The organism is Aquimarina ulvae (assembly GCF_053613295.3).
Genome location: NZ_JBSIBP030000013.1, coordinates 1 through 57671, shown reverse-complemented (window position 1 = coordinate 57671; position 57671 = coordinate 1). Strand labels below are relative to the sequence as shown.

The following is a 57671-nucleotide window of genomic DNA, read 5'->3' as shown; positions in this document are numbered from 1 at the left end:
CTGTCGCTACCGTTGGGGATACAGGCAATTATAAATTTGCTTCAAGGAGCTCAGATAAGTACCTCTTGGGTTATTCTGGTAATTCTTGTAACTGTTGGAGTTCTTTTTGTCGGGATACTTCAGCTGATGCAAGTAAGGATCATAGAAAATGTACAGCAAAAGATATTTACTAGAGCTTCTTTCGAATTTACGTATCGATTTCCTAAAATTAAGATGAGTGAACTACGTAATTATTATCCGCCAGAGTTAGCGAATCGTTTTTTTGATACGCTTACCATACAAAAAGGATTGTCTAAAATACTGGTGGATTTCCCAACTGCATTGGTTCAAATAATTTTTGGACTTTTGTTGTTATCTTTTTATCATCCGTTTTTTATTATTTATGGACTCCTTCTATTACTTCTAATTTATGTAGTATTTAAATTTACAGCAGCCAAAGGTTTAGAAACAAGTTTAAGCGAGTCTAAAAGTAAATATAAAGTTGCGCATTGGATACAAGAGGTAGCGCGATCTATTGTTAGTTTTAAGTTATCGGGTAGAACTAGTTTGGCAGTAAATAAAAATGATGCTTTAGTGGCAGATTACCTCGATTCCAGAGAGAGTCATTTTAGAATATTGGTTATACAATTCATTCAAATGATTGGCTTTAAAGTATTGGTTACGGCCGGACTTTTACTAATTGGTGGCGTATTGGTTTTGAACCAGCAAATGAACATTGGTCAGTTTGTAGCAGCAGAAATCATTATTTTACTGGTTATAAGTTCTGTAGAGAAGCTGATTGTAGGCCTAGAATCATTTTATGACGTTTTAACTTCTTTAGAAAAAATAGGGCAGGTAGTAGATAAAGAATTAGAACCACAAGAAGGAGAAACACCTTTTAAAGAAGATAAAGGGTTCACAGTAGAATTAGATCAGGTGTCTTATGCAGTTCCGGATAGGGACAAAAAAATCATTGATAACATTTCATTAAATATTACAGAAAGTTGTACCATACTAATACAGGGTTCTAATGGATCAGGTAAGACTACACTTTTGCGGTTAATTGCTGGATTATTAGAGCCAGATAGTGGCAGTATTTATATCAATAACGTTTCTCTAAAAGGTGTCAACCTCAATTACTATAGAGGACATCTTGGACAGTCGCTTACTGAAGAGTCTCCTTTTGAAGGAACCATTCTCGATAATATTACTTTTGGGGACATATCTATTACAAGTGAACAAGTATACTGGGCACTTGAAAAAATAGGATTGCTGGAATTCGTAAAGGAACAACCAAAAGGATTATTGACTATGTTGTATCCCGAAGGAAGACAGATACCCTATACAATCGCCAAAAAAATAGTGCTAGCTCGTGGAATTGTTAGAAAACCCAAACTACTAATTCTAAAAGATCCATTGGATCAGTTTAATGTTGAAGAAGCCTCAAGAATTATGGATTTTCTGGTAGATCCTGAAAATCCATGGGCATTAGTAGTGGTTAGTCAGAATAATAAATGGACATCACGCTGTGGTAGAATTATTACTATAGATCACGGCAAAATCATAAGTGAAAAATAAAAAGACATGCTAAATATTTCAAACAACAAGCTTAATAAAACTGTGAGTATTTTAGGATATAAGGCATCACAAAAGGTATTTGGTAAGGAACATTATAAATATTTTAATCGTTTTTTATTAGTGTTTACGATTATCCTTTTTTTTATTTTATTTCTTCCCTGGACACAGAATATCAATAGTATTGGTTATGTAACCACACTTACACCGGACCAAAGACCACAAACCATACAATCACCGATACCCGGCAGAATAGAAGAGTGGCACGTGCGCGAAGGAGATTTTGTTAAAAAAGGAGATACTATCTTAAGGATATCCGAGGTAAAAAATGAATACTTCGATCCTAATCTGGTAGCCAGAACCGGACAACAGATTAAGGCAAAATCTATGGCAGTTACCTCGTATGAAGGAAAAGTAAAGGCATTGGCAAGTCAGGCAGGTGCACTGGTAGAAGAACGTGTCTTAAAATTACAGCAAGCAAATAATAAATTACTGCAGTCCCGATTAAAAGTAAAAAGTGATAGTATTGATCTGGAGGCAGCAAAAACCAATATCAGTATTGCAGAAAGACAATATAACCGTATCGCTCAACTAGAACAAGAAGGGTTAAAATCTTTGACAGATGTAGAAGAGAAACGATTGAAATTACAAGAAACACAAGCTAAATTAATTTCACAGGAAAATAAATTATTGGCCAGTAAGAATGAAGTTATCAATGCGCAAATAGAAATGAATCGTATTCAGGCAGAGTATGCCGAGAAAATCTCAAAATCTCAAAGTGATCGATTTACAGCACAGTCCAGTCAGTTTGATGCAGAAGCGCAGGTGACCAAACTAGAGAACGAATACACTAACTACGAAATTCGAAATGACTTGTACTATATCAAAGCACCTCAAAACGGCTATATAAATAAAGCGATACAATCTGGTATTGGAGAAACATTTAAAGAGGGAGACCGATTGGTAGGAATCATGCCATCAGATTATGATTTGGCCGTAGAAACCTTCGTAAAGCCTATCGACTTGCCATTAATACATATCGACGAAGAAGTACGTGTACAATTTGACGGGTGGCCAGCAATCATCTTTAGTGGTTGGCCTAATGTATCTTATGGAACTTATGGAGGTAGAATTGTTGCGATCGAAACGTTTATCAGTCCTAATGGGAAATATCGGGTATTGATATCACCAGATCCTAACGATCATCCATGGCCCGAAGGTGTACGTGTAGGGTCAGGAGCCAATACCATTGCACTGCTTGAGGATGTGCCGATTTGGTTCGAGTTATGGAGGCAGTTAAATGGTTTTCCACCTAATTATTATCAACCTGAAAATGAAGTAGCAACTACCAAACAGAAATAATCTATGAACAAACTTTTGTTATTCAGTTTTCTTTTTTTAACTGCTGTATTGTGCGCACAAGAACGTGATACAATTACTTTAAATTTTAAGGAGTATCTGGGGTTTGTGAAAAAGCATCATCCGGTTGCGAAACAAGCAGAATTAAATATAAGTGTCGGTGAAGCAAATTTGCTTAAATCCAGAGGAGGTTTTGATCCTAAAATTGAAGTAGATTATGATCGAAAAAAGTTCAAAGGCTCAGAATATTATGATTTGCTGAATGCTACTTTTAAAGTGCCTACCTGGTATGGAATAGAGCTGAAAGCAAATTTTGAACAGAATGAAGGGATCTTTTTAAACCCAGAGAGAACCGTACCGGGTGAAGGACTGTATAGTGCAGGTATATCTGTTCCGATTGCCCAAGGATTATTGATTAATGATCGTATGGCATCACTAAAAAGAGCCAGGTTGTTTAGGGAGCAAACCAAGGCAGATCGAGATCTGTTGGTCAATGAGGTATTATACAATGCCTCTTTAGCCTATTTTGATTGGCTTGAAGCATACAATGAAAAAGAGATTTATGAGAATTTTTTAACCAATGCCAGAGCGCGGTTTGATGGCGTAAAGAAGAGTGCCTTGTCTGGAGATAAAGCAATTATTGATACTGTAGAAGCAAAAATAATAGTTAAGAATCGGCAATTAAGTCTAGAGCAAGCAAAGGTGAAATTGATGAAATCTTCTCTGGAACTTTCTAACTATTTATGGATTGGAAATAATATACCTGTGGAACTACAGCCCAATGTAATACCTGATAATGATGTGGACACGGTAATAGACCAAACCTTGCAGATACAGCAAGTATTGCTTACAGGAGCAGACTTGGTTAACCATCCTAAACTAAGATCGCTGAACTATAAAATTGAAGGCTTACAGATAGATCGCAGACTAAAAGCTAATAAATTGTTGCCTAAGATTAATTTGGAATACAATTTTTTAACGGCTTCGCCGGAAGTAGCTAACTCCTTCAATACAGCTGATTATAAAGGAGGAGTAACGTTTCAGTTTCCTCTTTTTTTAAGAAAAGAGCGTGGTGCAGTAAAGCTGGCTAAATATAAAATCCAGGATAGCCAATATGAGTTGGCTAGCGTTCAGGTGCAACTAGAAAACAAAGTAAATGCCATCTACAATGAGCTGGAATCTTTTAAAATTCAAAATAATTTAATCGCCAACATAGTAACCGATTACGCCGCATTACTAAATGCAGAAGAACGTAAATTTAGTTTTGGCGAGAGCTCGTTGTTTTTAATAAATTCTCGAGAAAGTAAATTGATCGATGCAGCACTAAAAAGAAACAAACTACAAAACAAGTATTTCGGTACAAAAGCAAAGTTATTTAAAAACCTAGCAGTAAATCCAGAGAATTTATAAGGTAACCTTTACCCCTTTATTTCTCAATCAAGAAAATATTAACTCGATTCTTTTTATTGCAATGCTACTAAAGATTCTAATTGATTCAGTTAGAAAAACAACTTCCAAAATTTGGAGTTAGTCCTTATATCCTACAAATAAGAAAAACATAACTATTTGTAATTGAGTTTGTAAAGAGGTTTACCATCCTTCGATTTTTTACACTAACAACATATAAACCAACATTCGTAAAAAATCATAACAATGGATATTTCAATAGTTAGTACAGCAGTTCTGAACGCAATAGAAGAGCCTTGTCCGGCTACGGACCCTAATCTAAGAGGTTATTATTTTCCAAATGAAAACCAGCAGAACACACTCTTTTCTGTAGATGGACGATTAAATCAATCCTTTAGGGATGGGTCATTCGTACAACCTGGTGATGCCACAGGAACTTTGGCTTCTGCGGCTGTTTTTCAATTAGTAGTAGAAGGAGCCGCTACTACCAGACCGGGATTTGGAGGTGCAGAGAACCCTGATATTCCGATAGCGATTGCAGATCTTGCGGTTAGTGGGACTACGAATCTGGGCAGTTTTCGAGGTGGTGCAACAGTAGAGTCTGGTGGCGTTTTTAGTTACGATATCAATGCTCTGAAGGGGTTAATATTTTCAGGAATGGATACCGCTGCCACCAGAATGGCAGTCACGCTTCCAGCCGAAGAAGCTGTTATCCGAAGTGCTATCGATACGGTGGTGAATCGTGCATTGACAGTTGTCTGGGCGTTACACGGACCTGTGGGATACAGAGAGGGATTACGCCCTGGTTTGGGTTGGATTGCCGTGGATGCAGAAAATGATCAGCCATCGAGGCCCGTCAACGTTCCAGCAGCTGATTGGGCGACCCGTGATCTTGTAGTTGGAGTGACACATAATGACTCAACCGTAAACTGCAGAACAAGGTACGCTATAGCAGGTGCTGATGATACGACCCCGCTGATTGATATTTTTAATAATATACCAGAAACGAACGTTCCTCCAGAAATACCGGATGATGCTATGGTGGTTGTATTTCTGCACGGACATAGTTCTAGTATTGAAGAAGGATACACATTTTATGAACACTTAATAAACTCAGAAGCATCTTGCCTTGCAAGGCCTTTGGTAATGATTGCTTTTGACTATCCCTCTAATGGATATGCACAATATTTGGATCACGATGTGATTTCTCCTCTTGATACAACTACGCGTTTTGTGCCAGATCGACCGCTCGATAGACGTTTTGGGATTCTAGAATATTATGAAGCTTTTACTGTTTCTTTTGTAGAAGAATTAGATAGGATGATGGTTGCTTATGGAGGAACAGGAATTCTAAATCGTATTGCAGCATTAATTGGCGGTAGTATGGGTGGAAATCTGGCGTTGAGGTTGTCTGAAAAACTAGTAACGAATCCAACTTGGCTTACAGGTTTGGTTTCATGGTCTCCTGCGAGTTCTTATGTGTCATTTGGAAGGAAAGATTATTTTATACCCAGTCCGGGAGAACATATTGATATTATCGGAAAAGAAGCAATCGAAAGAACCAGAATCCGATGTACAGAAGCCGAAAATGATGAAGCTCGACAGAGTTTTGTAGCACTTCAATTAGCTGGAGAGCGTATTATCAATGATGGGACACCTGGATTCGAAGCGGTTACCAGACTTATCTCTGTGCTGGCGCAACCTTTATTAGCAGCGCTCGTAGGCGGGTTTGCACCGTTTATTCCATTTGTGGGGGGATTGGTAGCACCCTTGGCAGCAGGTCTTACAGGTTCTATCGTGTTTGGTTCCTCTATATTTGAAGGAGTTGCAAATACTATTGCTATCAAACAATCCGATACTTGGTTAAGTGAACTAAAACCAGAATGTCGTGATGGATGGGAGGCTGCTGTTGCATCAAGAGCAGCGTTAGCACATCTGCTAGAGTTATATTCTGCCAATCGTAGAAGAATGCACTGGCGTGTCGCTTATGAGCAACTATTATTTAGTCATCAGGATGAGATTGCTGCAAGTAGAGGAGTTCCCTGTTATGAAGCTTCTACAATCCCTACGTTATTAATCGGTGGAGAAAATGATGTAGTGGATGATCAAACTGGGTTTAATATTTATAAAGGTGTTCAATTCTTGGCTCCCAGAATGATTAATAACCCGGGTAAAGCAATTTATGCAGCTGATACAGGGCATTCTATGCATGTAGAACGCCCTAAATTTCTAGCGGCTGAAATCCATGAGTTCATCTGCGGGCAATATGCCGACACCGTAACAGCTGTTCGCAGAGAAAGAGGTAGTATTACCGAACTTTATTTTGGGCCAATGTTTAAAACTGTTTCAATAGCAGACGCTTTAGAAGATATTAAATATAACAGAGTACGGTATTATGTTGCAAGTGCGGATGGTACCAAAAATAGTATTTACATAAAAAGATACTTAACGACTGCTGCTGATGATACCACAGATAATAATTTGAGATCATTACCAGAGAGCACCTTGCCGTCACCACCACCTGAAGGATCTTTAGGTATGGGAGGTTTAGGAGATAGTTTTCAGGTAACGCATATACGAATCAGAGGCTCAAGGCGAACGCCTTGGGAAAGCTGGGTAAGCTATGTATGCAATGATGAATTAGAGATACAGATTCCAATACAAATGGCGGAGTTTGATATTGAACAAGGCAGTAGACGTTATTATATTCATACAACTGATGGAGATAATGAACTTCGACTGGTTGAGTATTTAACTACGTACCCTAATGATGATACTGAAGATAACCTCTCTTCACTTCCCGAGATTGAAATATAGCTTTTTTGATTAGAGGGTAAGCTTTTCTCGCAATAGCTTACTCTTTTTTTACAGTTCTTCTTGCCTCTTATGAGTACTTAGATTTTGAATCTTTTAATGTTTTTGATGATCGTTAAAAATGTGGTGTGTTATTTTAGAAATATTTGAAAAACTATAAGTAAAGCTTAGATCTTTTATGGTAGGATAATACACTACTTAGAATGACTTCTGAGTATGTTAAAGGTAAAGAGGAATAAGGGATGCTATAAAATACAGTTCACAATTGAGTTATAATAAGGGAAAATTCCCTAAATTTGTATTTTTAAAAACAGGTATAATACCGCATTTTTTTTAATAATAAGTCACTTTAATTTGCACTTATCAAACACACCAAGAAGTTAATCAGATCAAATCCTCATATGTCAGCTACATTTTCTGTGATGGTTAAGCAATTTGAAAAGAATTGTGGTATTAATACGATTCCCAATCCGTCAAGACCCGGATATTTATGTATACCCGATGATTTTTTATTAGATTTAATACAATTTATCTCTATGATGCAGGTGATGAAAGTTGGTGTTGGTAGTGAAATTGACACGATAAAAAAAAACCTGAAAATAGCAAATCAGTTTCTGAAAGAAGCGAAAACTCAGGATAAGCTTTATACGATTACGGTAAATGCCATAAATGATATCGTAAATATCTGTTCAGAAGAAGGCGAAGATGCCTATACAGCGGGAAAAATGAAGTTGGCAGAAACTTTTGCCTGGACCATAGCAGGATGTAGGTTATATCTATCCTATTTAGTACAGAAGTAGTAATCAAAAAAGATAAAATTTAAACAGAGTTAGGTAGGCGAAAAAATTAAGCTTAATTCAAACCAAATAAATTAGATTTCCAAGACCAACTACACCCGTTAAACATCCCAAAATAAAATCCATTTTAGTAGCTATAAATGTAAGCTTATGTTCTATTTTACTGGCAACTATCGCATACAACGCATATAATGAAAAGGAACCTAAAGTAGAACCTATTGAAAAATACAGGCTATTTAGAAGCGAGTATTCAAAATACTCTAACCCTATTGAAAAAGAAATGGTTGTAAAGTAGAATGGGATGGCAAAAGTATTTAGAAGAGACATTCCTACTCCGTGTAAATAAGCTTTCGATTTATCAATTTCTTCTTTCTTTTGAGAGTTTTTTAAAGTAAAATGTAACCTAAAAAAATTAATCGACAACAGAATAAGAATGCCTGTTCCAGCTTTTTGAATGATGGTTATATACTCTGAGTTTTTCATTAAAATGTTTGATAGGTAGGCACCAATATTTGCTTGAAAGAAAAGGACTGTAGCGAAACCACCAATTAGATAAAAAGCTGCTGTTCTTCCACTTTTTAAACTAAATTTAACAACGGTTAGGTTTAAAAAGCTAGGTACAATACTGCCAGAAACTGCAATAACAAAGCCTAAAAGAAAACATGTAAAAAAGATCATTATTTATTTTAAACACAAATAAATGATTTAATAAGTAATTTTATTAATACGTTTCATTTTTAAATTGGCTCAAAAGCATTTTCTAAGGTATATTCAGCATTAATTTATGGTATGCTTTACGTCAGAGTACTATTTAAGTACTACTGTAAATAATTGATAAAATGATATAAGGTTACAAACTAAAAGAAAATTCGATTTGCACTTCACGTTTAATTCGTCGGATTATGATGTGCGTTCTTTCCTGTTTTTGGTAATAAACCTTACTACAAACTTATTACTAATTTGATTGAAGAATTGCACGGTTTTTTTGAGTTATTTAACTTAAAAAATAGGGTTTTTTCCCTCTTATGTAAAAGGGTTTTTAACTATTTATTGGTCTTTTATTCCCTGTTAAATTTTTTTAAACATATGATTTTCAAGTATTTGAGTAATAAATGATGTCTATTAAACCTCAAGTCAATATTTAAAAATTGATTTTTGTGGTATATTTGAATCTATCTTACATTAGTCAAGCAAGCCGCGGTGTTAACCTGATGATCCTCACAATATAAACTGCCTGTAAAAGGCATAATATCCCTAACATGCATTACGTCCTAAAAGATCGCCTATCATAAAAGGTCGTAAATAACAGTAGATGTTATTTCACATAGAAAGCTGGATGTTATAATCGAGTTAGGATATTGCTAACTGAATGTTTTACTATTAAAACCAGAACCAAATGAAAAATCTAAAATTATTGGCGCTTTGCGCAATCTTGCTGGGATGTTTCCTATCCTGCCAAAAAGAAGATCTCTCTGATACTGCTTTAGAAGAAGTGGGTCAACAGCCTACCAAAGCACAGCTGGATAAACTATTCCAGATGGGTGTCAACACAGAAAAAGTAACTATAGAGGATATCCTCCTGCCAGATGGATCTAAAAAACGGCATCTAGTATCTGAGGATATTACTATTCCTGTTGATAACCTAAAAGAATATCCGAACTTGGTATCACTGGATGGTGATAATAAGCAATACCAATCTGATTATATCGTAGCACCACAATATAGAAACATTAGGATATTGGGTTGGACAGGTACGGGTTCAAGTTTTGACCTGACTCCTAAGATGCAGACCGCATTGTCCTGGGCAGTGGCAAACTACAATGTGTTACCAAACACCCTTAATTTTACACTCACCTATGGTAATAATCAATCACAAGCAGATATGGTGGTGTACAGAGTGATAGGAGGTGCAGGAGGATCAGCCGGATTCCCCACCGCAGCAGGCAGACCTAATCGGTACGTGCGTATCAACTCGGGATTGGACAGTAGTACCTATAGTCTTAATGTAGTAGAACATGTTGTAGGTCACGAAATAGGACACAGTGTTGGATTTAGACATCAAGACTGGTACAATCGCTGGAGTTGTGGATATACTGGGCCACTTCCTGCAGAACCATCGGTAAGTCCGGCTGCGATCTGGATTCCTGGAACACCTTGGTCTCCTTATGCAGATTCAATTATGCTGGGTTGCTTTGGTACAGGAGAAGATGGTGAATTTACCGATTCTGATAAAGACGCCTTGAATATTTTATATTAAAAAAGGTAAAGATTAAATCATAAAAAATGTATTAGTCGTTGTAAATGTTAATAAACGTATTACGCTTAATAACAATTAATTAAAAGAATGGAAAAGGTAGTAAATTCAATTTGCTACCTTTTTGTTTGTTGAAGCTCTTTTTTCTTTACATCCGTTGTATCTATAAATGCAATATAGTATCTCTATAAGCCCTTATAAAAGGTTTGTATTGTGTTTCTGTACGAGTGTATAACCTTTGTGGAGTTTTTGGTTCTTTGCTACTTATTAATAGTATGTATGTTTATGGCTTTAGTAGGAGAAGTGTTTTATGAGTGCTTAAAAGATGGAAATGGATTAAAAAACCAATGTGCTAAGTCCTTTTTTTCGTAAATGATATTTTTTATATTTTATGTTAGGTTTAATCGTGGAAATCGGCGGAATTCTAGATGTATTTATTTTATGTATTAAAGCTACCTGAGCAATGATTTTTCTTCACGAAATTCAGGGATTTTTCTTACAATGGTAATTTCACCGTAATCTGGGATTTAGTTAGGTTGGTGTAATAGTAATTTTGGAAAGAATATTGATAAAGTTTTCCGCGGAGCCCATTTATCAAGAATACGAATCTTTAAAAATACTCTTATGAAAACCTTTTTTTAAAATTTATTTTACTATGTATCACCTCACTCGTTATTACTTCTTGTGAGAATGAATCGGATGAAGATTTATTAGTATCTATACCGGATAGCAACATTATCGTACCAAAATCAGTCCGAATGATGATTTAACCAATGTAGTTTTTAATCAAAAATCATCTGAAAACCAACCTCGTATAGAGTATTGGGAGCGTCTCAATGACGGAATAACCTCTTTTGAGCGAACAGGCAATTACACTGTTGATGGAGCGATAGTTATCGACGAAAAGGTAGTTGAGAAGAATCTAAGAAATTATGAAAGAAAGACTTTTATCACTTAGAATAGAGGTGCTAATTTTATTTACATGGAGAAAGATGGTCTTTCTATCGCTCTTCCTTTATGGAATAAAGAAAAGTTTGCCCGTGCATATCCGTGGAATGCAAATACGAATCAGTAGGTTACTTGGAGAGAATTTAAATATAGAGTATATACCAATTCGGAATATAGACAAATAATTGCTTACGATCCATCACGCCCTGTACCGTTAAATTGGATCCGTTATTCTTCTTCTACTACTGGTGGTAATCCTAATATTGTCTGTTATATTGGTAATACAGTGCATAGAAGTCTAACAGGGATTCATCCAACATCTACAGTGCCGAATGAATGTATATTATACTCAACATCATCTGATCAAAAATTAATTAGGTATTTAGGTGTTCCAGAAATAGGTGACACTACCACAACACGAATTGGTAATTTAGTGCTACCTAACGGTTGGCGTTATATTGGGTGAGAAACAACAGCTATAGGAGTTGTTTTATATACTATACAATATCGTCCTTAATCAGATACCTTTCTTACCTATAGAGTTTATCATAGGTAAAAGTAAAAACCAGCAAGAACAATTTTACTTGCTGGTTCTTACTTTTTTATTAGAAACCTTCTCTGTTAACCTCAAACGCTACAAAGTTTCTGCCTAAAGGCAGATTAGTGTAACTTTATAGCTTATTAAAGTGATAAATGAATCAGAATAATCTGTATTTTTAGATAAATTCTAATTTATGAAAGTAATCGGAATCGAAATAGATAAAAAAAGAGCGATCGGTGTAGTATTGTCTAAAGATGAAAAAGGTAATTATACAAACCTCACTGGTAAAACCAAATATATCGAAATTGAAGCTGATCAAAAAAATGAAGATATTCAGAATTTCCAGAAGGAGATTCACGCCTTTTTTGATACAATACAACCAGACCATATCGGTATCATCACTAGACAAACCAAAGGGAAGTTTGCCGCAGCAGCAGTTTCTTTTAAATTAGAAGCATTAATTCAATGTTATGATAAAACAGCCATTAGTTTCGTGTCCAAACAGACATTGACAGCATATTATAAAAAGAATGAACTACTGGTTTCTTATGATAATGCTTATCAGGAAAATGCAACTCGTTTAGCGGTATATTTATTAAAAGATTAGCATAGTAATGTTTTATGAATAGGAAAAATTCCATTACGAAAGGAAAAATTCCAATTATCAAATAATTCTTTTTAGATTTGTACTTCCAAAGGAAATGTAATGTCAGAAAAATTATACGCTGTAATCGATGTTGAAACTACAGGTAAGGGTATCCACGGAAATCGTATTACAGAAATCTGCATTGTATTACTACAAGGCGATAAGATTGTAGATAAGTTCACCTCACTTGTCAATCCTGAATGTGATATTCCACCTTTTATTACTGGTCTTACGGGTATCGACAATACTATGGTGCGCAGTGCACCCAGATTTCATGAAATCGCAGAAAGAATTATAGAAATAACCACAGGAGCTATCTTTGTGGCACATAATGTAAACTTTGATTACAATGTAATTAAAGGAGAGTTTAAGATTCTAGGATATTCTTTTGTTAGAAAAAAACTGTGTACAGTTCGGCTTTCACGAAAATTGATTCCTGGTATGTTTTCCTACAGTTTAGGAAAGTTATGTTCTTCTCTTAATATACCGTTAGAAGACCGGCATAGAGCAGAAGGGGATACGGATGCAACAGTAATATTGTTTCAGCGAATCCTTAGTTTGGATGCTGATTTTGCGGTTATTAATAAGTTCCTACATGTTCGTTCTAAAGAGGCAACACTTCCACCAAACCTCAAAGCTGAGAATATAGAAGAGCTACCGGAGGAAACAGGTATTTATCTGTTTAAAGATCAAAAAGGGAAGGTTATATATGCTGGTAAGGCAAAGAATATCAAACAGCGCGTGATCAGTCATTTTTATGATAAAAAGAATAAAGAATATGCTCTTGGTCAGGAGACACATACTATTGACTATGAAGTAACCGGTAATGAATTGGTTGCGCTTTTATTAGAATCGGAAAAAATCCAGAAACATTATCCCAAATTTAATAGAGCACAAAAAAAACCAGTAGCTCCTTATGCTATAATATTTTATACAAACAGAAAAGGAGTGATCCAGTTAGCAATAGACAGATCACACATCGTAGATCATTCGGTAGAAATATTCTATACGAGAGCAGAGGCAATAGAAAAATTGGAACAGCTTTGCGAGACATATCAGTTATGTCCAAGATATTGTAGTTTACAGAGTACTACAGAGCGTTGTTCTCATTATAAAATTAAAAACTGCAAAGGGATATGTGTTAGAGAAGAATCCGTGGCTTTATATAATATGCGGGTACAAAAAGCATTATCTTCTTTGCGAAAAGATCAAAAAAGCTATTTCATAAAAGAGAAAGGTAGAATTTTTAATGAACAAAGTTTTGTAATCATTCAGGAGGGTATATATCGAGGTTTTGGGTACATACATAAAGATGAACAAATTACTAAGGTAGAAGACTTCGATAATTTTTTAAACCTACAGAAACATACATATCATACTACTAAAATAATTAAAAGCTACCTTCGTAAAAATGGAGATAGCAATATAGTAGCTATATAGTGCTCTATGGCTTCTTAGAATAACAACCAAGTAATTAGATGTCCTTCAGTAAAATGTAGTATTTTAAGAATCATTAATCAGTCATTGTTTCTTATGAAAAGTTTATTATCCATTGCAATAACATTCCTGAGCTTCTCCATATATAGTCAAAAAACCATTGATTTTTCATCAAAAGATGGACTGATGATTATTGCTGACCATATGAAGCTAAAAACAAAAACAGTAAAGAGTTTATTGTTTTATTTCATCAAGCTAAATGGAATCGGGGAGAGAATATAAAAATTGCTCCAAAACTTACAGAATTAGGATATAATTGTCTTGCAGTAGATCAACTTTCTGGTTTATTGATCAATGAAAGACTAAATCACACAGCTAAAGCGGCTGAAAAAAGCGTCAAACAAACAAATTACGTTGATGTATACCAAGATGTAAAAGCAGCCATTGCATTTGTAAAGAAAACATACAATCCCGAGAAAGTTATTATCTGGGGAAGTTCATATTCTTCTTCATTAGTATTAAAATATGCCGTTGACCGTTCTGATGTTGTACAAGGTGTATTCTCTTTTTCTCCTGAAGAGTATTTTAAGCAAAAAGACTATATTACAACTAGTGCTTCTAACATAAGGATCCCTGTTTTTTTACGTCTGCAAAAAATGAAAAGAAGAGTTGGTTAGGGATCTATGATGCTATTCCGTCTGGCAAAAAAACAATTCTTTCTTCCCGAAACCAAAGGTAATTACGGATCAAGAGTGCTTTGGGAAACTTTTTCTGATCACGAAAGCTATTGGAAGACTGTAAAAGAGTTTTTACAAGAGATATAATTTCTAAAATAAATAGCCCCCTTTTCTGTGTAGGTGGTGTCTAAGTCACGCTAATTCAATGTCAGAATGACGTTGTATTAGTGAAAAAATGTCACAATTTACGAATCAATGTCTAGAAATTAACTGTTCTAGTTTGTACACTTCACTTATGGAATAGAATTTGGAAATTTGATAGTAAATTTTTATGGTTTATTATGTTAAAATTTTAGATTATGAAGAAACAACCTGTCAAAGTCCAACTAGTAGGGAAGAATGGTAATAGATACCAAATTAAATTTCCTAATTTAGAAATTCCGGTAGTGGTAAATGAGCAGTTATATAGTAAAATGCTATGTAGTGATCAATACCAATTCAGAAATGTTACTAGCACGATTAATAGAGCCTAGTCGAGTTAATCCTCAAAACAAAACAAGGTCGGTAACTTATTATTACTAACCTTGTTTTTTTAATGTTACTTGTAGACTTATACTTCTTCCATATATTCTTCTATGGGAGCACAGGTACAAATCAAATTTCTATCTCCATAGGCATCATCTACACGTCTTACTGTTGGCCAGAATTTATTGTCTGCTATATAAGGTAATGGATAGGCAGCTTGTTCTCTAGTATAAGGAAAATCCCAAGTATCAGCTGTTAGCATAGTTAGGGTATGAGGTGCGTTTTTCATTATGTTATTAGGAGTGTCTTCACTAGCTTCTGCAATTTCCTGACGGATACTGATCAGGGCGTCACAAAAACGATCCAATTCTGCTTTACTCTCACTTTCTGTAGGCTCTATCATAATAGTTCCTGCAACAGGAAATGATACAGTCGGTGCGTGGAATCCATAATCCATCAATCTTTTTGCGATATCAGTTACTTCGATTCCGTGTGCTTTAAAAGGCCGACAATCCACTATCATTTCGTGTGCTGCACGACCACGTTCTCCAGAATATAGTGTACTATAATGACCATCTAATCGCTCTTTGATATAATTGGCATTGAGGATAGCATATGCTGTAGCATCTCTAAGTCCTTCTGATCCTAACATAGTGATATACCCATAAGATATTAAACAAGCTAATGCCGATCCCCAAGGAGCAGCTGAAATAGCAGTTATTGCTTGCTCTCCTCCAGTTGTGATCACAGGATTACCAGGCAAAAATGGGACTAATTGCTCAGCTACACAAATGGGCCCAACACCAGGTCCACCGCCGCCATGCGGAATCGCAAAGGTTTTATGTAAATTCAGGTGGCATACATCTGCTCCTATAGCTCCAGGATTTGTGATTCCGACCTGTGCGTTCATATTAGCACCATCCATATATACCTGACCTCCATGATCGTGGATAATCTGAGTGATTTCCTTAATGGCAGATTCATATACTCCGTGAGTAGATGGATATGTAACCATCAATGCAGAGAGTTGGTCTCTGTACTTTTCTGCTTTTTCTCTGAGATCTTCTACATCAATATTTCCTTCTTCTGTAGCTTTGGTTACCACCACTTTCATTCCGGCCATTACAGCAGATGCTGGATTGGTTCCGTGAGCAGAGGATGGAATTAAACAAATATTTCTATGGTGATCTCCTCTGGATTCGTGATATGCACGAATAACCATCAATCCGGCAAATTCTCCTTGGGCTCCAGAATTAGGTTGTAAAGAGGTTCCGGCAAAACCAGTGATCTCTGTTAATTGATCTTCTAATTTTTTCAGTACTTCCTGATATCCCTGAGCTTGTTTCACAGGCACCATAGGATGGATGTTACCCCATTGAGGATTACTTAAAGGTAGCATTTCTGATGCAGCATTCAATTTCATTGTACAGGAACCTAACGGAATCATAGAGTGATTTAAAGAAAGGTCTTTGCGCTCTAGTTTTTTAATGTAGCGCATTAATTCTGTTTCAGAATGATAAGTATTGAAAATTTCGTTGGTTAAGAAATCTGTATTTCGTTTTATAACCTCAGGAATATAAACAGAGGTGTCGTTAACATTTAATTTGAGACTTTCCTTTCCATTGGCTTTTGCAAAAATCGAAATGATCTCGTGTAAGTCTTCTAATGTAGTAGCTTCATTTAAGGAAATCAATATGGTTTCAGCATCTGGATAATAAAAGTTAACTTGTTCTGCTTCGGCAATATTTTTGATGGCGGTTGCATTTGCTTTGACCCTAATTGTATCAAAAAACACTGTATTTAATTGCATATACCCTAATTTTTCTAAAGTATTTGCAAGAAGGTTAGCAAATGTATTTACTTTGTTGGCAATATATTGCAAACCATCTTTTCCGTGATAAACAGCATACATTCCTGCCATTACTGCAAGTAATACCTGTGCAGTACAGATATTAGAAGTTGCTTTATCACGCTTTATATGTTGCTCTCTGGTTTGTAGTGCCATACGTAAGGCAGGATTACCATTCATATCCTGAGTGACGCCAATAATCCTCCCCGGAATATTTCTTTTATATGCTTCTCTTGTGGCAAAATAGGCAGCATGCGGTCCTCCATATCCTAGCGGAATTCCAAATCGTTGTGTGGTGCCCACTACCACATCTGCATCAAAACTACCGGGTGATTTTAACGCTACAAGACTCAAAATATCAGCAGCTACCGCGACTTTTATCTCCGACTGATGTGCTTTTTCAACGAATTCTGCATAGTCATAAACTTGTCCGGATACACCTGGATATTGTAGAATGGCTCCATAAAAATTTGTAGAAAAATCAAATTTTGTATGATCACCTACGACCAATTCAATTCCTAAGGGAACTGCTCTGGTTTTTAATAAAGAAAGCGTTTGTGGTAGGATTTCTTCAGAAACAAAGAATTTGTGAATACCTTCTTTTTTCTGTGCTCGGGATCTTACAGCAAACAACATAGTCATTGCTTCTGCGGCTGCGGTACTTTCATCAAGTAATGAGGCATTTGCCAATTCCATTCCAGTAAGATCGCAAACCATGGTTTGGTAATTCAATAATGCTTCCAGTCTTCCCTGAGCAATTTCTGCCTGGTAGGGAGTATAAGCCGTATACCATCCTGGGTTTTCTAGAATATTACGTTGTATCACAGCTGGTAAACAAGCTTCATGATAACCTAAACCAATATAGGTTTTAAACACTTTGTTCTTAGTAGCTAACTGTTGTATATGAGCAGAATACTCTTGCTCATTCATAGCCGCATCAAGTTTTAATGAGTCTTTTAATAAAATGTCATCAGGAACAGTTTCGAAGATGAGTTGATCCATGGAATCCGCCTTGATCGTATTCAACATATCATGCAGATCTTTTTCTGAAGGGCCTATATGACGTAGTTTAAATGAGTCTGTTTTCATAGCAAAAAAACGGTTGAGATTGAAAGCGCAAAAGTACATATTTAATCCCTAAAATTTTCACAATAAATTAACCTAACACTATCAAGTTTTTAACCAACTTAGGCTGTTATTAACAGATTCCCCTAATTTTTAAGTGTGAAAACCCTAAAAAACATATTTAGTTTTTATATAAATAGTAGTATTCACGTTGCATTGGCAATAGTTGCACTAGTGAAACTTACATTTCTAAAATTTGAAATTTTAGGAGGTACTACCTACATATACTTCAGTTTTGTTGGCGCTATAGTAGCTTACAACTTTGTGAAATATGCAAATATTTCGAAATTATATCACCGCAGACTCACTAAATCCATGACTGGTATCAAAATCATAACGGTTATTAGTGCCATTGTATTTATCTATTATGGATATCAGGTATCTATGGACACCTGGATGTTTATGTTCCCGTTCGTGGTATTAACGATATTGTACGCTACGCCTATTTTTCCGAATAAAAAGAATTTACGAAGTGTTGCAGGGATTAAGATTTTTATCATTGGGGTTACTTGGGCCGGAATTACAGCTTTCATACCGATTGTATACGCCGAAGGATCTTTTCGTATTGATATGATTATAGAAATTATTCAGCGTTTTCTATTTATCGTGGTAATCATGTTGCCTTTTGAGATAAGGGATCTACAGTATGACCAAAAAGAATTGGAGACGATTCCTCAGAAAATAGGGATCAACCGGACTAAAGTTTTCGGAAGTATTGTATTAATGATATTTTTACTAATCACCGTTTTTAAGGATGAACTTTACGCTACAGAAATCATTAGTACCGTTGCTATCACAATTGTTACTTTATTGTTCTTATGGGGTACCGATAAAAAACAATCGGAATACTTTTGTTCTTTTTGGGTAGAAAGTATTCCAATTATGTGGTTGGTGGTATGGTATGTGATGCAAAACCTACTTGGCTAGCTCTCTTTGCAATTGCAGTCTCATTTCTTTTTTTTTGTAAGTTTCGATTACTTGGATGTTCGATTTTCTCACACTTTTGGTAAGCTGAGTATTTTTTTTAGAATATGCTCTGGTCACTTTGCAGTACAACAAACGGATATTCAATTTGATAATTTCCAAAACGGAAGCTTCACCATATTGATTTTTATCACAGATTAGTTTTGCCTCCTCACAGGAAACTAATAAATTATTACTTGCTTTCATTACAGATTTATAATGCTATATTTTGGGCTTTTACTTTTTTAATCTTGCTCAGCCATTTTTTTCTTTAATTGCTCCTTCATTACATTTTTGGTCGATTGATCAATGTTTATAACTTTAGGATCTTTAAATAATTTAGTTAGTTTCGAATTATTTGCCGAATATTTCCTACAAGCCTTACAATAAATTAAATGTATATTAAGTCTTACTTTTTCCCAAAAAGAGGCTTCTTTATATTGGTTTTTGTCGCAAATGTGATTAGCATTTTCACAACTTACAAATATTTTGTTTCCTGTGCTCATATGTTTTAAAACCAGTTTTTTTCTAGGCATTCTGCCATCGCTGTACGTGCGCGATGAATAATTACCCATAGGTTAGACGCAGTTATATCAAATTCATTACAAATTGCCTCTGTATCGAATCCTTGTATTGTTTTCATAGAGAAAATACGTGCTTGTTTTTCTGGTAACTTACCGATACAATTATGAATGGCAATCCCTAGTTCTCTATTCTCAATTTCACCTTCTGCATTTTGATCAAAGGGATCTGCAACTCGCTCTTCTAGCCAATCTCCTTCTGTTTCTCCATCATTGGTGTAATTGATACGTACTTCTGCTTTGCCTTTATTACTATTTATTTTTCTGTAATGATCGATGATTTTTCTTTTAAGAATAGAAATGAGCCAGGTACGTTCACTAGCTTCTCCTTTAAAATTCTTCATGGATTTAAGACCTGCAAAAAAAGTCTCTTGCACCAAATCCTGTGCTACTTCCCTATCATCAACTCGTACAATCGTGTAATTAAATAAATAATCACTGTATTTGTCTATCCAGGAATTGGGGTCTATTGTGTTCGTTGACATAGCTTATTCACTCTTTTTCCCAAAAATAGGATAAAAAGTTGAAATTGAAATACGTTTAAACCAAGGAATTGAAGTAGAGCTTGTTAAAGAAGTTATACAAAATACCGGAAACTGAATGTTTTTTGGATATGGATACAGTTTATGTTTGTTAATATCATTTTAAAACAAAGTCATTAAAAAACAGTACGTTACCGATCATAATTCAATTGAATTTTTCCGTTTTTATTTTTATAAACCGATTTCTTGTAGTGAGAAATTTTGTTAGGTGTTTCTTTAAGACTACTCGATCGAAGATTTTTCCTAAAAATTCAAGAGGAGTAGAGTACTCTAATACATCAATCATTTCAGTTCCAGCAAAAGTTTCTTTAAAAATATGTTGATGTTTAAAACTCTTAAAGTATCCCTGAACCATTTCATCTATAAAATAAGTCGGGTATCGTAAAGAAGTTATTTTACTTTTGTGTGTGAGATACACGCCAAAATGTTTTCCTCTCCAAGTAACAGTTTCATAAAGTCCTATTAATCCTGAAGTTGTTCCTTTAATGGCTTTTTCTTTGGTATGCAAAGCAGAATCCATATGAAGATCGATATTTCTGGCCGCATCAAAGACTTTTTCAATTGGGGCATCAATAAGTGTAGTTAATTGAATTGTAGTCATGAGTTCTTACGTTAAATCCTTTAAAGCACTAGATAGATTGTTATGGGTAAACTGAAAACCTGCATTCTGAAGCTTTTTTGGAATTACATTTCTGCTTTTTAAAATCAACTCAGTTTCAGTTTTAATAATACGCGCGCCTATTTCAAGTAGCGGTTTTGATAGTGGTATGCCAAAAGGAATTTTCTTCACATTTCGTAAACTTTTCATAAGGTTGTTATTGTCTGTTGGTTTCGGAGCAACTATATTTACGGGTCCTTCAACCTCTTTGTTTTTGATAATAAACTCAATACTTCTCGCAAAGTCCGTTTCGTGGATCCAACTAAATTTTTGATTTCCTTTTCCTTGTTTTCCACCAAAACCCAATTTTGTTAACGTAAGAATAGGTTGTAATGCGCCGCCTTTTTTTCCTAAAACAATAGCTGTTCGCAGTGCTACTTTTCTAGTTTTCAGAGTTTGATGCGAGAAAAAGGCATTCTCCCAATTAGTTGCCACATTTACAGAAAAACCTATTCCTATCTCACCATTATCTTCATCCATTTCTTTATCTAAAGAATGTCGATAGATGGTTGCTGTAGATGAATTCAACCAAACTTTTGGTGGGTGTTTACTTGCTTGTATGGCATTTCCTAAAACATTTGTGGATGCTACTCTCGATGAAAGAATGAGATCTTTATTTTTTTGGTGATATCTGCAATCTACTGATTTTCCTGTCATATTGATAAGAACATCTGCCCCATCTAATTCCTGTTGCCAGGCTCCAATGTTTGTAGCGTCCCAATGCATATATTTGATGTTGTCAATAACTTTATTCTCTCCGCGTGTTAGGATGACAATACTATCAGTTTTACTTTTAAAATGTTCAACTAATACGTTTCCTAAGAAACCGGTTCCTGCTGCGATAACTAATTTTTTCATGTTTTTTAAAATTAAAATAATAATATCGGTAACCACAAGAATCTATAAGTTATCCAGGTTACAGTTAGGTATGGAGGTAGTTTAAGTTTCTTTATCCTTCTGACATGCTCAATAATCATAAGAGAGACGACCAGTAAAAACAGGAGGATTCTGATTTCGATAGCTACCAGTTCTTTTTGATAGTACAATATCATCGGGATTAAAGCTAAAGCACCTAATAATGATACCGTAATCCTATGGCATAAATAGCGATGGATATTTCTATTAATAAAAAGTAGTATAATGGCTCCTTGCCAGATGATTTGACCAAAACACATCACCATTTCCTTTGTGAGATTGTTATACGGGATTACCTCTGGAAGTGATTTTGCATAATAAAATAACACGATAGTTGATATTGCGGTAGCCACGATAATATAAATCCATTGACATGTAATTGATCTGTTATTCATTGTTTCATTTTTCTGCTGTTATCAGATAATAGCCAAAACTTCTCATATGCAATCCTGACAGTAAAGCAAAAAGAGAGCCCTTTAGGTTTTTCCAACTTTGTGGTTTTAGGGTTTTCCTATGAAAGATGGTTTTCAAAATAAAACCGAAGATTGCAAAAGGCACGTGCAATACTGACGGAGCTACTTTAAGCGAAATATCTTCTATGATTACATTTTTAAAACCAATCTTCTGTAAAGATTTTTTTACGTTATGGATATTTCCCAATCCTTCCAAACTCCAACCTCTGCATAATTGGTTATAGCAATAAAGACTCCCCGGACATAGTTGGATCGCTTCTTTTTTTAGAAAAGCATCTGCAATTACTAATTTCCCTCCGTGTTTTATGATTCTATGAGCTTCACTAAGTACCTCTTCACTATGTCCAGAATGGCAAAAACTCTCAATAGCATAAGCACTATCAAAACTATTATCCGCAAAAGAAGTATTACCATAGTTTTCTTCCAAAATCAATCCATTTATGTTTTTGAGTCGCTTATTCCCTTCGGATGCCTGAAAAGAAGAAAGTGTTACTCCAAGAATTTTAAGTTTTGGATATTTTCGTAAACCATATCTCATAGTTCCACCAATTCCACAACCGAGATCTGCAATAATTCCATTCTTTTTGTTGAAACATAATTTGTTAAAAACCTGATTGTTCATTTCATTAAGCATGGTATCTCTTTTGAGAAAGGTCGTTTTAAAAGGAATATAATACCCAAAGTGCATATTAAAATCTTTGCTCCAAAACTCATAATCTTTAGTAGCTTCGTCATAAAGCTCGATAAGTTTTTCGTTATTTGATTTTTGAAATTTTATTTTATGTAATAGTGAAAGGGTAGTATTCATAACTAAATGTTTTTAATTAATGCTGAAGAATCCGATGCAGTTATAGATAAGTAACAAGGAGTATACAACTGCAAATAGTATAAATAGACAGTTCATAAAATAACCACCAACTTTGAAAATAGGTTTTTGTGGAATTTCATACATTGGATAGTAAGCGACCTGAGTGGCTACTTTACCAACCCAGTAGACTGTAATTAGACCGGTTATGGCTATGGCCAACGCTGATTGTTCTTTAAGTTCAGTGGTAAGCAGAATTGCAATAAGGCCAAAGGAAAAGTTTAACCCTTGAATGTATCTTCCATATGTTTTAGCTATTTCCTGGTTTAAGGGTTTTAACTGCTCAATATCGGTATACCAATCAAATACTTTGTGCCTGATATATGGATATATGAGTGCCGTAAAAATCTGGCCAATTCCGCCAATAATAATAAGCCAATTAGGTGTAAATAGTTTCATTTGATTCTGTTTTAGTTATTATAAGAGGGCTTACTGTCAATTCCTTCGTTATATTTATTAATTTTGAAAGTTGTATACACAAAATAAGATGCAATACTCATTGGGATAACTGCGTAAAAAATTAATCCATAAACAAATTCGAAACTTTTATTTAAAAAATAGAATGCTAACCAATAGGATATAAATAGCAACCAGTATATAGAAATCAATCGTTTTGATAATGGATTCAATTTTTTCCAACGAGTTAAAATAAATAGTGCTAGAACGAACTGAATAAATCCGAGCGGTATCTGAGCTAACAATCCGAGATATACGGTCAAATAAAGCAATAGTGTAATAATAAAACTCCATTTGTTAATCTTATGTATTGTTTTCATAATTCTAATATTTTTAAAGTTTCAATAATTTTTGAAACACAACTTTAAAAAGAAAAGGAATCTCTTCCTTAATTTCTCTTGTTATGTTTACCGTGCTATTTAATGAGTTTCATTAGTGTTTTGGTAATCCAGTTAGATTCTTGACTTACCACTTTGTTCATTAAAGTATCTGCACTATCTGCTAACTCGTATAGTGCTTTTGTTTGTTTGATCAATTCTTTGGTCTTTTTTGTCCCATCGCCTTCGATTCCAGACACTTCTCTTAGCACTTTTATTACCGGTTTAATTTCACGTCTGCTTCGTTCTTTGGCTACTTGCCTGGCCAGTTCTTGTACATCTTTTTCAGAAACAAAATACTCTTTTCGTTCACCGGGTTTACTCTCTTTAAAAACAATACCCCAATCCATTAGTTGCCGCAAGTTCATACTAGTATTCCCTCTAGAAATATGCAGTTCTTCCATAATATCTTCCATAGAAAGAGGGTCTGGCGATATCCACAAAAGTGCGTGAATCTGTGCCATTGCTTTATTAATACCCCATAAAGTTCCTAAGGCTCCCCAAGTAGAAATAAACTTATCTTTTGCTTCTGTGTAATTCATAGAACAAATATATAATAAATTTTAAACTTTCAGTAATTTTTGAAAGTTTAATTATATTTTTATGCTAAAACCGTAAACTAACAGGTGTTAGTACAGTTGTTTTTTTGAGGGGAAGCCATCTTGTTAATTGTTTGATTTTGTGTAAGTTAATAGTCTAACACAAACTCATTAAAAATGAAAAAATTTAACTTAATTATTTCAGCAGTATTCCTATGTTTATGTATAAATATTGGCTATGCACAACAACCATCGGATATGTTTTATGCCACGATGGAAACAAAAGATGCTTTGGGACTCCAGAAAGATCATCCTGAAGATATACAAATTATAGAATCAAAAAACGGCTATAGTGCGGTTATGCTTAGTGACGAAGCGGCCCACGAACTCCACGATAAAGTATTGGTTCACGGTCCCGGTTTTATTTATCAGCATTCGAAGAAAAAAGCCCTATCTTCTATACAACAAAGAAGATTATCTCAGAAACTTGCAGGCGGTTTTTCAATTACACAGGATCAACTGGTACGACAAAGTCTCGATTTAGTAAATAATCTGAATATTGCAAACCAAATTCAGGAATTAGAAGACTATGGCACTCGATACCATACAAAGAGTAGCGCAACACAGGCAGTTTTAGACTTACAAACAAAATGGGAGAATCTTGCAGCTGGTAGAAGTGATGTTTCCGTACGAATTGTAAATCATACCAGTACCAACATGCCTTCTTTGGTAATGACCATCACGGGAACAGATAATCCTGATGAATTTGTAATTATTGGAGGACATATAGATTCTACTTCAGGAGGTACTAATAACGATGCTCCGGGAGCGGATGATAATGCCTCAGGTATTGCAACGATCACAGAAGCAGCTAGAGTCTTATTTGATATGAACTTTAAACCTAAAAGAACAATGGAATTTATGGCTTTTGCCGCAGAAGAGGTGGGACTTAGAGGTTCTCGGGAAATTGCTGAAGATTATCGTAACAGAAATGTAAATGTGGTGAGTTACATGCAGCTGGATATGACCAACTATAAGGGCTCTACAAATGATGTCTATGTTTCTACTGATTCTTATAATGATGAAACTTTAAACGATTTTTTAATTGAATTAATGGATTACTATAATGCTTCTGGAACTCATCGGATCACGTATGGTACGTCAAGATGTAATTATGGATGTTCTGATCATTATAGTTGGGCACAAGAAGGATATGATGTTACGTTTCCTTTTGAAGCTACTTTTAACCAAAGCAATCCTAATATTCATACCACGAGAGATACATTTGATAGGTCTCCTACACCAAACGCAACACACGCCGCCAAATTTTGTAAACTGGCTTTGGAGTATTTGATTGAAATATCCAACGGAGTAAATCCTGGTGGAGGAGGAGATGAATGTACGATCAGTATTACAAGTTTTCCGAATTCAGAAAGTTTTGAAGGATCCTTTGGTTCTTGGACTCAATCCACCAGTGATGATATCAACTGGTCCGTAGATGAGAATGGCACACCTTCTACTGGAACTGGTCCGGCAAGTGCAGCAGACGGTTCTTCTTACATTTATGTAGAAGCTTCTGGAAATGGAACTGGATTTCCTAATAAGAGAGCGATATTAAATTCTCCTTGTTTCGATTTAAATGGATTGATTAACCCTGGTATTAGCTTCAAATATCATATGGAAGGAACTGCTATCGGTAATTTATCCCTTGATATAAGTACGGATAAAGGTGCCAGTTGGACAAGTGTTTTTAGTAAATCTGGTGCTCAGGGAACGGATTGGAATACGGCGACAATAGATCTAGCATCGTATAATGGTGCTGGTATACAGCTTAGATTCAATACGGTTACCGGATCAAGTTGGCAAGGAGATGTTGCCATAGATGATTTTAGTATAGGAGAATCAGGAACAGATCCCGATCCGGATGTATGTGTAGCACTAGACTTTAATGATTATACTATTTCTGGTTTTTCTAATCAGGATGCAGTAGGTGATTTCTCTGTGGTAAGTGGTGGATCTGGTATTTCTTTACAAAATAATACTTGGAAGTATATTGCTCTTAATTATGAGGTGACGGCTTCTACCGTTTTAGAATTTGATTTTAGTAGTTCGTCGCAAGGAGAGATTCACGGAATTGGTTTTGAGAATGATAATACACTAACTTCCAGTAGATATTTTAAGGTTCACGGGACTCAAAATTACGGAGTAACAAATTATGATAATTATACTGGTGGAACAGCTTCTTACATCATTCCGGTGGGAGATTTTTATACAGGAGTAATGGATCGACTCGTATTTGTAAATGACAATGATGCCGGAAGTGGAAATACTTCTATTATTTCTAATGTAAAGATTTATGAAGAATCTTGTACCAGATCAGTAACTTCCGTAATCGCCTTTGGAACAGAAACGGCAATTTTAGGAGATGAAGATGAACTGGGTTTATCCCTTATAACGATTACTCCTAACCCTACAAAAGATAGTTTTCTATTAAATGTATTAGGAACAGATAACACGAGTATATCAGCTACGATTTATACGATTTTAGGAAAAAAAGCATCCAGAATCAAACTGAATCCAGGAGCTAATACTATTTCGGCCAGTACGCTTTCCTTAGGATCAGGGATTTACATAATTAGGATAGAAAGCGAAGGAGAAAAACTCGCTGTACGTAAATTGGTAATTCAATAGTTTTTTAATAATCAGTTAGTAAAAAAATAAGAGCCAGTTTTTTAACTGGCTCTTATTTTTTTGGCTAACAGTTGTCACCAATGCAGATATTATTTTGACTTTTTGTGCAGTTTCCTACCGCTGTGCAGGAGTATCCTTCATAATCTACTCCAAGAGTTTCCATTCCGAAACCAAATCCAGGTGTAATTTCTGAGAGAATATCCTTTATTTTATCCGGGTAAATTTCTTTCAGTTTTTCATAAGAAAAAGTTTTAAGTCCTCGCTTGTTAAATTTCATAGTACTGGTAACTGCTTTTAAAAGTCCTTTTTTGGCAAATACTTTTCTTAATTTTGCATTTGATTTTACATACTTTTTAAAATCAGCTGCGCTCCTTACAATATTGGCTTCCGGATTATCCATAATCTTCGATAATTCTTCAGCAGTATCTGCTATTTTATAATTAAAGGACCATGCTTGATTTTGAGCTGTAAGAATAATTGAACTAAAAAGCAAAATAGTACATGTCAATACTGTTAATCTAGATAATTGTGTGGTTTTCATAATTAATATTTTTATAAATTTTATGGTAAAACTACCAATTAACGTAGCACAATTACACCGTTAAAAACCCCAATGTTCAAGGGTTTAGTACTATTTTTTTAAGAGTTAAAATCCTTTTTCTATTAATCCTGCACGTTTTAAAAGTGCCTCAGGTTTTGGTTCCTCTCCACGGAAACGCTTATATAATGTCATTGGATTCTCTGTTCCTCCTCTAGATAGCACATTGTCTTTAAATTTAGTAGCTATTTCTTTATTAAAAATTCCATTTTCTTTGAAATACTCAAAAGCATCTGCATCCAGAACTTCTGCCCATTTATAGGAATAATATCCTGCAGAATAGCCTCCCTGAAAAATATGAGAAAAAGAAGTACTCATGCAATTTTCTGCTATATCGGGATACAGCGAAGTTCCTGCGAAAGCTTTCTTTTCGTGTGCTTTTACATCCTTAATACCACTAGGGTCGTTTGCGTGCCATGACATATCTAATAACCCGAAACTTAATTGTCGCAGTGTAGCCATTCCTTCCATAAAAGTAGAGGATTGTTTGATCTTTTGTACCAATTCCATCGGAATTACTTCTCCCGTTTCGTAATGTTTAGCAAATAATTCTAATGATTCTTTCTCATAACACCAGTTCTCTAAAACTTGACTTGGTAGCTCTACAAAATCCCAATAGACACTGGTTCCGGATAATCCAGGATAGATTGTGTTTGCTAGCATTCCGTGGAGTGCGTGACCAAATTCATGAAATAACGTAGTTACTTCGTTGAAGGTAAGCAATGATGGTTTACTTGGTGTTGGTTTGGTAAAATTACAAACAATAGAGATATGCGGTCTTATATTCGTGTCCTCTTTTCTCATTTGTGGTTTATAAGATGTCATCCAGGCGCCATTTCTTTTTCCTGATCGAGGATGAAAATCCGCATAAAAAACAGCAATAAAGTTACCTTGAATATCTGTCACATTATACGTTTTTACTTCTTCATGATATTTGTCTACTTGATCCGTTTCTTTAAACTGGAGACCAAATAGATTAGAAGCTATCTGAAAAACACCATCAATAACATTCTCTAGCTTGAAATATGGTTTTAGTTTTTCATCATCTAGGTCAAAAAGCTTTTGTTTTAATTTTTCTTGATAATAAGCGCCGTCCCATTTTTGAAGCTGATCAATTCCGTCTAACTCTTTAGCAAAATTTCCTAGTTGTGTAAACTCTCTTTCTGCAGCTGGTTTTGCTTTTTCTAAAATTTCATTCAAAAAGGAGAATACTTTTTCTGGATTTTCTGCCATGCGTTCTTCTAACACATAATCCGCGTGAGAGGTATACCCTAAAATATGGGCACGCTTGTGACGTAGTTTGGCAATCTTAAGAACAATATCCTGATTATCCAGTTCATCATTATGAAAACCTTTGGAACCAAATGCCAATGATAATTTTTTACGAAGTTCTCTGTTATCTGCATACGTCATAAAAGGAATATAGCTGGGATAATCCAGCGTAATCAACCATCCCTCCTTATCTTTGGACGCTGCAAGTGCTTTGGCCGCTTCTTTAGCACCATCTGGTAAACCGGTCAAATCCGTTTCATCAGTCAGCAACATTTCGAATTTGTTAGTTTCTGCTAAAATATTTTCACCGAATGTTAGGCTTAGTTGTGATAATTCTTTATCAATCTCCCGTAGTTGTTCCTTTTTATCATCCGGAAGATTGGCTCCATTTCTAGAAAATGATTTATATCGCTTTTCTAGTAATGTGGATTGTTCTGGAGTGAGATTTAATTCATCTTTTTTAAGATAAACCGCTTCAATTTTTTTAAATAGATCGGTGTTTAATGAAATATCATTGCTAAATTCGGATAGTAATGGAGATGCTAGTTGTGCGATTTTTTGAATTTCTTCATTGGTCTCTGCACTATTCAGATTAAAGAAAATACTGGTTACTCGGTCTAAGAGCTCGCCACTATATTCCAGTTTTTCTATAGTATTGGAAAAAGAAGGTACCGAAGAATTTTCTACAATAGTTTCAACTTCTCCTTTTGCAATCGAAATAGCATTTTTGATAGCAGGTAGAAAATGTTCCGATTGTATTTTTGAAAATGGTGCGAGGTCAAATGTATTTAGTAATGTGTTTTTCATTATATGATTATCTTTTCTATGTATTTATAAAGTTATTTGTCGAAAAAGTTTGTTTTTTATCGATAAACATCGTTCAGATAGTATTACATTTTATCAGTACACTATCCTGTTGGCGTATCTTTGATCTGGTTTATTAGTAATGACTTAAACAAAGAATTAAATACATTATTACTATAGGGGTATGGTAACAACACGTAATCTTTGTAGAGTCAAATATATTGAAAGAGCTACAATTAATGTAGCTCTTTTCTTTTCTATTTTAGTTCAAAACCTATTGTTTTGATAAAGAATCTTCAAAAATGTATGTTTTTTCTATAAGAAAAATTGATATAAAAATAGAAATAGTCATTTTTATCGTTAAAAAACGCATTTTACCGAAAATGTTAATAAGTTTTGACAGATAATTATTGCGTAATTAAAGTAAGGGTTTACCTTTGCATCAGGTTTTAAGAGTATGGTCTTACGATGAATTTTTTGTGTAATATATTTAAGTTGGTTAATAAATATTGTTATATTCTATTGTAAGACCTGATATTGGAAAGAGTCGCTGAGGAGCGACTCTTTTTTTTGCATTATTTTTTTAATTGTTTTGCTCCTTCAATCACCTTTTGTTTCAGACCTTCTTTATAGATAAGAATTTTGTCTAATACGCAGGTATCGGATGCACCGATAATTTGAGCTGCAAGAATACCAGCGTTCATTGCTCCATCTAGTGCTACCGTCGCTACTGGAACCCCTCCTGGCATTTGTAATATAGAAAGAACAGAATCCCAACCATCTATGGAGTTTCTTGATTTGACGGGTACCCCTATAACAGGCAAAGGCGACAAAGAAGCAACCATCCCTGGAAGATGTGCTGCTCCACCTGCTCCAGCAATAATCACTGATATTCCTCTGGTATGGGCATTTTTTCCGTAATCAAATAATTTTTCAGGGGTACGATGTGCGGATACAATATCGACTTCAACTTCGATATCAAAACCTTTCAGAATATCGATAGCTTTTTCCATTACAGGCATATCGCTTGTGCTCCCCATGATGATTCCTACTTTGCTCATGAATACTATTGTTTTTTCTATGATTATTATTACTTTATCTGTACTATATCTATATGAGTACTGTTCTAATTATTGTAGCGAAGTATTTACTGTCTGCTATTCGCTAATCACTTTGATAGTTTTCTTTACTTTTTCTGCAATTTTTCTAGCTTCAGAAATATCTTCATCAACGATAGTTACGTGTCCCATTTTTCTAAAGGGTCTGGTTTGTTTCTTACCATAGATATGTGGGGTAACACCTTTCAATTTCATTATGGCCTCGATATTTTCATATACAACATTTCCGGTATGTCCCTCAGCTCCTACAAGATTTACCATTATTCCGGCAACTTTACTATCTGTAGCACCCAGAGGCAAATCTAATATAGCTCTTATATGTTGTTCGAACTGATTGGTGTAGCTGGCTTCAATACTATAATGACCGCTATTATGTGGTCTTGGAGCAACTTCATTAACTAGGATCTCACAATCTTTCGTCTGAAACATCTCTACCGCTAATATTCCTACATGCATAAACGCTTTCGATACTTTTTCTGCAATTTCTCTGGCTCTTTCTGCAATTTTATCTTCAATCCGAGCAGGACAGATCACATATTCTACCTGATTTGCTTCTGGATGAAACTCCATTTCTACCACAGGATACGTTTTGATTTCATTTTTTGGGTTTCTAACTACAATTACAGCCAGTTCATTTTCAAAATCAACCAATTTTTCGGCTATACATTCTGTGTCAGGAAGTTTTGCAATGTCAGCTCCTGTTCTGATAATAGAAACTCCTTTGCCATCGTACCCTCCTTGTGTGCTTTTCCACACAAAAGGTAATTTTACTTTACCATTAGTAATGCCTTCTGCTAAATGTGCTTTATTAGAAAACTGAAAAAAATCAGCTGTTGGTATTCCTTGTTCTTTGTAAAAGAGCTTCTGCCTTCCTTTGTTTTGAATTTTTTCTAAAGTTTTTGAGTCAGGATATACTTTTTTTCCTTCACGTTCTAGCCTGGCTAAGGCCTTTACATTAACGCTCTCAATCTCGAAAGTGAGCACATCTACTTTTTTGCCAAAGTTATATACTGTGTCATAATCCATTAGATCACCTTGCTGAAAGTGATCGCAGGCAATTCTACAAGGTGCATCGGGGTTTGGGTCCAGAACATAGGTGCAGATATCATATTTTCGGGTTTCATACAGCATCATTTTGCCCAATTGACCACCACCAAGGATACCTAATTTGAAGTCAGACGAAAAATAGTTTGTCATTTTTTGGAGTATCTAATTTGCCTTAGGCAACAAAAATAAATTTTTAATAAGTAAAAACCGCAATATTGAACAGTAAATGCAGTAGATATTCTATGATAAGTGTTGTTTGTAATCACTATCTTTGCCGCTTTAAAAACAAAATGGATACCGTGATAATCTCATAATGCAATGATTACGCTATACAATTTACAGTTTGTACCTTTTATTGCCGAAGAGGAAATCAACAAAGCAATAGATACTTTATCGGATAAACTTACTGAAGATTTATCGGATAAAAAACCACTCTTTATAGGGGTGCTAAATGGTGCTTTTATGTTTGTATCCGAAGTGTTGAAACGATTTGATTATGATTGTGAAGTAAGCTTTGTAAAGCTAGCTTCTTATGAGGGTGTTAAAACCACTTCTAAGGTTCAAGAACTAATCGGGCTGAAGGACGATATCGCCGGAAGAACAGTGGTCGTTTTGGAAGATATTGTAGATACGGGTAATACAATCGTAGCATTGACAAAAATGTTGAAAGATAAAAGGTGCAAAGAGGTTAAAATTGCTACATTATTCCTCAAACCTGAAGCATATACTAAAGAAATCAACATAGATTACATTGGGATAGAGATTCCTAATCGATTTATTGTAGGATACGGACTTGACTATAATGGTTTAGGTCGTAACCTTACAGGAATTTATCAATTAAAACAAAACAACATGACAAATTTAGTGTTATTCGGACCTCCGGGAGCAGGAAAAGGAACACAAGCAGAAGTTTTAAAAGAAAAATATGATCTGGTACATATTTCTACAGGAGATGTGTTTAGATATAATATAAAAAATGCCACAGAACTGGGAACATTGGCAAAATCCTATATAGATAAAGGACAACTAGTACCAGATGAGGTAACTATCAATATGCTTAACGCCGAGGTTGATAAAAATACAGATGCCAAAGGTTTTATTTTTGATGGTTTCCCAAGAACTGAAGCACAGGCAGAATCACTAGCAGAATTACTAGCTTCTAAAGGGGAAGAAGTAAGTGCTATGGTTGCATTAGAAGTAGATGATGAGGTACTGGTAGAACGCTTATTAGAAAGAGGAAAAACATCAGGACGTCCTGATGATGCAGACGAAAACGTAATTCGTAACCGAATAGAAGTATATTATAATGAAACTGCGATTCTAAAAAACTATTATAAAAAACAAGATAAGTACTTCGGAGTTGATGGGGTAGGTAGTGTAAAAGAGATTACAGTGCGTTTAAGTAACGTAATAGATAATCTATAGCCTAATATAGTATGGCATGGTCAAAAGATTAACATTCATTCTAGTTGCGATTGGATTTTTGGCTTGTAGTACTAAATTACAGGAAATTCCTTTAGATCAAGTTTCGAAAGATATGAAATTGATTGCAGGTAAAACGGCTAACAATATCATTGGTTTTTGTGACAATGAAGAAGATTTTAACGAGTTTAAATTACGAACATCAACAAAATCATTTGTCCATTTTAGAACTGGTAAGTATGCGTTAACTTGCAATATATATGAAAACCAAACTTCGAAGATTAAGCTTGGTGAATTGTATAAGGTAGATAGATTAAAAGCTTACGTCAAAAGATTTAAATATAAGCTTCAAATAGTAAGTGAGGTATATGAATCTATGGAGCTTCATGTGGATCTTAATTCTGACAAAAACGTTGCAGATTATAAAATCTATGGCAAAGCCAAAGGTGGTAAATGGTTATCGGTTATTGATGAATTGAAATTAGATGTGCTGAAGCAAATGAATAAAAATAAATAAAGGCGTAATAAGTTTTTTTAAACGATAGTTCGGATACAAAAAAAGAATAGAGAATTATGACTGAAGGAAATTTTGTAGATTATGTAAAATTGCACGTTACTTCTGGAAATGGGGGTAAAGGATCTGCACACTTACATAGAGAAAAATACATTACCAAAGGTGGCCCAGATGGGGGTGATGGAGGGCGAGGAGGTCATGTTATTATTAGAGGAAATCCTAATATGTGGACCTTATATCACTTGAAGTTTAAACGTCATTTTAGAGCGGAACACGGCGGACACGGAAGCAAGAGCAGAAGTAGTGGTGCGGATGGAGGTGATGTGTATGTAGATGTTCCTCTGGGGACGGTGATCCGTGATACGGAGACCCAAAATATTCTTCATGAAATTACAGAAGAAGGACAAGAAATTATTATTGCCAAAGGTGGAATGGGAGGCCGTGGAAACTGGCATTTTAAAAATTCTGTCAATCAAACTCCACGATATGCACAACCCGGTATCGAAGGTGAGCAATATGATATCACACTCGAATTAAAAATATTGGCAGATGTTGGTCTGGTAGGCTTCCCAAATGCTGGAAAATCAACTTTATTATCTGTCATCACTTCGGCTAAACCAAAAATTGCAGATTATGAATTTACCACACTGAAGCCAAATTTAGGTATTGTAGAGTATCGGGATTTTCAGACATTTGTGATGGCTGATATTCCGGGGATTATTGAAGGTGCAGCAGAAGGTAAAGGTATTGGTCACCGCTTTCTAAGGCATATAGAACGTAATTCTACATTATTGTTCTTAGTTCCGGCTGATGCTCCAGATATAACAGAACAGTATGAGATTTTATTAGATGAATTACGCAGGTATAATCCAGATTTACTTGATAAAGAGCGACTTATAGCAATCTCTAAATGTGATATGTTAGACGATGAACTAAAAGCAGAACTTAAGTTAGAGTTGGATACACAATTAAATGTACCTTATTTATTTATTTCATCGGTGGCACAACAAGGTTTACTGGAGCTTAAAGATACATTATGGCAAATGCTTAATCATTAAAGAATATAAACTCGATATTCTTTTTGATTTTCAGGTTATTTTATTTAATCATTAATTTTAAAGGTATATCAGAGGTTTCCATTTTCAAAAAGTATAACCCTTTTGGATGTCCTTTGAGATCAACCATTTTGCTACTACCATTGGCAATTTCTTTTCCAGAAAGGTCATAGGCTTTCCAATTTATCTTTTTAGGAAGGTTAAAAGACCCGAAACTGGGATTAGGAAAAACTTTGATATTTGATATATCATTATGATCTTCTACCGATAAGGGATTCATATAGAAATCCCATTCATTAATTCGTTGTTCAGCAACTCTAAATTCATCAAACCATACATAATAATCGGTATCCTTTGGTGCATAATCATCTATATCAGAACCTCCTAGAAAAGTAGAGATTAATATATGATTGATGGTTATATTTTCTCTGTTTTCTGATTGATTTCTGTAATAATTAAAATAATCCGATCCTACAAAATCATAATTTACACCATCTACCCATCCTTCAAAAAGACCATCACTACCACTTGGTGAGCCTTCTAAAACATAATGTAATTCGATATTGTGCCATCCTTGCGCACGAAGATAATTTTCATATTCAAAAGAACAAATGTCAGAACCATCTACCACACGATTTCCCCAAAATCGAAGCTCGTTTTCGTCCTGATTAGCTGCATCGTCTGCAGGCTCTTGTTCTCCTGGTAGTTCCATGTAGAATTGAATTGCACCTCCTTTCCTAAACATAATTCGGCCTTTCCATCGATTACGGTCTCGTTCTCCATCAGGAGTATTAGGGTCAGATCCACCAAGGCTAGGTAATTTACCACCGCATAAATTAAAATCAAAATCATCGCTAAACTTGATCCAATAGGATAGATATAAATCTGAAGACTCGTAGTAGTTATCTTTAAAGGTATTCATTAATGGTATTCTAGTATCAATACCAGAACTATTAGTTTTTAGTAACCCTTTTGGATATTTTACTTTTAAGGAAACTCCGTCAGGATCTATACTATTTTCATAGTCTATAGATGCTCTATCCTGTGTGTCATCTTTTTGACCATTTACTGTTTGTCCATCATAAAATCCAATTCCGTTAGAAGTAGGAAAATCTTTTTTAAGTTCATTTTCCGTATACGTATCACCCACTCTTATATGATCAAAACTAATATGGTATTCATCGTTTTCTAATAATGGGTCTGGTGCAAGAACAATATTCCTTTGTGATGTGGTTTTTATAGTTTTGTATTTTAAAGCGCCAATCCTTAATTGAGTACTACTATTTCCAGTTGTTAAATCGAAAACTCCATTTTCATCGGTTTTGGTATAATTAGTTACATTATTTGCATCACAGACTAATGCATTTTCGATCGGATTTCCTGATTGATCTCTAATGGTTCCAGAAATCTGAGCTTTTACACTTACTATGGATAATAATAAAAACATTGAGCAAAGTAAATGATTCTTCATAAAGTTAAGAGTTTGGGAAATAGCAATAGCTGCAATCATTGAGGTTAATTTTTGGTGCAATAATGTGAATTTTATTAGTTGGTTTAGCACCCAAATTTAGATTAAAAACAAACTCTTTATTAATTTAGTATAAAGATTCTACGAAAATCTACTTAAAATGTACAAAGGGATTATTTTGTAGATTTGAAAACGGAAAATGTTTTAAAAAAGTATAATAAAGAAATATTCTTAATCTCAACCATAATAGCAGTTATATTATGATTGTTTTCTATTAACCTTTCAAGAAGTATCCTTTTTTTAGTATTCCATCAGCTGCTGCGGGATGTTTAGTAAGATAGGCAGCTACAAATGGACAAAGCGGTATCATCTTATTTTTTTTTGTCGAATATAGTTGAGTGTCTTTTTTACAATTGTACTTCCCAGTCCTTTTTCTTCTATAGTTTTAGGAACTTCTGTATGGGTAAGATATATAGAGTTGTCTTTGGTTAATATGTATTCGATAAAAACGATTTTATTTTCAATATGAAGCTCAAATCTCTTTTTAGGGCTGTCTGTATTATTTATCTATTCTAGTAATGACCAATCATTAGTTTCCATAGGAGATTTTTTGGAGTTACATTTCAAAATTATACGATAAATATATACGAGTCACTTAACGAATGTTTAAAAGGTATACTTGTACTAAGAAAGCTTCTTAATACGGCTAAAACCTTATTAATATTTTCTTTTCAGGATTAAAAAATGATCATCCATAACATTTCCGGTAACGATAAATTCTTTAAAAGGAGTTGCCACGGTAGACCCGGACATCGTTCTACCATCATCGGTGTATATGGTTTTTATGTCATAATCATGTGTTCCGTGGTAGGTAATTTTAATAATTTCAGAGGGAGATATTTCTTTCTTCCCTTTAGCATAAGATCCAAACCGCAAAAGATTTGGGTGAGCTCCAATCCATAGATGTCCTTCCGTATCAATTTCAATGTTGTCAGCGCCTTGTGTTACAAGGAATATCTTCTATAAACTTCAAAGAACCATCAGTGTTTCTTGCATATACTTTGACCAAAAAACTTCTGGGTGATGCTACAAATAGTAAATTACGTTTGGAATCATAGTTTATTCCATTGGCATAGGCAATTCCATCCGCCACTTCTATATAGTTTTTGCCATCAAAGTAAAGTACGTTGGATATAGAAAGCCCAAGATATTCTTCTAATATCTTTGCAAAACCCCTTGTGTATCGATGATCATTGGTAACATACAACCGTTCTTTGTCAATTAGTACGATATCATTTGGACTGACGAGCGCAGGATGTTTCATTGTTTTTTGGTGAATCAGGTTGTTATCCTGTAAGGTGAATACTTCAACCGAATGGCCTTGCGTAGTATGGTTAACAGCCATCACTTTGTAAACACTATCTTGTTTAATTATTGAAATTCCGTGAGGAGCAAAGGGTTTGTTAAAAGAAGCGGTAAGATGAGTGAGCTCAAAATTCTGGTTTTTTCAAATCCATCAGAGATAACCCTCCTGTTTCTTCTTTTACAGGAGGATATATTTCTCTATTTGTAGCTGATGTTATTGCAAAACTTTCTTTCCAATTTACAGTGATATCTTCTGGACCAGTAATAGGTATTTTTTTAACAATTTTTCCTGAGAACTCATTGTTTACAGTTCTGAAATACCCTGTAGATAGTAAAATATGCGCCACTAATGCAATTAGTAACACCAAAAGAATCAAACCGATTCTTTTTATCATACGTTTCATAACGGCGCTATTTTTATTATTTTTTGCTATTGCCCGGTATTGGTGGAGGCCCTTCTGGAACAATTGCTTCGTATACTTCGTCTCCTTTTCGCTCTTTATACTCGGCTTTTACTTTTTCTAATGCTTCCGGGTTTTCATAAAGATCTGTCATTGTCATTGCCATAGCCTTAGAAGCATATAGCATTCCTTTATGACCTATACTCATTCCGCCACAAGCAACAACCGCCCAAGAATGCCAGGGAGTATCTTTTGGAGCTGTGGTAACCCCAAGGTTTATATTAGGTACATTCCAGCTTACGTCGCCTACATCCGTAGAGCCACCACCCGGATGTTCTTTTGTTTCTTCGAGAGGGTTGATAGCACTATCCATACCTACTTGTTCTTTTTTGGTTACTTCCTGAATTTTTTTACCAAAAGTGATTTCTTCATCCGTATATTTTATTGGTCCCAAAAGTTCAAGATTTTGCTGCATTAGTTTTCCTCCTTCACGATTTACCAGCACCTCATAAATTCCTGAGATCAACGAAATTTTATAATCAACATTAGCCATAATAGCAGCTCCTTGGGCCATTTTCTGTACGCGTTCATAAACAGGCATCATACCGGAACGTTTGGTGTCACGAACCCGCATCCATAAACGAGAGTAGTCTGGTACTACATTCACCACTTGACCACCATCCTGAATGTGGTAATGCATACGGACAGTTGGTTTTACATGTTCGCGATAATAATTAATTCCAGTAGTGTATAATTCTAAAGCATCAGAAGCACTTCTGCCATTCCAAGGATCGGCAGAGGCATGTGCTGCTTGCCCAAAGAACTCCACTTTAAAGTCTACTAACGCCAGAGAGCTCTGTACATCTGCTTTGGTAGATGCAGATGGGTGCCAGCTAATATTGGTATCTACGTCTTTCCATAATCCTTCTCTAACCATCCATATTTTACCAAAATATTTTTCTTCACTAGGGGTGCCAAAAAACTTTACGGTTCCCTTAATCTTTCCGCTTTCAATTAATTCTTTTACCGCAATAGCAGCTCCTAAGCTTCCTGCTCCAAAAAGATTGTGTCCGCAACCATGACCAGCAGCACCTTCATTAAGAGGAGATTTGGTAGGTTGCGCTTTTTGTGAGATTCCGGGTAAAGCATCAAATTCTCCCAAAACACTGATCACAGGTTTTCCAGATCCATAGGTCGCCACAAAAGCTGTTGGCATCCCAGCTATTCCTCGTGCTACAGTAAATCCTTGCTTTTCTGCATAATCCGCTAGTAATTTTGAAGATTGATTTTCTTCAAAAGCTGTTTCTGCCAATGCCCATATTTGGTCACTGATTTTGATCAGTTCTTTTTCATGTTTTTCAATAGATTGTATGATGGCTTGTTTGTTTTCGGATAGCTTCTTTTGGCTGTAAATTGGTAGGATCCATAAGAAACATACGAGAAGAACTGTACTATTTTTAAATTTCATAATAGTCTGAATTATATGAGTTTGATTAGGATGATTAGGTTAAAAATAATGTTTTTTATGTTGATAGTACTATTTAGGCGTGTACTTATTACTAACAGATTTTATACTTGGAATATGATGGTTTAGCTATTTTACGGTACAACCACATGTATTTATAAACGATTACTAAAGCAACTCTTACGAATACTCATTTATTAACATCCCTTAACGTTAATTACAATAGATTTAACCAGTTCCATCATAATATATTGATTATAAAATTGTTGTTTAAACAGAGTGTTATTAATAAAATAAATTTCGAAAATGAAGAGTAACATCCCTTTTAATTTTTTAGTATTTATTATCATTATTACGTTTGTATCTTGTCAGGATCTCGTTGTTAAGAAAGAGTCCAAATCTTTAGAAAGCGATGAGCGTATTGCGCAAGCTGGTATATATGATAAAGGAACAAATGTATCTACTATCAATGAGTTGATATCTTATGACGTAGCATTTACTGAATTAAATAAAATTATTAAGTCTTCAGAATACGCTGAAAAGTTTAGCGACCAAAAGCCGTATACGGTATTTGCTCCTTTAAATGGTGCTTTTAAAAAACTACCAAAAGAAACCCTTGAAGCATTGACATCATCAGAAAATAAAGATGATATGAAAAATGAGATGACCTCAATTATGAACTGTCACATTATTCCAGGTACTATTAATGAACAGGATATGATTAAGGCAATTAATGAAGGTGGAGGAAGTGTGAGGCTTAAAACGCTAGGCGGTGGTAGATTAATTGCAAGTAGAAAAGGAGGTAAAATTTATTTAATCGACAAAAATGGCAATGCCGGGCGATTGATGAAAACAGATATCGAAGCTAGTAATGGAATGATTCACACACTAGAAACCGTGATGTTACCAAAAAAATAAGAAAACATAATTCAATGTGTTTGTTTAAAACCGAAAAACCTCACAATTGATAGAGTTGTGAGGTTTTTTATTGCTCTAAAAGAGTTTTTTTGCCCAATCCAGATTTTTTACTAGTTCCTTATTGCTGAATTCTAATTGTATGACTCTTATTCTTTTGCGTTTTGAGCGACGTAATAATAAAGTCTCTTGAGCATTGCTACACCTTTCGGCACGTTACAGATTACTTCTTCTTCAATAGTCCAGTCAATGTTTTCAGGTCTATAAATTCCTTTAACGTGAGATTTTGGATACTTTTAAAACTCCATTATTTTGCCCCCTATCATCTAGGTGTACTCTCATAGTATATATGTTTTTTAATATATTTAATGACGGTTGTACCCAAAAATTGGTGTTGCTTTACTGTCCCATTTGTGTAACCCGACATCATTTCTCTTTCGTTTACTGAGATCGATAAATCCTGATGATAAGACACAAACCAATTAGAGGCGCGTGGTTTATCAAAGTAGATAGATTGTACTAAGAAATAATCATTTCCCAAACACTAGCTAACCAATTTTTTAAGATTGCTATTAAGAATTATAGTCAGAATCTCTAGAAGCTCGTGTAGGAGTTTTCGAATGGCGAATCGGTCTTCAGGTTTTCTGAAATTCATGTTATCAGTGTCTAAAGCTTCCAAAACGGTAATCAACTTATTAATTTTTTTTCTAGAATAGATATTCGGGATGATAACAAACCCTAGTTTTTCAAGCACTTTTTTATGTGTGATAGATGCTGATATATTGATAAATCAACTGCAAAGTTATTTTACATATAGTGAATTAACCTATTAGGGGCTCTTTTTTTACGCTTTCAAGAAGCGTCGCTATATGGCATTTCGAATAAGGTGTTTTTAACGAGATAGATGGTATTGTTTCTAAAGTCAAGAACGGTATTAAATCTTTTTAATAATTCATTCCCCAAAATATGAACTTTGATACCTGCAGGGTTTTCACGATTCAGAAGTTGTGTAGGTATTTTGTTAACAAGCTGTCCGCCAATATGTAAAGCGGGTACCTCAATTACTTTGGTTACAAAAACATCTCCCGCACCATTTCTCAATTGATTTGTTTTAATAATTTTTAAATCTCTAGGAAATGATTGTTTTTTTAAAAGCACACTGTCCAATAATAATGACTTCTGATATCCAGTATCGAATAAAAAACGTCCTTTATACACGGTATTTCTAACATTAATTTCGCCACGAAGGCAAAGTATCGTTTTTACAGCTTCTAGCTTAGCGGTAGTATAATGTTCTACATTAGGTAACTCATTATGTACAATCAGGAGTTTTTTATCATAATCCAATGATATAATTTTATTCTTAAATAAATCCCAACCAAATCGCCCGTCAGTTCCCTGACCAGAATGTGTTACCGGATATATTTCTAAATCTTTCCACAGTAATGATCCTACCTGTAAAGATGCAGGCGTTCTTAGTTTTACATAGTTTTGAGTTGGCGTATTTTCTTTATTGGTATCTAATAAGTTTGTTTTGTCTTTTATGGCTTTATGTGTTAGTAATAGACCAGTAGTACCCGAATCAAACTTTAGATATAACGTATCTCGGCCGTTAAGTACGGTTTTTATTTTAATGTTGTTATACGGTGTCAATTCAAATGGAATAGTAATATTCTTACTGTTTATATGTTCTGAAACTTTCTTTTTTGAATTTTTACAGCCAAAGGTTACCGTGATAAGAAATAGGAATAAAGGAAATAATCGTAGCTTTTTTTTGAGTTTCATGAATTGATTAGATACAATGGTTTTTATTTCTCTAAAATAGAGAATTATTAGTTTGTAATTTTATTGTAAGATGTAGCAGTTATAAATTCTAAATAAATTAATACCAATACTAGGAGAATTTCCAAGATGAAGTAGAATAGTCCTAAAGTGGTTAAACTCTGATAAAAATGATACGTGCATCCAATAGTTAGAAAACAATATACCAGATTAGCAAAAGCTATGATCTTTAGTAAAGGTTTCCAATTTCTCGGATTTAGTAAATAATAACAACTGAAGGAATATACAGTATATATGAGTGCTATCATAGCTAAAAAGTAAAGCGCTGTTTCTGGCATTCCGATATATTCCTGAAATATAGTTGACATTGCAATAAGAAAAAACAGGGTTAGCAAGGCTCCTAATCCATCAATTAAAAACAGTTGTTTTGGCTTCTTTTTTAGCGTTTCGACTAACAATTCGATTTTAGTCATACTTAGATAGTTTTATAAAGATGATTTTCTGGAGCGATAACAATTCGAGGTTCGCTTAAGCAACCCTTAAAATTTTTTCTATCTTTCGGTCTTTTGCCAGTTCATCTACCAATTTATCGAGATACCGTACCTGTTGGGTTAGTGTATTTTCGATTTCTTCTACACGATATCCGTAAATCACACCCTTAATCAATTGTGCATTAGTATTGATACTAGCGTTATCAAAAAAGGTTTCAAAAGTTACTTTTTGATCAATGAGTTCTTGCAGTTTTTTTTTCATTATAACCAGTTAGCCATTCAATTGCTTAATGGAGCTATCCTTTGGTTCTGTGTTTCTTTTCAACTTTGATTACATAATACGGATATACTGATGCAAATTTCATTTTTGCAATACGCTCATCTTGATTGTACGTCTTTTTCATTAGCTCAAATTTAAAAAATAGAAGATACTAAATTTTTGGTTAAATAAGTGTCGGATTTTTGCAGTTAACCTTAATCATGTAGGTAGCCACGATATCACCATTGATTTTTAGATGTGTGTCATCGATTTCTCTGTTGCTAAAAATATGTGTAAAGGATATCACATTATCCACATTTTTGGTCATGTAAATCTTACTTGTCTTCACTTCTGTATCTACATAGTGAACCAAAGAAACATGTGTGTTCAAATGTGATTAACGGATGCATAACTAAATGTAACTTCATCTGAGTTGATCAAGACGTTATATACTTTTTTACCATACGTATTAGTTTGTCTATATATGCTAAATCTGGGAAAGTAATTACCTATAAAGTATTTGTATATGGTTATTATGGGAATTAAAAATACTTACTTTCCGATTAAGCACTTGGTCAAAACTTTTATTTTGTTTTATCATTTTATTCTAAAGCCAAATCAAAAAGATTTGACGGGCTTGGTAAAAAGCTCAACACTTTGGGTTAAGCACAAAACCTAAACTAAATATAGCATTTTTAGCACCAGTATTTATTTTATAACATTCAATTCTCTAAGGGCGAGTAGAGTTAAACCCAATCTTTTTTTAATAAAAGAATCGAAATCAAATTCTTTTTTAGGTTCCAGATTTGTGGCAAATAAGTATGTGTTATTTTTAAGTTCAACAAACCCAACAAACCATCCATTATATTCTTCGTTAGTATTTGATAAACCAGATTTTCCGCTAAGTTTATATTGGTCAGTTTCTTCAATGAGCATAATATTTCGCATTATACTCTCAGTTCTTTTAGAAATAGGAAGTTCATGGTTGTAGAGTCTTTTCAGGAAGTCGATTTGTTGCATCTGACTTATTTTTGATTTTCCTTCCAACCAAAATTTATCGATGTTAGTAGCGTCAATTTCCAGATCTCCATAGTTAAGTTTTGATACATAATCATTCATTCTTTCTGAACCGACTTTTCTTGCCACTTCTTGATAACAATGAACACAAGAAAATTGAAAAGCATCTCTGAGAATTAGGTCTTGTTCCCAATTTTTTAACCATTTCTTTTTCCCATCCCATTTAAATATGACACTATCATTTGCAATCACACCAGTTTCAAGTCCGATAATTGAATTTGCGACTTTGAATGTAGATGCCGGTAAATTTCCCCTGTTGGACCATTCAAAGTCATTTGAATAATATATATCCTTGTTTAAATCGTAAATTAATATTGAACCTAAAACATCAGAAGAATCAATAATTAACTGAAATTCAGGTTTTACAACTTCATTATTGTCAGTTTTTTGTTTTTCATTCTTTGTTACTTGACTTCTTTCTTTACACGAGAAACATAGAAGTAAAAGTATTGTCAATGCGGTTATCTTCATTTTTTATACGTGTCGTAGCTGTGTCAAATGTTATCTTGCTTTTCGAATTTCTTGCACATTGGTTGCTAACCTTTTCTTGTTGCAAGCATTGCGCCTTACCAAATATACACGAACTTAGCTACTATGATCACCTGTATATTGTTGTAGCATATTCTATTTATATATTCTTTTCAGAAAATCCTCCGTTGAGATTATATTTCCGTACCATTCCGCTCCGTCAAACTTGACATTTAATAAATTACAGTTTGTAAATTCTGCACCACTCAATAAGCATCCACTCAAATCAGCATTTTCAAAGTCAACATTTTGAAATTTACAGCATTTAAATCCACAATTTGTCAAGTTACAATTCCGAAAACTAGTTCCGGTAAAGTCAGCGCTAAAAAATGATGAACCTTCTAGATTTGAATTATCTAAAGTCAGATGTTGAAGATTCTCATGTTCTTCAAAATCACAGTTTGGGAATTCACGTTCTCCTAATTCATACCTTTCTAATAAATCTCCGATATATTTTGGGGTTTCGTTACTCATTTCTCGATATGCTACAACATGTGTGTATCATCCAGTAGATATATACCCACCGAATTGAACGTTCAATTCAAAGGTTATTTTTTACTTATTTTTTAAAGTTACACAAAATCAATTTTAAAACAAAACCACGTTCATAAGCACGTAGTTTTATAAGGATCTTAGACATCACTGGGCATTACCGAAGTGCTCAGTGATTATTATGGTAACATAAATAGCAAAATGTGAAAGATTATTTTTCATAATTTTATTTTTTTAACAGGCTAACGGCAGTAATCAAAAATCCTATGGCAGCACACCAAATACCCCAGTCGGGGTGATTACTAAAAGATAGAATACCTGAGAAAAAAAGTGTGTTCCCTGTGGTAATCCAACCTTTTCTTTTTTTGAAATTCTTTTTTACGGTGGACCAAGATACTGTTATCATACTAAATTTTATTTAAAAAAGTTATTATGGCTTCCCAATATTCGACTGCTCCCTTTTGGCCTGTCCATACTGCCTTGGAGCCGTGAAAGCCTTCGGATTGAGGGATAAACTGTGATTGTTTTTTATTTAATTTTATAGCTCCTATCAAGCTGGTCAATGACGGAGCTTCTTTTTTTGAAGATGTGACCAAGAATGGGGTATTTGTCTTTTTGAACACTGTACTCAATGAAAGTGCATCTTCACCAAAATAATTACCGGGACTAAATGCAATAACAGCGTTAATATTATTATTAGAAACAGCTTCCAGTAAAGCAAGACTGGAAGAGTATGAGCTACCCCAAACTATAACCTTTTGGTTGTATTCTTTGGTTAGAAAGGCAATGGCAGCTTTTATATCTTGTTGCGAATCTACCATTTGATTTTTTAAACCGTCATTCTTGGCTCGTTCGGCAGTTATGTTCGTTTTTTCTGCAAAGTTTCCGCCAGAGCGCAAGTCGACTGCCAGACAGTTATATCCCATCTCATTAAGTTTTGGGGCTATATCTGCATATTCTAAACGATTATAGCCAGCCTGATGGCATAATAATATAACAGGTTTGTGTTTTTCTATATGATAGAGGTTTGCGTGAACAGAAAGCCCATCTGCACTAGTTAATGTTACCTGTTTTGGCTGATATTTTTTACCCAGCGTTCCTGGGTTGGGAAGTTGTACACTTTCTTTTAGTTTTTTCTGTGCTTCTATTTCCTGTTTGATCAGGTTTTCTATGAGTTCAATACGTGTAAATCTACCATCTGTATCAAAATACATATAAGACTCGCGAATACCTAAGTCTACAAAATCATATTTTATTTTTGCTTTCCCTTCAGAACTTTCTAAAATACGCATTGCATTTAACTTTGGAAGGTTGGTAACGATATTATTAAGAATTACCAGGGTGTTTTTGACAGGAATCGGATCAAATTTTAAGTTGGGACTTATATACTCTTGCAATGGAACTACAGACTTTTTAGAAAAGCTCTGTTCAAAAGCTTTGATCTGTTTGGAATAATCTTGTGCTGTGATAGCAAAAGTTGTACAGAGTGTTACCACAAAAACAGTTGCTTTGTTAGCTGTTTTTCCACTTATTATCCGTTTGGATATAAAAGACAAGAGTAGCAGTAATGCACCTAGTAAAAAAATATTACCAGGTAAATCCTCTTCAATAAAATGACTTGCTTCTAAAATATTAAAAATTTTGAACAACGTCTTGGCACTTACTATCGAAATAATGATGATTCCTGTTTTTTGAATGCTGTTATACGCTTTATATGTTCTCGATATATTCATTACTGTTGTGTTTTATTGATACCTAATTCGTTCTTCAGTTTATGCCACTTGGTCGATATGAAAAGGACTAGCCCGACGTTAAAAAGTACTACTTGGTAGTACCAAGGAAAATGGTTTGGTATTAACGGAAAAGCTAATAGCATTATAAGCACTCCTATAATTTTTATGATGCTGATTTTATTTTCTTTAGACATACTTAAATATTTTGTTACCTATACAGTAGGTTAAAAGAAAGCTATCAGAATTACACTTTTATGAAATTATTTTTCATTTAGGTCGCTCAGGTATGATTTTAGTTGACCTACATAGTTGCCAAATTTGATCTTTTGTTCATAGCGTGATAGGAAATAGAAAAGAACGATACTTACAATAATTACTAAAATAATCATTAAAGTTATTAGCAATGTTTCTTCAATGAAACCTTTTTTGTTGTTAACAAGATACCATGCCCAACCCAATGCAATTGCATTAAAAGCGGTGCCAAAATAGATATTAAGTCGTATCGCCTTCTGCATTAGATCGATAAATTTTTTCAGGGATTCTTTTACATTGCTTGTGCTGGTCTCAAAACGTTTAATCTCTCGAAAAGCCTTAAAATTCCAGGAAAGCATTGCCGAGAGAAAAACAGTCCCGGTTACCAAAAAAATCCGATTGTCTGTTATATCAAAAATTGTTTCATAGAATCTGAATTGTTTCGGATTTATAAAAGAACCGATAAGCATCGCAATACAAAAAACGAGTGAAAGACCGCCTAGCGAAAACTTTAGATACATCACTCTTGCTATTTTACCTAATACTGACTTTGAATCTTTTTTTATGGATTTTTCCAAAATAAATTCATCAACGTTATCTTTCAAGATGGTTTCATCAATCACCGTGCTCCAAACTGATTTTAATTCTAATAAATCCATCTTATTTTTCTTTTACCGTTTTTGATAATTTAATTTTTATCCTGTTCATTTTTACGCGCACATAGTTCTGTGTAATCCCTACGATTTCAGCAATTTCTTCGTTGGATTTTTCGTCTAGATGTAACATTATAATGGCCTTTTCTATTTTGTTTAGTTTTGCAATGGCAGCGTGCATGAGTTTCAGTTTTTCATTTTGAATCTCAGGTTTATTTTCTTCGGAGGTGTCGTTAAATTGATTTGTCTGAAAAAAAAGTTGCTTCTTTTTTTTAGTTTTACGCAAATCCTGAATAGCTACATTAATGGCTACGCGATACATCCAAGTCGAAAATTTAGCGTCTCCCCGAAATGAAGGATAAGATTTCCAGAGCTGAATTACTATTTCCTGAAATAAATCTTTTCTGTGTTCAGGGTTATCACAATACATACTGCAGACTTTGTGAATGATTCCCTGAGACGCAATGACTTTCTCACTAAATATTTTTTTAAGACTTTTATTTGACAAAAGCAAAATTTGTTGATTTATATAAGTGAGTTAAAAAAAGGAAGCAATAATTACAAAATCTAATCATTATTTTAGATTTTGATGGTTTCTTTTACTAACACAACTGTTATTATAAGAATAATGGTTGATTATAAAGACATTCACTTTTTAATTGTAAATAAAGGGTAAAGTGTTTGTTTTTAGTATGTTCAATTATTTTAATTGATTTTAGTTTCCCGTTTTTTTAAACGTTCTGATCATTTGCAGAATATCGAATTATAAGAGCAGCATTGGAATTACAACATGTCGTTTTATAAAGAGTTAGATGGTTTTGTAACGGTTACTATCGGTATGGGTAGTTTTTAATCAAGTTGTAGTCTTTCAATCCGCTCTTTTGTGCAAAAAAACCTTGTGATTTTCACCAAATTTTAGTTAACACTTGGATATAGAAAAATCAACATCTCCAACTTTTCAAGTCGGCATCTTTAGGAGCAACTTTATGAATCTTATCTACATATTTTTTGATAAACATATGGTGATATCGCAGCCTACTAATATGATTTCCGTTATCGTTATCGCCGTTCCAACAATGTTCTGCTCTGTCTCCATAGTCTACTTCACCATTATAATAAGGAGTAGTGGTTTCTGATAGGATTTCTTCGGTGAGATATTAGGTATGACGTTAGGTGTTTTCATGTTATTGTTGGTTTTGTTAGATACTTGATTCATGTTTTCGTTATTTTTTAAAAATAGGGTTACATCTTCATAGGAATACAACTTTCATTATTACCGTTTGTTTATGAAACTTCTCGTGCAAAAAGGCACGAATTTTTCTTATCAAAACAGCGCCTAATTTTTCATGTTTTTTTAACTTTTCGGTTGCTAAAGCTAAATTAAAAATTTGGAGGTCTTTTTGAACAAGCAAAGCCTTTCAAGCCGATTATCATTCTTATAAATCACATTTGTTTGTTCATCTGGATAAAGATCATTTATTTCTTTTATATAAATAATTAAAGAACCAAGTATATGCCTTAGGTCTTTTTCAATTAATGAAAAATCAGTCAAACCTTTCTTTATAGGTTCATTCTGAACAGTTTCGTTTTCATCATCATCACACAAATAGACAAAGGCCTTTATTAACAACTTTATTTTAGTCATTTTGTTAGGTTTTACACTAAAGGTGTAAAAGGATAGCACTACGCTACCAGCAGTATTACGTGTAGGTGTTGGCATAAGTTTTTTTTAATCCTTTCATTTGATTTATTCCCATATATAAAACGATTAACGCTATAGTTCCAATTATCAATTTTCCTGTTAATGTAATTCCAAAGGGATTAAATATTATTAGAATTAAACTTCCTAAAACCCAAATATAGTCTTGAATAACAATCCAAATTACAGCGAGTTTTCTTTGTTTCGTAATTTCATACCAGATAGTAAGCGCAAAGTACATAAGTATTAATCCAACTATCCAAAAAATGGAATTATTGTTTGTTCCAAATAATTTTGCAATTTGGTGATTTAATAAAATCATTATTACACCTGATGTGCTTGAGAATAAAGCATTGATTTTTAAAGCTTTTTGTAATTTATTCATTTGTTTGAAATTTTGTTTGTGTAAATTTCTGTAAACAAACTTTAATCTCTCTTGACAAATGATAGTTAATTCATTTTTCTTAGTCTACTTAATGACTCTGGTGTAATACCTAACATAGAGGCTATAAATTGTAAGGGAACATTTTTAAAAAGTTCAGGTTCTTCATCAAGTAAACTCAGAAACCTTTGTTTTGCTGTAGTATGTAGTTGCGAAAACATATTTTTTTCTAGTAAAGCAAAAGAATTCGCTAATATAAGATTGTCAAATTCTAACCATTTAGGCTCCGTTCTATTAAGTTCAAAATGATTTTTTCGGTTGATAATGTAAAGTTTACAGTCCGTAATTGCCTGAATATTCCAATTATTGTCTGTCTCAAAAATGAAGCTTGAAAGTGAGGTTATGAATTTACCATCACTACCAATCCATAATGTTATTTCTTTTCCGTCTACTATGTCATACATTCTCATATATCCAGATTCAATAAATGCCATTTTTCGACAAATTTTACCAGATTTGAGAAAGAACTCTCCTTTAGTTAGTTCTAATGGCTCAAAAACTGAAAGAATATTATCCATTGAATTTTTCTCAATAACGATTTGACTTAAAATACAGTTTTTTAATTTTTTCATTTCGTTTATTGCCAAAGGTTCTTGCATGGGCAGTCGTGGATTAAAAAAGCGCTCCCTTTCGTATAACAATATACTTAATTTAATACAAAACCTGTCTAAAAGATGGGGAATGATCAGTAATGCATTTGGCTGCAATAGCATATAATCTGAAGAAATATCTGAAATTCTCTAAGAAAAACCCACTAAGTAAAGTAGAAACGTATTTAGCTCACATTTTTCGATTAAAATGCCTTTTAAGGATTGAAATAAAGGGGGTAGCGAAAGTTGTATTAAATTAGTTATTAATATATCACTTTAGAAAGTCAGGGCTTCAACTCAAGATTATTGATTGATTTATGATTTTTTAGAGGCTTGTGCAACGGTTACCATGGTTAATCCACTAAAGATTAAGTATTACATTCAGATGTAATTATCAAAATTAAGACAGTTAAGAATAATGCAAGCTTAGGGTGTTGATTGTAAACCTAACTTGTGGTTTGGTCCATCTAAAACTCAGCAGGAGCACTTACAACTATCATGTTTATTGAGTATTTATGTAAAACAAATGACTCAATTAGAGAATAAAATCCATGGTGAGTAAGTTTTAGGATTTCCATCAAAAGATGTTTTAAGATTTTTTAAACAGACAACTAAAAAGTACTAAAGAGGGAATGTCATTCTAGAAGAAAAATTACTGAATAACGTAAAATATGAATGTCAGGAAGCATTGACTTTATTAAAAACCATACCTGCAATCGGAGACAAAATAACATTAATACTACTGGTATTTACCGATGGTTTAAATCGTTTTATAGCCTAAGGAGTTGTGTAATTATGCTGGAATTACATCTGTAATAAGGCAATCTGGAAAGAAAGTGAACATACGACTACTAATGAGTAAAATGGTCAACCCAAAATTAAGAAATTTACTATTTATGCGCAGTTTCAATACGTGTAAATATAATCAAGCTAGTAAAGCACTTTTTGATAGAATTGTAGCTACTTGTCTCCAACGAACAAAGCGAGAGGAAGACTCAGGTAAGAGATTAGAAATTTATCACAGTGTGTAATAAACTATTAAAACAAGCTTTTGTGTTTGAGAAAAACGAACTACCTTATGATTCAAACTATAGAAGCACTCTAGCTATACATAATTGAAAAATCATTTGTTTATTATCTTAGTTTTTTGTTGTGCGTTCGTATTTTATTTTTCAAAACATTTTATCAAATGACTTTCCGTTAAATTTATAAACTCCACCATCTGCCATTCCAAAAAGTAAATTGTTTGTATTGTCTTTATATATACTCCAAATCATTGGTTTTAAAAGTTTTTCATTGATTGGATAGTTTGTTAAAGTCTTACCGTCATATTTCCAAGCTCCTGAGTCTCTATCTCCAAACCAAATATTTCCTTCTGCATCTTCTTCAATGGCAAAAACGGATTGTATTCCTGTATTTTTAGCAAATTGTTCTGTTTTAGTGTTCCTTTCAAATTCATCCATTGGAATTAGTTTTCTCTGTTCTTTGGAGAAATGAGTAATAGAGTCTCCATTTTTAAGTATTACACCAATTCCATTATTCCCTATCCAGATTCGATCTTTTGAATCTGCTAAAACACTTCTTATATGTAGCACTTCATTGTCTTTAACTTTCAGATTTTTACGGTCAAAAACATTTGTCATTTTTCCATCGTAATTGAATAATGCTGAATACGTTGCGATCCAAACTTTACCGCCTTTATCCTTTGTTATATCAGTAACACCATAAGATTTATTCGGGTTATCATTTTTAGGTTTTGGGAAAATTAAATAGTGCATATTCACTCCGTCAAAACGAATTACTCCATCTTCTTCTCCAGCATAAAACCATAAGTTTCCAGTTGTAGCATTCCAATCTAATTTTGGATAATTAGATTCAGTCAAATAATTTATAATTTTTTTTCCATTGTAGCTACACACACCTTTGGCAGTTCCAATCCAAATTGTTCCGTTTTTATCTTCTTGAATTAAACGGATTTGATTGTCTGGTAAACCATCATTAGTTGTAAAGTATTCGAATCTTTTTCCATCATAATAGCATACGCCTTCGTTATGACTTCCAAGCCAATAATTGCCATTACTGTCTTGAAAGATAGAACGTATTCCCGAAGCAAATTTTAAAGTGTCGCTTTGTGAGGTATTTACCAATTCTGGTTTAATTACTTTTTTTTCGGTTGATTTGTGATCTGCACAAGAAAAGTTTAGAGTCAATATGAGTATTAAATAAATCCATTCTATTTTTCTGTTCATTTTAGTTTTTCCAATTGTTTATAACGTTTTGTGTATTGTTGGTTGCGTGGTTGAGCAACTAATTTAGTAAATACAAACCAGATAGCCATCCGCTAGAATTTTCATAAGTATTCGATAACCAAGTGATTGGTTGTAGGAAAATATAAAAGCAGCGTCCTAAGTTAGTATAATAAAACTACTATCATTTTATTTATTATGAAAACAAAGGATGCTACATACTGAAAGTTATTTATTGGTATTGAGGTACACAAGCAAAGCGAGAAAATTCATACAGCTACAGACTTTTTTGATAGTTTAGACTGGATCATTCCAACAATATAAAATCTCAATATGAGTTAATTAAAAACAGAAAATATGGTATTTTTATAACTTAGGACTTGGGAAAGGGCTTTACATAGGCTATGTTGTTGTAGAACGTTTACTCGGTAAATATAAGGTATTCCCAAGGCCTTACATTCAAAGGTTTATCATTAATTTCGTATTGTTCTCCAGTAAAATAATCAGAATATGAACCAAAAACTTCATTATTTGTAATCTTAACGTCTTGAGCATTTTTGGAGAGATTAAAGATTCCAATAACAGTATTACCTTCTATCTGTCGTATAAATCCAACCACATTTTCATTTTCTTCAATGGTAACTGGAAACCCACCGGCGTCTCCTGCCCAAATCGCTGGATTTTCTTTTTTTAAACTTACTAATGACTTATAAAATGGTTGTAAACTCAAAGAATCAGTCCAGTCGATAGGGTCTCTTTCAAAAAATTCTAACCTTTTTGAGAGACCAACTTCCTGACCACTTAAAATAAGAGGAAAACCGTAAGCCGTGAACACAAATGCAGCAAATGTTTTATGCCCATTCCCAAATCGTTCAAAAGTAGTGCCTACCCAAGAATTCAAATCATGATTGGAGGTGTAAGTCATTCGATAGGCCGTGCGACCGTACTTGAACATATCATCTTCAATCCACTGCATCAGAGCATCTGCTGGTTTTTCTTCTGCTACGACATCTCTCATTGCTACTTCAAATTGGTCGGCATAACTTCCATCAAGAATAAATGTTTCATGCCCACATTCCGCTAACCAGAATAAGTCCTTGATGGGATCAAGCTCTGCTCTCGCTTCTTCCCATAGGTACAGCGGTATTTTATCCCCACAACCGTGATCAAGCCTAAATCCATCTACTCCTAGATCTACCCAAAACCGCATTGCATTTATCATAGCTTTGCGAGTATCTGGATTTGAATTATCTAACAGGGCAGTATCCCACCAAACATCTTCCGGACTCATAGACTCGTAAATAACATCTCCATTTTCATCCCTTACATAGTACTCAGGATGTTCAGTTATCCAAGGGTGATCTCTGCCTGTATGATTAGGCACCCAGTCTAGTATCAGATAGAATCCCATCTCATGTGCTTTATTCAGCAGGTTCTTAAAATCATCGATCGTCCCAAATTCAGGATTTACCCCTTTATAGTCTTGCGGTGCGTAATAACTTCCCAACGTTCCCTTTCGGTTTGTTTCGCTAATAGGGTGAATAGGCATCAACCAAAGTACATCTACACCTAAATCTTTGAGTCTGGGTAGGTGATTTAAGAATGCTTCAATGGTGCCTTCGGGTGTAAATTGCCTGATATTCACTTCATAAATAGTTGATCCCGATAATTTATTAGGAAAAGTTTGCATCTTCTGAGGTGCAATTTGAGTTATATCTTCTTTTTTTGATGAAGTTTGACAGCTAGCCAATAATATTAAAGCTATTATGTAAAAAGATAAGTTCTTCATATTTAATTAGTTTTAATGCCCTACAACGCGTTAATATAAGATCAGTTGCGTGGTTTAAGCAACTGAAGTTAGCAAATAAATTACAGATAGAAAGTCCGCGAGGACTTTCATAGATAGTCTAGAACTAGCAATTATTTAAGCAAACGTATTTTATTTGATCTTTGTGAAATATATTCCATCATATTTAATTCCAGAGATTTCTTGATTTTCTTTAAGGAACTGAATAACCTGACCACTACCGGGAATTAACTCTACTCTAATCGAATCTTCAATTTTATATGGCGTTGAAAAACACTGTAAATTTCCGGAAGTAACTTTTAATCCAAAGATGCTTTCTTCAATGGTCAAAATTCCGTATTCATCAGATTCATACGAACCTGAGTATTTTACAGGCGGCAAAGTTAACAACCATGGACGATTGTTTGTTTTAGCTATACTGTTGCTCATCATTTCTCTTCCCTCATTTAGTCTTTCGGCAAAGGTATTTATTGTTTCATCATAATCATTCCATTCTTTTTTTTCTAGGAAATAATCATAAATATAAGTTGCTATTATATGCATCAATTTAGTACCAGTAATAGCTTCATTAACCATGATTGCTACCCCTATCTGTTTATCAGGCATAAATGACACATGTGTTGAAAAACCAGCAAATCCACCAAAATGATGAATAACTTTATTGGTTTCATGTTTTCCAAGTAACCATCCAAAACCGTAATGAGTTGGTTGAAATAAGCGTTTGGAATCTGATATATTTACTAATTCTTGCTGAGAGGTAATTATCATGCTTTTAGGAAATATTTGTTTTCCATTTAACTTACCTTTTCCGACTTGAAATTTTAGCCATTTGGCCATGTCATCTGGAGTAATAATTATACCGCCAGCCGATTGCATTGTATTGTCTTTCTTTTCAAGAGTTATCCTGTTTACTGAATCAATAACTATGTATGGCCTTGCCAATACCCAATTCTCTTTTTCAGCTCGAGAAATAAATGCAGTAGTATGATTCATTTCTAACGGGTTAAATATTTTTTCTTGCATCCAGTTTTTCCAAGATTTACCAGTTGCTTTTTCTAGAATTATAGTATAGATATTGTAACCAATATTAGAATAATTATAATTGCCATAACCTGCCTTGTTGGGCTTAGAATATTTCATCAATTCAAGAAGCATTGATTGATTATGATCTCCAGAAAATGCAACACGCCATCCAATTGGATCATTCTCAATACCAGAAGTGTGTGTTAATAAATCTCTAACTTTTATCGTTGCTAGGTTAAGAGTTGAATCAATTTTTAAATCAGGAAAGTGTTTTTGAAGTGGATCGTTTAATTTTAAGATTCCCTCATCATCCATTATAACAGCCAACAGAGCGGTAAACGATTTGGTAGCAGAAGCTATATAGTAATTAGTTTTGCTGTTTGCTATCAATTGATTTTCAACATCAGCAAATCCATACCCTTCTGCCATAATCGTTTTAGTTCCTTGTGTTACAACAACTGCAATCCCGGGAATTCCTAATTTATTAATGGTCTTTTTAAAATACTCGTTGGCTTCTTTTTGGAAACTCTCATTTCTTTCTTGACATAAAGTGACAGAGGCCGTCAATAGGGTTAATGCAATAAATACTAATTTAATTTTGTTTAATCTCATCATGTGGTTTTTATTTGTGACGAAGAGATTTGATAATAGGTTACAAATTATGTCTGTTTAATCTACCATACTTATGCTAACATCTCGGCTATGATTAGTGCGGGAATTAAAAGTAATAGACTTTTGATTGCGCACTTAGCCAAAACTTTTTATTTTATCTTTTCGTTTTAAAGCCAAATCAAAAGATTTGGCGGACTTAGTTAAAAGCTCTAAATTTTTGGGTTAAGCACCGAAACCCTTATTAATCATAGCCGAGACGTTAGCATTAGTTTTACTCACCATATGTTGCGTGGAAATGTTTTGTTATTCTATTCTTTTTATATGAAATGTCAAATCTTAGGACTTCTCCATAATCCAAAGCAACAATTGGTTTAAACTCCCCATTTTTAACACCATTTAAAAACTCAGCTGAAAACATTTTTTGAATGTCTTCAGGTTCAATATCCTTAACCTTTTGTTTCCAAACATTATATTTTACTTTATACCAGATTAAATTAGGACTGTATTTATAAACTTGATTTTTGTGCAATTTCCCATTGAGATATATTTTTGGGGCTTTCGTGGGCACATTGGTAGATGTTAAGACAGCAATGAATAAGTCAGTTGCTGGGTTCCATTCAGCTCCATTTGGTCCACCACCATTTCGTTGAAAGATATTATGTATAGAATCATTTTTTAGTATTATTTGAGACTTTTCTTTTAGCCAGTTACTAATAATTAGACTATCCTTTTCTGTTGAATATTTGTCGTCAAGTTTATAAAAGCAATAAGAGTTTAAATTCTCAGCAATAATTCTTTCCGAATTGACAATTTCTTTTACAATAGTAGAGTTCTCTTTTTCTTTCTTTTTACAGGAAACAAGTAAAATGATGATTAAAAATTTTACTATGATTAACTTCATTTCTTTTTAATTAATGCTAACGTTCAGTATAAGAAACATAGGGCAGGTTATAAGCAATACGTTTCGGATTGGTATTAAGTCAAATATAAATATTTTGCTTTTATCTTTTCATTTATAAAACAAATCAAAAGATTTGGTGGACTTGGTTATAAGTTTTAAACATTGGGTTAAGTACCAAAAACCCATATTAATTATAGCATCTATGTAAAAGCAGCTTGTCGAGTATCTTTAATGATGTATTAAAATCAAAAGATATGAACACACAAAAAACTGCTACAACGCAACATACCAGGTATTGGTCCTATTGTTGCTAGTGGTATACTAAGTGAGCTGGGAAATTTGCGTAGATTTCGTTGTATCAAACACCTAGCAGGTTATGTAGGATTATGTCCTTGCATTTATCAAAGTGGTGATGCGATACGTCATACCGGAGTAAGTATGAGTGCTCATCATTGGCGGTACTAAAAACAGAGACTCCTTATGAGATAGGAGTAGTAGAATAATAAGAAAATAACAAAGCTCAAAAAAAGTAGCTACAACTCAGATCACAAAACAATGTAGGTGATCCCAAGTTCTCGGGAATCACATCTTATAGCAAGTTGACTGAGTTTATTATAGCTTATAATCATACAGATGCTGGTGAGGAT

General features: G+C 34.1%; 56 protein-coding genes and 2 pseudogenes (1 of these 58 running past the window's edge). 18 read left to right on the top strand and 40 right to left on the bottom strand.

The genetic code is table 11. From position 1 onward, the window contains the following. The 5 genes from ACWGOQ_RS20760 to ACWGOQ_RS20740 form a co-directional block, all read left to right on the top strand. Positions 1-1557, top strand: the 3' portion of a protein-coding gene (locus tag ACWGOQ_RS20760; protein ID WP_452059654.1) for a peptidase domain-containing ABC transporter. Its footprint begins 111 nt before the window's first position; 1557 of the gene's 1668 nt are visible here — the last part of the coding sequence; its start codon lies beyond the left edge, outside the window; the stop codon is at positions 1555-1557. A 6-nt stretch (positions 1558-1563) separates the two neighbouring features. Beyond that, positions 1564-2916, top strand: a complete 1353-nt coding sequence (locus tag ACWGOQ_RS20755; protein WP_452059653.1) for an HlyD family secretion protein — start codon at positions 1564-1566, stop codon at positions 2914-2916. A gap of 3 nt (positions 2917-2919) precedes the next feature. Next, positions 2920-4323, top strand: a complete 1404-nt coding sequence (locus ACWGOQ_RS20750; RefSeq protein ID WP_452059652.1) for a TolC family protein — start codon at positions 2920-2922, stop codon at positions 4321-4323. Positions 4324-4566: 243 nt separating this feature from the next. Next, on the top strand, positions 4567-7137 hold the full coding sequence (locus tag ACWGOQ_RS20745; RefSeq protein ID WP_452059651.1) for a DUF3892 domain-containing protein: 2571 nt from the start codon (positions 4567-4569) through the stop codon (positions 7135-7137). 398 nt (positions 7138-7535) lie between these two features. Beyond that, complete coding sequence (locus tag ACWGOQ_RS20740) at positions 7536-7934, top strand: hypothetical protein (RefSeq protein WP_452059650.1); 399 nt, start codon at positions 7536-7538, stop codon at positions 7932-7934. A gap of 57 nt (positions 7935-7991) precedes the next feature. Here the strand turns inward: ACWGOQ_RS20740 and ACWGOQ_RS20735 are convergent, their stop codons facing one another. After that, on the bottom strand, positions 7992-8609 hold the full coding sequence (locus ACWGOQ_RS20735; RefSeq protein ID WP_452059649.1) for a LysE family translocator: 618 nt from the start codon (positions 8607-8609) through the stop codon (positions 7992-7994). Between the two features lie 718 nt (positions 8610-9327). On the opposite strand from ACWGOQ_RS20735, the gene ACWGOQ_RS20730 reads away from it, so the two are divergent. The 5 genes from ACWGOQ_RS20730 (at position 9328) to ACWGOQ_RS20710 (ending at position 14967) form a co-directional block, all read left to right on the top strand. Beyond that, positions 9328-10188, top strand: a complete 861-nt coding sequence (locus tag ACWGOQ_RS20730) for a M57 family metalloprotease (RefSeq protein WP_452059648.1) — start codon at positions 9328-9330, stop codon at positions 10186-10188. 1679 nt (positions 10189-11867) lie between these two features. Continuing rightward, positions 11868-12281 (top strand): DUF3010 family protein, encoded by a 414-nt coding sequence (locus ACWGOQ_RS20725; RefSeq protein ID WP_452059647.1) that lies wholly within the window; start codon positions 11868-11870, stop codon positions 12279-12281. 99 nt (positions 12282-12380) lie between these two features. Then, positions 12381-13760 (top strand): exonuclease domain-containing protein, encoded by a 1380-nt coding sequence (locus ACWGOQ_RS20720; protein WP_452059646.1) that lies wholly within the window; start codon positions 12381-12383, stop codon positions 13758-13760. Between the two features lie 233 nt (positions 13761-13993). Beyond that, a complete protein-coding gene (locus ACWGOQ_RS20715) occupies positions 13994-14434 on the top strand; it encodes an alpha/beta fold hydrolase (RefSeq protein ID WP_452059716.1) in 441 nt (146 codons plus the stop codon). A 359-nt stretch (positions 14435-14793) separates the two neighbouring features. Continuing rightward, positions 14794-14967, top strand: coding sequence for a hypothetical protein (locus ACWGOQ_RS20710; protein WP_452059645.1), 174 nt, complete (start codon positions 14794-14796; stop codon positions 14965-14967). A gap of 77 nt (positions 14968-15044) precedes the next feature. On the opposite strand, the gene gcvP is transcribed toward ACWGOQ_RS20710, so the two are convergent. Then, positions 15045-17897, bottom strand: a complete 2853-nt coding sequence (gene gcvP, locus ACWGOQ_RS20705; protein WP_452059644.1) for an aminomethyl-transferring glycine dehydrogenase — start codon at positions 17895-17897, stop codon at positions 15045-15047. A 135-nt stretch (positions 17898-18032) separates the two neighbouring features. Here gcvP and ACWGOQ_RS20700 point away from each other — a divergent pair, with 135 nt between their 5' ends. Beyond that, positions 18033-18860 carry a UbiA prenyltransferase family protein gene (locus ACWGOQ_RS20700; protein WP_452059643.1) on the top strand — a complete coding sequence of 276 codons (828 nt, stop codon included), beginning with the start codon at positions 18033-18035 and terminating at the stop codon, positions 18858-18860. Here the strand turns inward: ACWGOQ_RS20700 and ACWGOQ_RS20695 are convergent. From ACWGOQ_RS20695 to ACWGOQ_RS20650, 10 genes are all read right to left on the bottom strand, one after another. Beyond that, positions 18849-19103: a hypothetical protein gene (locus ACWGOQ_RS20695; protein WP_452059642.1), complete on the bottom strand. Its 255-nt coding sequence runs from the start codon at positions 19101-19103 to the stop codon at positions 18849-18851. The two genes, ACWGOQ_RS20700 and ACWGOQ_RS20695, sit on opposite strands and share 12 nt — an antisense overlap. A gap of 38 nt (positions 19104-19141) precedes the next feature. Next, on the bottom strand, positions 19142-19402 hold the full coding sequence (locus ACWGOQ_RS20690) for a hypothetical protein (protein WP_452059641.1): 261 nt from the start codon (positions 19400-19402) through the stop codon (positions 19142-19144). A 5-nt stretch (positions 19403-19407) separates the two neighbouring features. Next, complete coding sequence (locus ACWGOQ_RS20685; protein ID WP_452059640.1) at positions 19408-19962, bottom strand: sigma-70 family RNA polymerase sigma factor; 555 nt, start codon at positions 19960-19962, stop codon at positions 19408-19410. 202 nt (positions 19963-20164) lie between these two features. Continuing rightward, on the bottom strand, positions 20165-20620 hold the full coding sequence (locus ACWGOQ_RS20680) for an SRPBCC family protein (protein WP_452059639.1): 456 nt from the start codon (positions 20618-20620) through the stop codon (positions 20165-20167). A 6-nt stretch (positions 20621-20626) separates the two neighbouring features. Then, positions 20627-21535 carry a TIGR01777 family oxidoreductase gene (locus ACWGOQ_RS20675; protein ID WP_452059638.1) on the bottom strand — a complete coding sequence of 303 codons (909 nt, stop codon included), beginning with the start codon at positions 21533-21535 and terminating at the stop codon, positions 20627-20629. 11 nt (positions 21536-21546) lie between these two features. After that, positions 21547-21987, bottom strand: coding sequence for a hypothetical protein (locus tag ACWGOQ_RS20670; RefSeq protein WP_452059637.1), 441 nt, complete (start codon positions 21985-21987; stop codon positions 21547-21549). A gap of 4 nt (positions 21988-21991) precedes the next feature. Next, positions 21992-22873: a methyltransferase domain-containing protein gene (locus ACWGOQ_RS20665; protein WP_452059636.1), complete on the bottom strand. Its 882-nt coding sequence runs from the start codon at positions 22871-22873 to the stop codon at positions 21992-21994. A 12-nt stretch (positions 22874-22885) separates the two neighbouring features. Beyond that, entirely contained in the window at positions 22886-23329 is a 444-nt protein-coding gene (locus ACWGOQ_RS20660; protein ID WP_452059635.1) for a hypothetical protein, read from the bottom strand. Positions 23330-23340: 11 nt separating this feature from the next. Further along, entirely contained in the window at positions 23341-23706 is a 366-nt protein-coding gene (locus ACWGOQ_RS20655) for a hypothetical protein (protein WP_452059634.1), read from the bottom strand. 95 nt (positions 23707-23801) lie between these two features. Continuing rightward, positions 23802-24305 carry a GbsR/MarR family transcriptional regulator gene (locus ACWGOQ_RS20650; protein WP_452059633.1) on the bottom strand — a complete coding sequence of 168 codons (504 nt, stop codon included), beginning with the start codon at positions 24303-24305 and terminating at the stop codon, positions 23802-23804. 174 nt (positions 24306-24479) lie between these two features. On the opposite strand from ACWGOQ_RS20650, the gene ACWGOQ_RS20645 reads away from it, so the two are divergent. Then, positions 24480-26993 carry a M20/M25/M40 family metallo-hydrolase gene (locus ACWGOQ_RS20645; protein ID WP_452059632.1) on the top strand — a complete coding sequence of 838 codons (2514 nt, stop codon included), beginning with the start codon at positions 24480-24482 and terminating at the stop codon, positions 26991-26993. A gap of 64 nt (positions 26994-27057) precedes the next feature. Here ACWGOQ_RS20645 and ACWGOQ_RS20640 read toward each other — a convergent pair whose 3' ends face one another. The 4 genes from ACWGOQ_RS20640 to ACWGOQ_RS20625 all read right to left on the bottom strand — a co-directional run bounded on the left by ACWGOQ_RS20640 (position 27058) and on the right by ACWGOQ_RS20625 (position 31982). Continuing rightward, on the bottom strand, positions 27058-27534 hold the full coding sequence (locus ACWGOQ_RS20640; RefSeq protein WP_452059631.1) for a hypothetical protein: 477 nt from the start codon (positions 27532-27534) through the stop codon (positions 27058-27060). Between the two features lie 105 nt (positions 27535-27639). Further along, complete coding sequence (locus ACWGOQ_RS20635; RefSeq protein WP_452059630.1) at positions 27640-29670, bottom strand: M3 family metallopeptidase; 2031 nt, start codon at positions 29668-29670, stop codon at positions 27640-27642. A gap of 572 nt (positions 29671-30242) precedes the next feature. Then, positions 30243-30728 carry a 5-(carboxyamino)imidazole ribonucleotide mutase gene (gene purE, locus ACWGOQ_RS20630; protein ID WP_452059629.1) on the bottom strand — a complete coding sequence of 162 codons (486 nt, stop codon included), beginning with the start codon at positions 30726-30728 and terminating at the stop codon, positions 30243-30245. Between the two features lie 96 nt (positions 30729-30824). Next, on the bottom strand, positions 30825-31982 hold the full coding sequence (locus ACWGOQ_RS20625; RefSeq protein WP_452059628.1) for a 5-(carboxyamino)imidazole ribonucleotide synthase: 1158 nt from the start codon (positions 31980-31982) through the stop codon (positions 30825-30827). Between the two features lie 168 nt (positions 31983-32150). On the opposite strand from ACWGOQ_RS20625, the gene ACWGOQ_RS20620 reads away from it, so the two are divergent. The 3 genes from ACWGOQ_RS20620 to obgE are packed head-to-tail and all read left to right on the top strand — an operon-like array spanning position 32151 to position 34826. Further along, on the top strand, positions 32151-33257 hold the full coding sequence (locus tag ACWGOQ_RS20620; RefSeq protein ID WP_452059627.1) for an adenylate kinase: 1107 nt from the start codon (positions 32151-32153) through the stop codon (positions 33255-33257). Between the two features lie 16 nt (positions 33258-33273). Continuing rightward, entirely contained in the window at positions 33274-33771 is a 498-nt protein-coding gene (locus tag ACWGOQ_RS20615; RefSeq protein ID WP_452059626.1) for a hypothetical protein, read from the top strand. Between the two features lie 56 nt (positions 33772-33827). Further along, positions 33828-34826, top strand: coding sequence for a GTPase ObgE (gene obgE, locus ACWGOQ_RS20610; protein WP_452059625.1), 999 nt, complete (start codon positions 33828-33830; stop codon positions 34824-34826). 40 nt (positions 34827-34866) lie between these two features. On the opposite strand, the gene ACWGOQ_RS20605 is transcribed toward obgE, so the two are convergent. The 6 genes and pseudogenes from ACWGOQ_RS20605 to ACWGOQ_RS20580 form a co-directional block, all read right to left on the bottom strand. Continuing rightward, the gene (locus ACWGOQ_RS20605; RefSeq protein ID WP_452059624.1) at positions 34867-36294 is read right to left on the bottom strand and encodes a polysaccharide lyase; all 1428 of its coding nucleotides are present in this window, start codon (positions 36292-36294) and stop codon (positions 34867-34869) included. Between the two features lie 363 nt (positions 36295-36657). Next, positions 36658-36786, bottom strand: coding sequence for an N-acetyltransferase (locus ACWGOQ_RS20600; protein ID WP_452059715.1), 129 nt, complete (start codon positions 36784-36786; stop codon positions 36658-36660). Between the two features lie 222 nt (positions 36787-37008). After that, a complete protein-coding gene (locus ACWGOQ_RS20595; RefSeq protein ID WP_518515943.1) occupies positions 37009-37248 on the bottom strand; it encodes a hypothetical protein in 240 nt (79 codons plus the stop codon). A gap of 34 nt (positions 37249-37282) precedes the next feature. Beyond that, a pseudogene (locus ACWGOQ_RS20590) lies at positions 37283-37741 on the bottom strand (hypothetical protein); the annotation flags it as partial. Between the two features lie 40 nt (positions 37742-37781). Then, on the bottom strand, positions 37782-38060 hold the full coding sequence (locus ACWGOQ_RS20585; RefSeq protein WP_452059621.1) for a hypothetical protein: 279 nt from the start codon (positions 38058-38060) through the stop codon (positions 37782-37784). Between the two features lie 16 nt (positions 38061-38076). After that, positions 38077-39525: an amidohydrolase gene (locus ACWGOQ_RS20580; RefSeq protein ID WP_452059620.1), complete on the bottom strand. Its 1449-nt coding sequence runs from the start codon at positions 39523-39525 to the stop codon at positions 38077-38079. A 303-nt stretch (positions 39526-39828) separates the two neighbouring features. On the opposite strand from ACWGOQ_RS20580, the gene ACWGOQ_RS20575 reads away from it, so the two are divergent. Beyond that, a complete protein-coding gene (locus ACWGOQ_RS20575) occupies positions 39829-40440 on the top strand; it encodes a fasciclin domain-containing protein (protein ID WP_452059619.1) in 612 nt (203 codons plus the stop codon). An 849-nt stretch (positions 40441-41289) separates the two neighbouring features. On the opposite strand, the gene ACWGOQ_RS20570 is transcribed toward ACWGOQ_RS20575, so the two are convergent. From ACWGOQ_RS20570 to ACWGOQ_RS20505, 14 genes and pseudogenes are all read right to left on the bottom strand, one after another. Then, positions 41290-42222 (bottom strand): hypothetical protein, encoded by a 933-nt coding sequence (locus tag ACWGOQ_RS20570; protein WP_452059618.1) that lies wholly within the window; start codon positions 42220-42222, stop codon positions 41290-41292. 47 nt (positions 42223-42269) lie between these two features. Continuing rightward, a complete protein-coding gene (locus tag ACWGOQ_RS20565) occupies positions 42270-42692 on the bottom strand; it encodes a hypothetical protein (protein WP_452059617.1) in 423 nt (140 codons plus the stop codon). Between the two features lie 55 nt (positions 42693-42747). Next, positions 42748-43114 (bottom strand): annotated as a pseudogene (locus ACWGOQ_RS20560) (DUF2200 domain-containing protein). Between the two features lie 39 nt (positions 43115-43153). Then, positions 43154-43360, bottom strand: coding sequence for a hypothetical protein (locus ACWGOQ_RS20555; protein WP_452059616.1), 207 nt, complete (start codon positions 43358-43360; stop codon positions 43154-43156). Between the two features lie 317 nt (positions 43361-43677). Next, positions 43678-44517 (bottom strand): class D beta-lactamase, encoded by an 840-nt coding sequence (gene blaOXA / locus ACWGOQ_RS20550; RefSeq protein WP_452059615.1) that lies wholly within the window; start codon positions 44515-44517, stop codon positions 43678-43680. 153 nt (positions 44518-44670) lie between these two features. Further along, positions 44671-45048 (bottom strand): pentapeptide repeat-containing protein, encoded by a 378-nt coding sequence (locus ACWGOQ_RS20545; RefSeq protein WP_452059614.1) that lies wholly within the window; start codon positions 45046-45048, stop codon positions 44671-44673. A 244-nt stretch (positions 45049-45292) separates the two neighbouring features. After that, positions 45293-45472 carry a hypothetical protein gene (locus ACWGOQ_RS20540; RefSeq protein WP_452059613.1) on the bottom strand — a complete coding sequence of 60 codons (180 nt, stop codon included), beginning with the start codon at positions 45470-45472 and terminating at the stop codon, positions 45293-45295. A gap of 1 nt (position 45473) precedes the next feature. Next, positions 45474-46799, bottom strand: coding sequence for a dienelactone hydrolase family protein (locus ACWGOQ_RS20535; RefSeq protein ID WP_452059612.1), 1326 nt, complete (start codon positions 46797-46799; stop codon positions 45474-45476). Next, the gene (locus ACWGOQ_RS20530; protein ID WP_452059611.1) at positions 46799-46993 is read right to left on the bottom strand and encodes a hypothetical protein; all 195 of its coding nucleotides are present in this window, start codon (positions 46991-46993) and stop codon (positions 46799-46801) included. Before ACWGOQ_RS20530 ends, ACWGOQ_RS20535 begins: the two co-directional genes overlap by 1 nt. A gap of 66 nt (positions 46994-47059) precedes the next feature. Then, positions 47060-47710 (bottom strand): hypothetical protein, encoded by a 651-nt coding sequence (locus ACWGOQ_RS20525; RefSeq protein WP_452059610.1) that lies wholly within the window; start codon positions 47708-47710, stop codon positions 47060-47062. Position 47711: 1 nt separating this feature from the next. Further along, positions 47712-48212, bottom strand: coding sequence for an RNA polymerase sigma factor (locus ACWGOQ_RS20520; RefSeq protein WP_452059609.1), 501 nt, complete (start codon positions 48210-48212; stop codon positions 47712-47714). 867 nt (positions 48213-49079) lie between these two features. Beyond that, complete coding sequence (locus tag ACWGOQ_RS20515; RefSeq protein ID WP_452059608.1) at positions 49080-49424, bottom strand: hypothetical protein; 345 nt, start codon at positions 49422-49424, stop codon at positions 49080-49082. Beyond that, complete coding sequence (locus ACWGOQ_RS20510) at positions 49405-49788, bottom strand: hypothetical protein (RefSeq protein ID WP_452059607.1); 384 nt, start codon at positions 49786-49788, stop codon at positions 49405-49407. Before ACWGOQ_RS20510 ends, ACWGOQ_RS20515 begins: the two co-directional genes overlap by 20 nt. A gap of 65 nt (positions 49789-49853) precedes the next feature. Further along, positions 49854-50363 (bottom strand): Crp/Fnr family transcriptional regulator, encoded by a 510-nt coding sequence (locus tag ACWGOQ_RS20505; protein WP_452059606.1) that lies wholly within the window; start codon positions 50361-50363, stop codon positions 49854-49856. Between the two features lie 857 nt (positions 50364-51220). Here ACWGOQ_RS20505 and ACWGOQ_RS20500 point away from each other — a divergent pair. Next, positions 51221-51466 (top strand): transposase, encoded by a 246-nt coding sequence (locus ACWGOQ_RS20500; protein ID WP_452059605.1) that lies wholly within the window; start codon positions 51221-51223, stop codon positions 51464-51466. 141 nt (positions 51467-51607) lie between these two features. Here the strand turns inward: ACWGOQ_RS20500 and ACWGOQ_RS20495 are convergent, their stop codons facing one another. The 4 genes from ACWGOQ_RS20495 to ACWGOQ_RS20480 all read right to left on the bottom strand — a co-directional run bounded on the left by ACWGOQ_RS20495 (position 51608) and on the right by ACWGOQ_RS20480 (position 57024). Further along, positions 51608-52684 (bottom strand): ligand-binding sensor domain-containing protein, encoded by a 1077-nt coding sequence (locus tag ACWGOQ_RS20495; RefSeq protein ID WP_452059604.1) that lies wholly within the window; start codon positions 52682-52684, stop codon positions 51608-51610. A 418-nt stretch (positions 52685-53102) separates the two neighbouring features. Continuing rightward, positions 53103-54470 carry an alpha-amylase family glycosyl hydrolase gene (locus ACWGOQ_RS20490; RefSeq protein WP_452059603.1) on the bottom strand — a complete coding sequence of 456 codons (1368 nt, stop codon included), beginning with the start codon at positions 54468-54470 and terminating at the stop codon, positions 53103-53105. A 150-nt stretch (positions 54471-54620) separates the two neighbouring features. Next, entirely contained in the window at positions 54621-56126 is a 1506-nt protein-coding gene (locus ACWGOQ_RS20485) for a serine hydrolase domain-containing protein (RefSeq protein ID WP_452059602.1), read from the bottom strand. Between the two features lie 268 nt (positions 56127-56394). After that, positions 56395-57024 (bottom strand): hypothetical protein, encoded by a 630-nt coding sequence (locus tag ACWGOQ_RS20480; protein ID WP_452059601.1) that lies wholly within the window; start codon positions 57022-57024, stop codon positions 56395-56397. A gap of 270 nt (positions 57025-57294) precedes the next feature. Between ACWGOQ_RS20480 and ACWGOQ_RS20475 the strand changes: the two genes are divergently transcribed. Next, positions 57295-57489, top strand: a complete 195-nt coding sequence (locus ACWGOQ_RS20475; protein ID WP_452059714.1) for a transposase — start codon at positions 57295-57297, stop codon at positions 57487-57489. The last annotated feature ends 182 nt before the right edge of the window (positions 57490-57671 follow it).

Bases quoted from the DNA above. Each gene is read 5' to 3' on its own strand.
- ACWGOQ_RS20755 (WP_452059653.1), top strand. From the start codon at position 1,564: ATGCTAAATATTTCAAACAACAAGCTTAATAAAACTGTGAGTATTTTA.
- ACWGOQ_RS20750 (WP_452059652.1), top strand. From the start codon at position 2,920: ATGAACAAACTTTTGTTATTCAGTTTTCTTTTTTTAACTGCTGTATTG.
- ACWGOQ_RS20745 (WP_452059651.1), top strand. From the start codon at position 4,567: ATGGATATTTCAATAGTTAGTACAGCAGTTCTGAACGCAATAGAAGAG.
- ACWGOQ_RS20740 (WP_452059650.1), top strand. From the start codon at position 7,536: ATGTCAGCTACATTTTCTGTGATGGTTAAGCAATTTGAAAAGAATTGT.
- ACWGOQ_RS20735 (WP_452059649.1), bottom strand. From the start codon at position 8,609: ATGATCTTTTTTACATGTTTTCTTTTAGGCTTTGTTATTGCAGTTTCT.
- ACWGOQ_RS20730 (WP_452059648.1), top strand. From the start codon at position 9,328: ATGAAAAATCTAAAATTATTGGCGCTTTGCGCAATCTTGCTGGGATGT.
- ACWGOQ_RS20725 (WP_452059647.1), top strand. From the start codon at position 11,868: ATGAAAGTAATCGGAATCGAAATAGATAAAAAAAGAGCGATCGGTGTA.
- ACWGOQ_RS20720 (WP_452059646.1), top strand. From the start codon at position 12,381: ATGTCAGAAAAATTATACGCTGTAATCGATGTTGAAACTACAGGTAAG.
- ACWGOQ_RS20710 (WP_452059645.1), top strand. From the start codon at position 14,794: ATGAAGAAACAACCTGTCAAAGTCCAACTAGTAGGGAAGAATGGTAAT.
- gcvP (WP_452059644.1), bottom strand. From the start codon at position 17,897: ATGAAAACAGACTCATTTAAACTACGTCATATAGGCCCTTCAGAAAAA.
- ACWGOQ_RS20695 (WP_452059642.1), bottom strand. From the start codon at position 19,103: ATGAAAGCAAGTAATAATTTATTAGTTTCCTGTGAGGAGGCAAAACTA.
- ACWGOQ_RS20690 (WP_452059641.1), bottom strand. From the start codon at position 19,402: ATGAGCACAGGAAACAAAATATTTGTAAGTTGTGAAAATGCTAATCAC.
- ACWGOQ_RS20685 (WP_452059640.1), bottom strand. From the start codon at position 19,962: ATGTCAACGAACACAATAGACCCCAATTCCTGGATAGACAAATACAGT.
- ACWGOQ_RS20680 (WP_452059639.1), bottom strand. From the start codon at position 20,620: ATGACTACAATTCAATTAACTACACTTATTGATGCCCCAATTGAAAAA.
- ACWGOQ_RS20675 (WP_452059638.1), bottom strand. From the start codon at position 21,535: ATGAAAAAATTAGTTATCGCAGCAGGAACCGGTTTCTTAGGAAACGTA.
- ACWGOQ_RS20670 (WP_452059637.1), bottom strand. From the start codon at position 21,987: ATGAATAACAGATCAATTACATGTCAATGGATTTATATTATCGTGGCT.
- ACWGOQ_RS20665 (WP_452059636.1), bottom strand. From the start codon at position 22,873: ATGAATACTACCCTTTCACTATTACATAAAATAAAATTTCAAAAATCA.
- ACWGOQ_RS20660 (WP_452059635.1), bottom strand. From the start codon at position 23,329: ATGAAACTATTTACACCTAATTGGCTTATTATTATTGGCGGAATTGGC.
- ACWGOQ_RS20655 (WP_452059634.1), bottom strand. From the start codon at position 23,706: ATGAAAACAATACATAAGATTAACAAATGGAGTTTTATTATTACACTA.
- ACWGOQ_RS20650 (WP_452059633.1), bottom strand. From the start codon at position 24,305: ATGAATTACACAGAAGCAAAAGATAAGTTTATTTCTACTTGGGGAGCC.
- ACWGOQ_RS20645 (WP_452059632.1), top strand. From the start codon at position 24,480: ATGAAAAAATTTAACTTAATTATTTCAGCAGTATTCCTATGTTTATGT.
- ACWGOQ_RS20640 (WP_452059631.1), bottom strand. From the start codon at position 27,534: ATGAAAACCACACAATTATCTAGATTAACAGTATTGACATGTACTATT.
- ACWGOQ_RS20635 (WP_452059630.1), bottom strand. From the start codon at position 29,670: ATGAAAAACACATTACTAAATACATTTGACCTCGCACCATTTTCAAAA.
- purE (WP_452059629.1), bottom strand. From the start codon at position 30,728: ATGAGCAAAGTAGGAATCATCATGGGGAGCACAAGCGATATGCCTGTA.
- ACWGOQ_RS20625 (WP_452059628.1), bottom strand. From the start codon at position 31,982: ATGACAAACTATTTTTCGTCTGACTTCAAATTAGGTATCCTTGGTGGT.
- ACWGOQ_RS20620 (WP_452059627.1), top strand. From the start codon at position 32,151: ATGATTACGCTATACAATTTACAGTTTGTACCTTTTATTGCCGAAGAG.
- ACWGOQ_RS20615 (WP_452059626.1), top strand. From the start codon at position 33,274: ATGGTCAAAAGATTAACATTCATTCTAGTTGCGATTGGATTTTTGGCT.
- obgE (WP_452059625.1), top strand. From the start codon at position 33,828: ATGACTGAAGGAAATTTTGTAGATTATGTAAAATTGCACGTTACTTCT.
- ACWGOQ_RS20605 (WP_452059624.1), bottom strand. From the start codon at position 36,294: ATGAAGAATCATTTACTTTGCTCAATGTTTTTATTATTATCCATAGTA.
- ACWGOQ_RS20585 (WP_452059621.1), bottom strand. From the start codon at position 38,060: ATGAAACGTATGATAAAAAGAATCGGTTTGATTCTTTTGGTGTTACTA.
- ACWGOQ_RS20580 (WP_452059620.1), bottom strand. From the start codon at position 39,525: ATGAAATTTAAAAATAGTACAGTTCTTCTCGTATGTTTCTTATGGATC.
- ACWGOQ_RS20575 (WP_452059619.1), top strand. From the start codon at position 39,829: ATGAAGAGTAACATCCCTTTTAATTTTTTAGTATTTATTATCATTATT.
- ACWGOQ_RS20570 (WP_452059618.1), bottom strand. From the start codon at position 42,222: ATGAAACTCAAAAAAAAGCTACGATTATTTCCTTTATTCCTATTTCTT.
- ACWGOQ_RS20565 (WP_452059617.1), bottom strand. From the start codon at position 42,692: ATGACTAAAATCGAATTGTTAGTCGAAACGCTAAAAAAGAAGCCAAAA.
- blaOXA (WP_452059615.1), bottom strand. From the start codon at position 44,517: ATGAAGATAACCGCATTGACAATACTTTTACTTCTATGTTTCTCGTGT.
- ACWGOQ_RS20545 (WP_452059614.1), bottom strand. From the start codon at position 45,048: ATGAGTAACGAAACCCCAAAATATATCGGAGATTTATTAGAAAGGTAT.
- ACWGOQ_RS20540 (WP_452059613.1), bottom strand. From the start codon at position 45,472: ATGATAACAGTATCTTGGTCCACCGTAAAAAAGAATTTCAAAAAAAGA.
- ACWGOQ_RS20535 (WP_452059612.1), bottom strand. From the start codon at position 46,799: ATGAATATATCGAGAACATATAAAGCGTATAACAGCATTCAAAAAACA.
- ACWGOQ_RS20530 (WP_452059611.1), bottom strand. From the start codon at position 46,993: ATGTCTAAAGAAAATAAAATCAGCATCATAAAAATTATAGGAGTGCTT.
- ACWGOQ_RS20525 (WP_452059610.1), bottom strand. From the start codon at position 47,710: ATGGATTTATTAGAATTAAAATCAGTTTGGAGCACGGTGATTGATGAA.
- ACWGOQ_RS20515 (WP_452059608.1), bottom strand. From the start codon at position 49,424: ATGCCAACACCTACACGTAATACTGCTGGTAGCGTAGTGCTATCCTTT.
- ACWGOQ_RS20510 (WP_452059607.1), bottom strand. From the start codon at position 49,788: ATGAATAAATTACAAAAAGCTTTAAAAATCAATGCTTTATTCTCAAGC.
- ACWGOQ_RS20505 (WP_452059606.1), bottom strand. From the start codon at position 50,363: ATGGATAATATTCTTTCAGTTTTTGAGCCATTAGAACTAACTAAAGGA.
- ACWGOQ_RS20495 (WP_452059604.1), bottom strand. From the start codon at position 52,684: ATGAACAGAAAAATAGAATGGATTTATTTAATACTCATATTGACTCTA.
- ACWGOQ_RS20490 (WP_452059603.1), bottom strand. From the start codon at position 54,470: ATGAAGAACTTATCTTTTTACATAATAGCTTTAATATTATTGGCTAGC.
- ACWGOQ_RS20485 (WP_452059602.1), bottom strand. From the start codon at position 56,126: ATGATGAGATTAAACAAAATTAAATTAGTATTTATTGCATTAACCCTA.
- ACWGOQ_RS20480 (WP_452059601.1), bottom strand. From the start codon at position 57,024: ATGAAGTTAATCATAGTAAAATTTTTAATCATCATTTTACTTGTTTCC.